General features: G+C 43.3%; 55 protein-coding genes and 1 tRNA gene (2 of these 56 only partly in view). 27 read left to right on the top strand and 29 right to left on the bottom strand.

Going from position 1 to position 57,671, the window contains the following annotated elements:
• Both FN831_RS15680 and FN831_RS15675 read left to right on the top strand, forming a co-directional pair.
• Nucleotides 1-390: the end of a GntR family transcriptional regulator gene (locus FN831_RS15680; protein WP_142529117.1), read on the top strand. It extends 636 nt beyond the left edge of the window; only the last 390 of its 1,026 coding nucleotides appear in the window; its start codon lies off the left edge, out of view; its stop codon occupies nt 388-390.
• A gap of 167 nt (nt 391-557) precedes the next feature.
• A tRNA-Pro gene (locus FN831_RS15675) sits at nt 558-631 on the top strand.
• A gap of 331 nt (nt 632-962) precedes the next feature.
• Here the strand turns inward: FN831_RS15675 and FN831_RS15670 are convergent.
• From FN831_RS15670 to FN831_RS15655, 4 genes are all read right to left on the bottom strand, one after another.
• Nucleotides 963-2,492: a TPM domain-containing protein gene (locus tag FN831_RS15670; RefSeq protein ID WP_142529116.1), complete on the bottom strand. Its 1,530-nt coding sequence runs from the start codon at nt 2,490-2,492 to the stop codon at nt 963-965.
• Nucleotides 2,493-2,511: 19 nt separating this feature from the next.
• Entirely contained in the window at nt 2,512-3,393 is an 882-nt protein-coding gene (locus FN831_RS15665) for a hypothetical protein (protein WP_142529115.1), read from the bottom strand.
• An 85-nt stretch (nt 3,394-3,478) separates the two neighbouring features.
• Complete coding sequence (locus FN831_RS15660) at nt 3,479-4,303, bottom strand: hypothetical protein (RefSeq protein ID WP_142529114.1); 825 nt, start codon at nt 4,301-4,303, stop codon at nt 3,479-3,481.
• On the bottom strand, nt 4,282-4,701 hold the full coding sequence (locus tag FN831_RS15655; RefSeq protein WP_142529113.1) for a Crp/Fnr family transcriptional regulator: 420 nt from the start codon (nt 4,699-4,701) through the stop codon (nt 4,282-4,284). Before FN831_RS15655 ends, FN831_RS15660 begins: the two co-directional genes overlap by 22 nt.
• A gap of 130 nt (nt 4,702-4,831) precedes the next feature.
• Between FN831_RS15655 and FN831_RS15650 the strand changes: the two genes are divergently transcribed.
• The 3 genes from FN831_RS15650 (at nt 4,832) to FN831_RS15640 (ending at nt 6,627) form a co-directional block, all read left to right on the top strand.
• On the top strand, nt 4,832-5,155 hold the full coding sequence (locus FN831_RS15650) for a putative quinol monooxygenase (protein ID WP_142529112.1): 324 nt from the start codon (nt 4,832-4,834) through the stop codon (nt 5,153-5,155).
• Nucleotides 5,156-5,375: 220 nt separating this feature from the next.
• Entirely contained in the window at nt 5,376-5,882 is a 507-nt protein-coding gene (locus FN831_RS15645; RefSeq protein ID WP_142529111.1) for a hypothetical protein, read from the top strand.
• A 172-nt stretch (nt 5,883-6,054) separates the two neighbouring features.
• A complete protein-coding gene (locus tag FN831_RS15640; protein WP_142529110.1) occupies nt 6,055-6,627 on the top strand; it encodes a hypothetical protein in 573 nt (190 codons plus the stop codon).
• 177 nt (nt 6,628-6,804) lie between these two features.
• Here FN831_RS15640 and FN831_RS15635 read toward each other — a convergent pair whose 3' ends face one another.
• From FN831_RS15635 to FN831_RS15615, 5 genes are all read right to left on the bottom strand, one after another.
• The gene (locus FN831_RS15635; RefSeq protein WP_142529109.1) at nt 6,805-7,443 is read right to left on the bottom strand and encodes a response regulator; all 639 of its coding nucleotides are present in this window, start codon (nt 7,441-7,443) and stop codon (nt 6,805-6,807) included.
• Nucleotides 7,430-9,451, bottom strand: a complete 2,022-nt coding sequence (locus FN831_RS15630; protein WP_142529108.1) for a tetratricopeptide repeat-containing sensor histidine kinase — start codon at nt 9,449-9,451, stop codon at nt 7,430-7,432. The genes FN831_RS15635 and FN831_RS15630 overlap by 14 nt, the downstream gene beginning before the upstream one ends.
• 272 nt (nt 9,452-9,723) lie before the next feature.
• Nucleotides 9,724-10,542: a helix-turn-helix domain-containing protein gene (locus tag FN831_RS15625; protein WP_246101554.1), complete on the bottom strand. Its 819-nt coding sequence runs from the start codon at nt 10,540-10,542 to the stop codon at nt 9,724-9,726.
• 9 nt (nt 10,543-10,551) lie between these two features.
• On the bottom strand, nt 10,552-11,364 hold the full coding sequence (locus FN831_RS15620; protein WP_142529107.1) for an oxidoreductase: 813 nt from the start codon (nt 11,362-11,364) through the stop codon (nt 10,552-10,554).
• A 168-nt stretch (nt 11,365-11,532) separates the two neighbouring features.
• Nucleotides 11,533-12,651, bottom strand: a complete 1,119-nt coding sequence (locus FN831_RS15615; protein ID WP_142529106.1) for an aldo/keto reductase — start codon at nt 12,649-12,651, stop codon at nt 11,533-11,535.
• Between the two features lie 273 nt (nt 12,652-12,924).
• Between FN831_RS15615 and FN831_RS15610 the strand changes: the two genes are divergently transcribed.
• Complete coding sequence (locus tag FN831_RS15610; RefSeq protein WP_142529105.1) at nt 12,925-13,305, top strand: VOC family protein; 381 nt, start codon at nt 12,925-12,927, stop codon at nt 13,303-13,305.
• A gap of 190 nt (nt 13,306-13,495) precedes the next feature.
• Nucleotides 13,496-13,957 carry a pyridoxamine 5'-phosphate oxidase family protein gene (locus FN831_RS15605; protein ID WP_142529104.1) on the top strand — a complete coding sequence of 154 codons (462 nt, stop codon included), beginning with the start codon at nt 13,496-13,498 and terminating at the stop codon, nt 13,955-13,957.
• A gap of 101 nt (nt 13,958-14,058) precedes the next feature.
• Here FN831_RS15605 and FN831_RS15600 read toward each other — a convergent pair whose 3' ends face one another.
• Nucleotides 14,059-14,901 carry a universal stress protein gene (locus FN831_RS15600; protein WP_142529103.1) on the bottom strand — a complete coding sequence of 281 codons (843 nt, stop codon included), beginning with the start codon at nt 14,899-14,901 and terminating at the stop codon, nt 14,059-14,061.
• A 17-nt stretch (nt 14,902-14,918) separates the two neighbouring features.
• A complete protein-coding gene (locus FN831_RS15595; protein ID WP_142529102.1) occupies nt 14,919-16,034 on the bottom strand; it encodes a L,D-transpeptidase scaffold domain-containing protein in 1,116 nt (371 codons plus the stop codon).
• Between the two features lie 289 nt (nt 16,035-16,323).
• Here FN831_RS15595 and FN831_RS15590 point away from each other — a divergent pair, with 289 nt between their 5' ends.
• The 3 genes from FN831_RS15590 to FN831_RS15580 all read left to right on the top strand — a co-directional run bounded on the left by FN831_RS15590 (nt 16,324) and on the right by FN831_RS15580 (nt 18,461).
• The gene (locus FN831_RS15590) at nt 16,324-17,331 is read left to right on the top strand and encodes an SDR family oxidoreductase (RefSeq protein WP_142529101.1); all 1,008 of its coding nucleotides are present in this window, start codon (nt 16,324-16,326) and stop codon (nt 17,329-17,331) included.
• A gap of 11 nt (nt 17,332-17,342) precedes the next feature.
• Nucleotides 17,343-17,840, top strand: a complete 498-nt coding sequence (locus FN831_RS15585; RefSeq protein ID WP_142529100.1) for a DUF4142 domain-containing protein — start codon at nt 17,343-17,345, stop codon at nt 17,838-17,840.
• 240 nt (nt 17,841-18,080) lie between these two features.
• Nucleotides 18,081-18,461 carry a hypothetical protein gene (locus tag FN831_RS15580; protein WP_142529099.1) on the top strand — a complete coding sequence of 127 codons (381 nt, stop codon included), beginning with the start codon at nt 18,081-18,083 and terminating at the stop codon, nt 18,459-18,461.
• A 168-nt stretch (nt 18,462-18,629) separates the two neighbouring features.
• On the opposite strand, the gene FN831_RS15575 is transcribed toward FN831_RS15580, so the two are convergent.
• Entirely contained in the window at nt 18,630-19,073 is a 444-nt protein-coding gene (locus tag FN831_RS15575) for a hypothetical protein (RefSeq protein ID WP_142529098.1), read from the bottom strand.
• Nucleotides 19,074-19,282: 209 nt separating this feature from the next.
• Here FN831_RS15575 and FN831_RS15570 point away from each other — a divergent pair, with 209 nt between their 5' ends.
• Nucleotides 19,283-21,241: a glycoside hydrolase family 97 protein gene (locus tag FN831_RS15570; RefSeq protein ID WP_185960500.1), complete on the top strand. Its 1,959-nt coding sequence runs from the start codon at nt 19,283-19,285 to the stop codon at nt 21,239-21,241.
• A 13-nt stretch (nt 21,242-21,254) separates the two neighbouring features.
• Here FN831_RS15570 and FN831_RS15565 read toward each other — a convergent pair whose 3' ends face one another.
• The gene (locus FN831_RS15565) at nt 21,255-21,725 is read right to left on the bottom strand and encodes a TlpA family protein disulfide reductase (protein ID WP_317132090.1); all 471 of its coding nucleotides are present in this window, start codon (nt 21,723-21,725) and stop codon (nt 21,255-21,257) included.
• Nucleotides 21,726-21,934: 209 nt separating this feature from the next.
• Between FN831_RS15565 and FN831_RS15560 the strand changes: the two genes are divergently transcribed.
• The 5 genes from FN831_RS15560 to FN831_RS15540 all read left to right on the top strand — a co-directional run bounded on the left by FN831_RS15560 (nt 21,935) and on the right by FN831_RS15540 (nt 30,627).
• Nucleotides 21,935-25,138 (top strand): TonB-dependent receptor, encoded by a 3,204-nt coding sequence (locus FN831_RS15560; RefSeq protein WP_142529097.1) that lies wholly within the window; start codon nt 21,935-21,937, stop codon nt 25,136-25,138.
• 859 nt (nt 25,139-25,997) lie between these two features.
• On the top strand, nt 25,998-27,176 hold the full coding sequence (locus tag FN831_RS15555) for an acetyl-CoA C-acyltransferase (protein WP_142529096.1): 1,179 nt from the start codon (nt 25,998-26,000) through the stop codon (nt 27,174-27,176).
• A complete protein-coding gene (locus FN831_RS15550; protein ID WP_142529095.1) occupies nt 27,176-28,093 on the top strand; it encodes a hypothetical protein in 918 nt (305 codons plus the stop codon). The genes FN831_RS15555 and FN831_RS15550 overlap by 1 nt, the downstream gene beginning before the upstream one ends.
• 101 nt (nt 28,094-28,194) lie before the next feature.
• A complete protein-coding gene (locus FN831_RS15545; protein WP_142529094.1) occupies nt 28,195-29,730 on the top strand; it encodes a peptide MFS transporter in 1,536 nt (511 codons plus the stop codon).
• 168 nt (nt 29,731-29,898) lie between these two features.
• Complete coding sequence (locus tag FN831_RS15540; protein WP_142529093.1) at nt 29,899-30,627, top strand: polyprenol monophosphomannose synthase; 729 nt, start codon at nt 29,899-29,901, stop codon at nt 30,625-30,627.
• 4 nt (nt 30,628-30,631) lie between these two features.
• Here the strand turns inward: FN831_RS15540 and FN831_RS15535 are convergent, their stop codons facing one another.
• The 4 genes from FN831_RS15535 to proS all read right to left on the bottom strand — a co-directional run bounded on the left by FN831_RS15535 (nt 30,632) and on the right by proS (nt 34,724).
• Entirely contained in the window at nt 30,632-31,138 is a 507-nt protein-coding gene (locus tag FN831_RS15535) for a YdeI/OmpD-associated family protein (RefSeq protein ID WP_142529092.1), read from the bottom strand.
• A 36-nt stretch (nt 31,139-31,174) separates the two neighbouring features.
• The gene (locus tag FN831_RS15530; RefSeq protein ID WP_142529091.1) at nt 31,175-31,954 is read right to left on the bottom strand and encodes a TIGR02757 family protein; all 780 of its coding nucleotides are present in this window, start codon (nt 31,952-31,954) and stop codon (nt 31,175-31,177) included.
• A 5-nt stretch (nt 31,955-31,959) separates the two neighbouring features.
• Nucleotides 31,960-33,099 (bottom strand): cystathionine gamma-synthase, encoded by a 1,140-nt coding sequence (locus FN831_RS15525; protein ID WP_142529090.1) that lies wholly within the window; start codon nt 33,097-33,099, stop codon nt 31,960-31,962.
• 152 nt (nt 33,100-33,251) lie between these two features.
• Nucleotides 33,252-34,724: a proline--tRNA ligase gene (proS, locus tag FN831_RS15520; protein WP_142529089.1), complete on the bottom strand. Its 1,473-nt coding sequence runs from the start codon at nt 34,722-34,724 to the stop codon at nt 33,252-33,254.
• A 93-nt stretch (nt 34,725-34,817) separates the two neighbouring features.
• On the opposite strand from proS, the gene FN831_RS15515 reads away from it, so the two are divergent.
• The gene (locus tag FN831_RS15515; RefSeq protein ID WP_185960499.1) at nt 34,818-35,726 is read left to right on the top strand and encodes a hypothetical protein; all 909 of its coding nucleotides are present in this window, start codon (nt 34,818-34,820) and stop codon (nt 35,724-35,726) included.
• Between the two features lie 16 nt (nt 35,727-35,742).
• Nucleotides 35,743-37,269: an OmpP1/FadL family transporter gene (locus tag FN831_RS15510; RefSeq protein ID WP_142529087.1), complete on the top strand. Its 1,527-nt coding sequence runs from the start codon at nt 35,743-35,745 to the stop codon at nt 37,267-37,269.
• A 206-nt stretch (nt 37,270-37,475) separates the two neighbouring features.
• Here the strand turns inward: FN831_RS15510 and FN831_RS15505 are convergent, their stop codons facing one another.
• Nucleotides 37,476-39,374, bottom strand: a complete 1,899-nt coding sequence (locus tag FN831_RS15505; protein WP_142529086.1) for a UbiD family decarboxylase — start codon at nt 39,372-39,374, stop codon at nt 37,476-37,478.
• A 145-nt stretch (nt 39,375-39,519) separates the two neighbouring features.
• A complete protein-coding gene (locus tag FN831_RS15500) occupies nt 39,520-39,999 on the bottom strand; it encodes a Dps family protein (RefSeq protein ID WP_142529085.1) in 480 nt (159 codons plus the stop codon).
• Between the two features lie 184 nt (nt 40,000-40,183).
• On the opposite strand from FN831_RS15500, the gene FN831_RS15495 reads away from it, so the two are divergent.
• Together FN831_RS15495 and FN831_RS15490 are read left to right on the top strand one after the other, a co-directional pair.
• Nucleotides 40,184-41,593, top strand: a complete 1,410-nt coding sequence (locus tag FN831_RS15495) for a LysM peptidoglycan-binding domain-containing protein (protein ID WP_142529084.1) — start codon at nt 40,184-40,186, stop codon at nt 41,591-41,593.
• Nucleotides 41,568-42,224: a uridine kinase family protein gene (locus tag FN831_RS15490; protein WP_317132089.1), complete on the top strand. Its 657-nt coding sequence runs from the start codon at nt 41,568-41,570 to the stop codon at nt 42,222-42,224. The genes FN831_RS15495 and FN831_RS15490 overlap by 26 nt, the downstream gene beginning before the upstream one ends.
• Before the next feature lie 4 nt (nt 42,225-42,228).
• Here the strand turns inward: FN831_RS15490 and FN831_RS15485 are convergent, their stop codons facing one another.
• The 5 genes from FN831_RS15485 to FN831_RS15465 all read right to left on the bottom strand — a co-directional run bounded on the left by FN831_RS15485 (nt 42,229) and on the right by FN831_RS15465 (nt 47,767).
• Complete coding sequence (locus FN831_RS15485) at nt 42,229-42,888, bottom strand: CoA transferase subunit B (RefSeq protein WP_142529082.1); 660 nt, start codon at nt 42,886-42,888, stop codon at nt 42,229-42,231.
• Between the two features lie 14 nt (nt 42,889-42,902).
• Complete coding sequence (locus FN831_RS15480) at nt 42,903-43,604, bottom strand: CoA transferase subunit A (protein ID WP_142529081.1); 702 nt, start codon at nt 43,602-43,604, stop codon at nt 42,903-42,905.
• A gap of 29 nt (nt 43,605-43,633) precedes the next feature.
• The gene (locus tag FN831_RS15475) at nt 43,634-44,728 is read right to left on the bottom strand and encodes a PQQ-dependent sugar dehydrogenase (RefSeq protein ID WP_142529080.1); all 1,095 of its coding nucleotides are present in this window, start codon (nt 44,726-44,728) and stop codon (nt 43,634-43,636) included.
• A gap of 82 nt (nt 44,729-44,810) precedes the next feature.
• On the bottom strand, nt 44,811-47,183 hold the full coding sequence (locus FN831_RS15470) for an endonuclease MutS2 (RefSeq protein WP_142529079.1): 2,373 nt from the start codon (nt 47,181-47,183) through the stop codon (nt 44,811-44,813).
• A gap of 2 nt (nt 47,184-47,185) precedes the next feature.
• Complete coding sequence (locus tag FN831_RS15465; RefSeq protein WP_142529078.1) at nt 47,186-47,767, bottom strand: DUF4296 domain-containing protein; 582 nt, start codon at nt 47,765-47,767, stop codon at nt 47,186-47,188.
• Between the two features lie 70 nt (nt 47,768-47,837).
• On the opposite strand from FN831_RS15465, the gene FN831_RS15460 reads away from it, so the two are divergent.
• From FN831_RS15460 to FN831_RS15440, 5 genes are read left to right on the top strand one after another with little or no spacing between them, the layout of a single operon-like run.
• The gene (locus tag FN831_RS15460) at nt 47,838-48,524 is read left to right on the top strand and encodes a YggS family pyridoxal phosphate-dependent enzyme (protein ID WP_142529077.1); all 687 of its coding nucleotides are present in this window, start codon (nt 47,838-47,840) and stop codon (nt 48,522-48,524) included.
• On the top strand, nt 48,524-48,982 hold the full coding sequence (locus FN831_RS15455) for a GNAT family N-acetyltransferase (protein ID WP_142529076.1): 459 nt from the start codon (nt 48,524-48,526) through the stop codon (nt 48,980-48,982). The genes FN831_RS15460 and FN831_RS15455 overlap by 1 nt, the downstream gene beginning before the upstream one ends.
• A 1-nt stretch (nt 48,983) precedes the next feature.
• Nucleotides 48,984-49,805, top strand: a complete 822-nt coding sequence (locus FN831_RS15450) for a DUF3298 and DUF4163 domain-containing protein (RefSeq protein WP_185960498.1) — start codon at nt 48,984-48,986, stop codon at nt 49,803-49,805.
• Between the two features lie 2 nt (nt 49,806-49,807).
• Entirely contained in the window at nt 49,808-51,082 is a 1,275-nt protein-coding gene (locus tag FN831_RS15445; RefSeq protein ID WP_142529074.1) for an aspartate kinase, read from the top strand.
• A complete protein-coding gene (locus FN831_RS15440) occupies nt 51,075-52,256 on the top strand; it encodes a class I SAM-dependent methyltransferase (RefSeq protein WP_142529073.1) in 1,182 nt (393 codons plus the stop codon). The genes FN831_RS15445 and FN831_RS15440 overlap by 8 nt, the downstream gene beginning before the upstream one ends.
• A gap of 53 nt (nt 52,257-52,309) precedes the next feature.
• Here the strand turns inward: FN831_RS15440 and FN831_RS15435 are convergent, their stop codons facing one another.
• The 5 genes from FN831_RS15435 to FN831_RS15415 form a co-directional block, all read right to left on the bottom strand.
• Nucleotides 52,310-52,507: a cold-shock protein gene (locus FN831_RS15435; protein WP_142529072.1), complete on the bottom strand. Its 198-nt coding sequence runs from the start codon at nt 52,505-52,507 to the stop codon at nt 52,310-52,312.
• A gap of 80 nt (nt 52,508-52,587) precedes the next feature.
• On the bottom strand, nt 52,588-53,223 hold the full coding sequence (locus FN831_RS15430) for a peroxiredoxin (protein WP_142529071.1): 636 nt from the start codon (nt 53,221-53,223) through the stop codon (nt 52,588-52,590).
• A 168-nt stretch (nt 53,224-53,391) separates the two neighbouring features.
• The gene (locus tag FN831_RS15425) at nt 53,392-54,300 is read right to left on the bottom strand and encodes a DUF72 domain-containing protein (RefSeq protein ID WP_142529070.1); all 909 of its coding nucleotides are present in this window, start codon (nt 54,298-54,300) and stop codon (nt 53,392-53,394) included.
• Nucleotides 54,301-54,466: 166 nt separating this feature from the next.
• On the bottom strand, nt 54,467-55,561 hold the full coding sequence (locus FN831_RS15420) for a S1C family serine protease (protein ID WP_142529069.1): 1,095 nt from the start codon (nt 55,559-55,561) through the stop codon (nt 54,467-54,469).
• 6 nt (nt 55,562-55,567) lie between these two features.
• Nucleotides 55,568-56,134, bottom strand: coding sequence for an RNA polymerase sigma factor (locus FN831_RS15415; RefSeq protein ID WP_142529068.1), 567 nt, complete (start codon nt 56,132-56,134; stop codon nt 55,568-55,570).
• Between the two features lie 143 nt (nt 56,135-56,277).
• Here FN831_RS15415 and FN831_RS15410 point away from each other — a divergent pair, with 143 nt between their 5' ends.
• Both FN831_RS15410 and purB read left to right on the top strand, forming a co-directional pair.
• Entirely contained in the window at nt 56,278-56,496 is a 219-nt protein-coding gene (locus FN831_RS15410; RefSeq protein WP_142529067.1) for a hypothetical protein, read from the top strand.
• A gap of 99 nt (nt 56,497-56,595) precedes the next feature.
• Nucleotides 56,596-57,671: the 5' portion of an adenylosuccinate lyase gene (purB, locus tag FN831_RS15405; RefSeq protein ID WP_142529066.1), read on the top strand. The gene runs 271 nt beyond the window's last position; 1,076 of the gene's 1,347 nt are visible here — the first part of the coding sequence; the start codon lies at nt 56,596-56,598; its stop codon lies off the right edge, out of view.

Below are 57,671 nucleotides of genomic sequence, written 5' to 3'. Positions count from 1 at the left end.
ATAAAACTGGTCTTTCCGCGGGATACCTACCACTCTACAAAGATCATCCGTGGATTCCGCCGCTTTTGCCAGCAGTACAGCTTTAACCATCAGATCCTCAGCTGTGTCCATAATGAAAAGATTGAGCCCGGCTGTGTATATATCAACCTCGTTGAGGACGATCTGGTGATCCTGATAGAAAAGATGATCGAAGGAAAGTTTAGAGTGGGCAAGGATGTGGGAGTAATTTCTTACAATGAGGTGCCCATCAAAAAGATTATCCTTGATGGTATTACCACGATTTCGACAGATTTTGCATTGATGGGCGAGAAAACGGCGGAGCTTGTGCTTAAAAATTCTGCTGAGCGGATTGCAATTCCATTTAAAGTGACGCTGAGGAATTCTCTGTAACACACTGAACAACAATACAACTTTTAGACAAAGTTTCATTTTCTGATTTGCCGCGAAGATTTTATGAGCGAAAAATGAAAATAAATTTGCGTACTAAATATAATGTTGTACTTTTGCAATCCCAACAACAACGAAGGTTATTTATAACCAGACTTGTTGGTCAAGTTCGGGGTGTAGCGTAGCCCGGTATCGCGCCTGCTTTGGGAGCAGGAGGTCGTAGGTTCGAATCCTGCCACCCCGACTTAAAAAGTGCTAAAACGCACCGAAACCCCTTAAAATTTGATTTTAAGGGGTTTTTTGTTTTTCTTAACCGATCCATATCGATCAAAATCAAGGAAAATGTGCCCTCTCAGCACTGCTGTTCATATTCTCTGCCTGCAGTAAGGAAGAAAACAGGCATCAAATAACATCACCAACCTTGGTAAATGTTAGATATGAAATAATATCAGAATCCAACTTTATACCTGCACAAAGCAATATTGTGTTTACTTTTAATGCTGTTGTTGAAATCCCTATCTTCCATAATTATCATTTTCCGGAATGGGCGCCAGCTGTACCAAACCTAAAAGGCTTTAAATTCTCTGTCGTGAACCCCGGTAAGCCGATCCATTGTTCATGCTCAACGGGATAAGGTTCTTTATCCTTAATGTGCTCGTCTTGGCCTTTGTTAACTTTTCCCAATTACTTCCAGAACCACCGCCCCCGGATGACCCGCCGCCCCAGCTATCAGAAGAACCTGAACTGCCGCTATCAGAATCGCTGTCAGAAGAAGAGTTCCCTGAATAGCCAGCTATCATTTGAGGAATAACAAAGCTGACATTAAATTCTGCTTTACAATACTGACAAGCGTAGTGATAAATCCCTGAGCCTTTATGTAGATAATCTGCTTCGTTCTCTATCGTATGGCTAACTATATGTGCAGTGAGATTTTTGCATTTCTGACATTCACAGAATTCAGATCCCTCCTTAATAAAAGGAACTTTTAACGGCGCATGGCCATTTTCACATTTCCAGATATCATAAGTCACAGTACCTAATTGCTCTGCCATTTTCTCTCCGTCTGTAAGATATGATGCACTGTCCATTGTTACCAACTGCATTTCCTTTTTGCATTGTTCACATAGGTAAGGTGAGTAACGAAGATCTTTCATCTTCTTTTGAACTTTCCTGTAGAAAAATATTAAGATGGGAAAAGGAAAAAAGATCGTATAAGTTTTTAACCCCTGCATTGCTGTATTCCATTTAGAATATTGTATCTGCCGTGGATTATGGGTCTCTTCTCTTGGATCCAGCACCTGGATATTGTTAAAATAAAAACCATAAAAAATCGCCCAGCAAAAATATATGGCAAGCAATACAAATACAAAGTTAATTTTCAACGGACTTAGGGTGCCTAACAGGATCACAAAGATAACAGGACCTGCAATTACGCTGATAATCACAAGTAAAGAAGATCTTCTTAATTTTGGTTTTCTTGCCAGGATAACAAATACAAATGTGAAAACGACATATAATGCACAAAAAATTAATGATAACATTTGCCTGTTTTGTTCCTTCTCATTGTTGTAAACTGGCTTACTATCCTGATGTGTTGCACCATCCGTCAAAATTCCGGAAATCATTTTAACACCTTCCAAAACCGCAGCATCATAGTCTCCCTTTTTTAAATTGGGAATCATAGCCTGCTGCTGTATGTGATTGGAAATAATATCCGGTATGCTCCCCTCTAACCCATATCCTACTTCTATCTCTACCCGTCGCTGATCTTTTATAATCAATACCAGCAGACCGTTATTTAATCCTTTGTAGCCTATTTTCCAGTCGCGGAACAGTTCCGTAGCGAAGTCCTTCGGTACCCCATCTCCGATAGTGTTGATTATCACTACCGCAACCTGGGCTTTTTTTTCCTCGTCCAGCCTTTTTAATATCTCATTTACTTTACCTGCAGTACTGTTATCCAGTGCATGATTTACATCACTGATATAACCAGTGCCTGCAGTCCTTGGATCGACAATACTATCCACAGGAATAGCTGCCTGAACAGAAAAACACCACAACACTGCAAATAGCAAAGTTGTGGTTAAGATTAGATTTTTAAACAAAGCTTACGATAATTATGAATTAATGGATTAACTCAAGTGTGTTACTTCCTTCAGGTTTGTGCAGCTCATAGAAAAAATACCGCAGTTTGCTTCTGTCATCTTTTTTAAAGATAGCTCTCAGTGCAGGTTCGCCTATATTTGGATAATCAGTCCGTTCAAGTGCAACTAAACGCCCGTTACCATAGAATTTCATTTTATAATGTTCTATCGGCTGCATCACTAATGTGGGGTCATGCAAGGTCTTTAAGTAAGTCGCCCATTGATTTTCAGTTCCCTCCTTATCAAGAAATAGGGCCTGGGCATAATTCTTTTCTTTTTTATAGATCAGTTTAGAAAGCTGATCTTCATCTTTATTTTTAACCACATTGATAAAATGCTGGTAAGCTGTCAAAACCTCTTTTAAGAGTACATCAGGGTCTTCTTTCCGCAGGTCTCTACTTTTCGACCAGCCTTCAAGCTCATAGGGAACATGCGCATCAAAAGTACCTTCATATACAGCAGTTTGTTTTCCTGCTTCAGTAAAAGGCCTGGCCTGAGTAGGCAGCTCAAAGATCGTAAAAGGAGATACTATGGTTTTTACACCTTCACCTTCATACTTCAATCCTTCAACAGTAATTTTGGCAATTATACTTTCGGATAAAGCCTTTATCGGTACACCGTTTTTAAATCCAGGGTACAGGATCAGCTTAAAGGTCTGTTTACCTGATTTAAGAATCACATCGTTTATTGGGGAACTGGTATTAAATGTACCGTTTACATCTTCAAAATACTGAGCCACAGGAACATCATTAATAAACAACTCAAAATTGCAGGCCCCAATCTCTATTCCGGCACGGTAACTGATTTTCTGTTCTTTAAATTTTACTTCTTTGTATAATTCAGAGATTGGTGTTGTATTCATTTTCTTTTTATTTTGTGCGCAAGCCATTAGCGAGCAGCTAATTAGTAAATATAAAATTGTTTTCCTCATCATAATTTATTAAATCCTATCCTATGCTAAAATATAATTTTCCTAATTCTTTCTCCTCTTGCTTATCGATCGCCTGGAATTTCAAAGACTTCTCTGCATTTCCACTAAATAAAGAATTAGATTCCTTTTTCGGGGCAACCGCTGCCCCGGCAGCAGAAGGAGCCTGCGCAATGTCTCTTTCACCACTGACCTTACCCTCTATCTTTGCTTTTCCAACAATCTCCAGGCCTTCAAATGTTCCATAATACATGGTGTAATATCCCTTTAGATCAAAATCTACAACACCTCTGGCCCACCATTTGGCTTTAGCTTCAATACTTGCTTCGGCCGATCCTTCTACGGCAACAAAAACATAGTCTTTTCTAACCTCTATCTTTATCTCAATTTTCACTGTAAATTCAAGGTCCCCGGTAATTGTTGCTATAGGTTTTCCGTTTGTGTCCCTGTCAGCCTTATTAAAGGAATTCTCTTTGGTTAGGGTGTTCAAAAACCCCTCCACTTTTCCGCCTAATGTTCCTTTAGCTCTTAATTCACAGGTAATTTTACTGCCATCACCAATCAGGGCCATGGTAAGATCTGCTACCGCAATTACCGCAAGGGCTATAGGATGAACACGCTGAATTAAAGCAAGAAAATCCAGATAGGCCGACAAACCAATTAAGGGCTTCGCTTCTACTTTCCCTGTTAACAGGAGTGCAGTCTGGTTCTGCAGGTCATCCCTTTGCTGAGAATTCACATTAACCCTGCACCAGCTGAAGGATAAAGTAATTTCCGGCCATTCGATATCTATCCCGGCAATATCCCTTTTAATATCAGGAACTAAACTGGTAATAGCCGACATGTCGGCTCTGGCAGAATTATTTTCATCACTCCCCCGAACTCCGGGATCTCAGTGCATAACATTTCAAAATTACTTTTATGAAACATAATCACTTCTGAGGCTTCTACAGCGTCAACATAAAAACTTGAAGGTTTTTCATTCAAATAGCTCTCCCTGTCCCCCGCCCACCAGTTTTCCACGGCGAAATAAATGATATGTTCTTTGCCTTTGGGGTCCACCCGGTACGTACGTAAACATCCCTTAGATACAAATGCCACAAACTGACACACATCGCCCTCCTGCAATAAATACTGATTTCGCCGCAGTTTCCTCAGGGATACGGAAGCTCCAATAAGTTCTGTATCTTCAGTTGACAGATCTATCTTTTCATTTAAATACGTATAAAGCGCATCGAACATCTGGCAAATTTAGCCATTTGAGCTTAATACTTGATCTATGGTAAGTGTTTTCTTATGATATATCAAGCGCCACAATTGTATCTAAAACTATCTTTGCATGTATTAATTGAGAATAAAAGAACACAACATTATGCAACAGTTGACATTAGCCATCAAGTTTACAGCTCCGGCAGAGAAAAGGGAAGAATTTAAACAGATCCTGACAGATCTTTTCATTACCATTAGTAATGAGAAGAATTTTGTTAATGCAACAATACATGAAGGGATTCAAAATATTAACGAATTCTTAGTGTATGAGACCTGGAATGATAACTTAGGAGACTTCCTGTCCATCCAGATGAAAAAGCCCTATGCCGTACAATTTGAAAGTACACTGGATGCTTTGAAAATTGTAAGAGAACCCGCAGCGTACAGTCCCTTCGCGCATTTTGGAACACATAAAATTTCTGAATAGTTTCAGCAGCAGTGGCATAAAAAACAGCTCAGCACGTCAATAACAAAATATTCCGCCCATCGGCATCTGTGATCTCATTGAAATCACATGAGGATATATAATCGACTATCATCATTCATTAAGTATAGTACATACCAGAAAACCGGTAGATGAAAACCATGGTTTTCTGGTATTGTCGCCAAAAAGACTAAAAATTACCTTTGATGGAAAAAATATACTTATGATGAAAACAAAGCGCTTTAATTTAAAAAAATGGACATCCATTTCCTTCTGTTCTCTTCTGATGGCTACAGCTGTATTTTCAACAGGCTGCGGCAAGGATGACGATAATACCCCTGAAAATGGAAATGGCGGCACCGGTAAAAACATCAAGATTACCATCACTGTCAGTTCGGCTGTAGATCAGTCTGACTATATATCTCTGGTATCTTCAGGAGGAACACTCACCCCGGGTGACAATACGATCTGGAAAACCAATGGCGTAACTCAGAACAGCCAGCAGGCCATAAGCCTGGCCAGGAACGATTTTACTGGCAGTACAAAGACTTATGTGATCGAATCCATCAAAAAATTGGATGCCTGTTCTATTGGAGTGCAGTTCATCAATTTTGGTCAGGACCTTAAGTTTTCTCTTAAAGTTGAAGTAGACGGAAAAGTTTCTGTATCCGAATCCGATAAAACCTTAACAGGCGAGGGAAGCGATTTTACAAAGCAATACCAGTTTTAGGCTGAAGGCCGGCATAGTAGCTTTGTGTAGCTGAGATAATGTTCAGCATGAAATTATTTCAGCTACTCAAAGCTCATCACATCTCCTTCCATCTTACTGAACAGATTTTCTCTTGTTAAGAACATATTCTACATTCTTAAAAACGGTATTCAACACTCTTAAATAGATATTCATGAAAAATTTTATAATAATCACTCTCCTCTCCATTTTAGCATGCAATGGATATTCCCAAAGTAAAAAATTCGCTAAGCCAAAGGAAGCGGGATACAGAACAGAAAATTTACAGGGGCACCTTGTCGACAAGGATACATACGAGTTTGATAAAGAAACACGCGTTAAGGTAGGTGATTCCATATTGGCGGGAGTACCAAGCGGTTCTGACTTTTTTTACCTCACAGAAAAGAAAGGGATGTTATCGCTTGACAAGATCAACAAGCTCAATTATCTGGTAGAAGATGTTGTACCCAGTGCAGGTAAACCAGTTCGCGCAGCTCAATACAACAACACAACATATAAAGCAAAGGATATACAGAGGCATGTTGATGGCTTAAAAGAAAAGCCAAACGTAAGCTATTCTAATAAAGCCAAATTATTAATGGGCAAAAAGCTGCTCATCACAGAATTCAGGGAAAAAGACTACGGAGAAGGCGTTAAAGAAGTATTGGCAACAGCCAAAAGCGGCTCGAAAAAATACAACATTGTATTTACAAAGGCGCTGCTTGAACATGAGATCTATCTTCAGTAATTGTAGTTCTTAAGTAATTGTAGTTCTTCAGTAATAGTAGTTCTTTAGGACAGTGTTCAAACGATGATGGAGCGAGGGCAAACATCCGTATCAAAGGCCCAACAGTCCAGTTTACATTGAGATGGTGTAGAGGATGATCCTTGTTGATTAAGATATGTGCCCTGGTTGACTTACCGGCTAGGGCACTATTCCTTGCTGGGTAGCGATACTGATCAACTGTGCAACATTCTTTACCGCAAACTTTTGCAACAGATTTCTGCGGTGTGTTTCTATTGTCAGCTTGCTTAAAAATAGAGATTCTGCCATACCTGCTGTAGTTTCACCCTGAGCAATAAGTTTTAAAATCTCCAGTTCCCTTTTTGTAATTGCCGGTTTTTCCCTGAATTCTGTTAAATGCGGCATGGACATGATTTCCCGGATGCTGTTGCTAAATGTGACCTTCCCCTCCAGCGCTTCATGGATACTGTTGATCAGCTCGTTGGCAGAGGCATTTTTAAGCAGGTATCCGCTTGCACCATTATGCAGCATCTGGAAGATCATACTTCTCTCATTATGGTTGCTTAATGCCAAAACAAATGTCTGTGGTGCCATCATTCTGATCTCTTTACACAGCTCAATCCCACTGATATCCGGTAATGTAATGTCCAGCAATACCACGTCAACCACATGATCTTTCAGGAAAACCAGGAATTCTGTCCCAGTGGTAAAGCTACCGGTTATTTCCAGATCCGGCTGTGCTGCCAGTAAGTTTTTTAAACCCTCGATTACAATCGGATGGTCGTCTACGATGGCCATTTTATACTTATACTGTGACATTAATTTCGATGTTGATAGTAGTTCCCTTGTCATTCTCAGCAGAGATGATCTCCATTCTGCCGTTCAGATAGTCCACCCGTGTTTTGATATTCTGGAAACCCATACCTGGTTTCTCTGCAGGCACATTTGGATTAAACCCTATACCATTATCTTCAATGGTAATCAAAAAAGTGTCTTCATTCCGGCTGCACTGGAGCAGTACACTTGTTGCCCTCGCATGCCGCAGGGTATTGCTCAGCAGTTCCTGCACAATCCTGTAAATTGCGATTTGTTCCTGGATCAAAATGTCTTTGCTGGAACCAAAAAATTGAAAATCTATCTGCAGGTGATCCGACAAAAATGATTCACACAGATCTTTGATCGAAGTCTCCAATCCAAACCGCAGCAGCGATGCAGGCATCATGTTCCTTGCAATGCCGCGTAACTCATTTACCGAATGGTCCAGTTGTGTGATGATTGCATTGAAGTCCGGCGTCTGGCCGATCTTGTGTTTAAGGCCATAGCCCGAGAGGTTCATTTTTACGACCGCCAGCGTACCGCCTAAACCATCATGCAGATCCCGGGCAACTCTTGCCCGCTCCTCTTCCTGCCCCTGCATCATCGCCTGCGCGATCCTGATCTGCTGCTCCTGATGGATGTTTTTCAGTTCCTGCTGTACATTCAGGTCTTTCTGGATGCTCAGTTTTTGCTTGGCACTATAAATATAATATCCCGCTAACAGGGCAAACAGCAGAAATAAAGCTATAGCACCAAGGAGCCAGCTGGCCAGCCTACTGTTTTTGGCCGTCAGTTTCACTTTCTCATTGGCCGAGCTGAGTTCTGAAATCTTTTGTTTGTTTTCCGCATTTCTGAATTTCAGCTCCATCTCCCCGATGTCAGTATCTAATTTGCTTTTTTGAAGACTATCATTTAAGGCACTATAGCGCCGCAGCCATTGGTAAGCATCTTTCATCAATCCCAAATGCTCATTTGTTTTTGCCATTTCATTATACAACTGCAGACGGTTGTTGGATATGGCCATATATTCCGTTGCTTTGGCCATACTATCCAGTAAGGCTTTAGCCTCAGGGTACTTTTTAAGATGGGAAAGCGCAGAGTATTTTTGCATCACCAGGGTTTCGAGCATATAATCCTGTTTCAGCTCCCTGCTGAGGGTGATGCCCTTTTCATAACTCTGGAGGGCCAGCTCATAGCGCGATGTCTCTTCATAATAATTGCCTTCAGTGAAATAATAATCCGGGAGGCTTCTGGATTTTGGGAAAGGTGCCAAAATTGCTTTAGCCTTATCCAGCAATTTTTTCGCCTGAGCGACATGATGTAAATAAAGATAGTTTGACGCCGCCAGCACATAGGTACGCAGCAGTATGGTGGATTTTGCAGAAATGTATTGTTGAAGGCCAATGCACAAATTATAATATATTGCAGCCCTCTCGTATTGCCCCGTATTCATAAAAATGACCCCCGTCTGCGAGTAATATTTGGCCAGTGCAGACTTGTCGCTGCTCTTTTTAACCAGTGGGATCACTTTGTTTAACAAGATATTTACCACCGTTTTGACGTGATCAGCATCTTGCTCCATGATTGCAGCATTATACCACAGTTTTGACCGGAACGTATAAGCCTCTTTGATTTTATAGGCCGACAACAAACGGTTTCCGGTATGGATTGCTTTCCAGCTTTTCACCGTATCGAGGGTCAGATATAAATCGGCCTCAAAAAAATAAGAAATAGCCTGTACATAAGGATGATCTTTTGCCAGCTTCCTGCCCTGCATAAAATACTTCGTCGCTTGTTCAGTATCATTTTTAACAGACCAGTAATGCGATAAGAGGAAGCTTGTCCTGGCCCGGGCACTATCGTTATTCAGCCGCAAGTACGCCTGGTTTAAACTATCCGCATATGCTTTTTCATTGATTGGCAGCTGCGCTTTGGCAAAGCCACTGGTAGCCATGACTAAACAAAACAGGAGGATCAGGATTTTCTGATTGATAGTGATCAGTTTTAACATAGGGCAGCGGCTCAATTACGTAATGCTTAATTTTTCTAACAAACAGGCCGTTAAATTAAGAAATTTTGCATTTTTTTTGCCACGAATAGTAAATATACCAGAAAACCAGTAGAGGAAGATCCGGGAAAAATTGCATTGGAACGGGATTTCCTCTAAAATACCGGCGAGTATGGAGCTGCTATGCTAAGGTGGGTTGCCCTAAAAACAGGCAGGGCACTGGACCGTCACATTGCATTGAACTCTCCCCCAAAGTTTAAACGCGTCTTAAGCGTTTACTCCTGATGTATTTTGCTTTCTGTCGCGGTCTGTCCAAACAGCTTTTTGAAAGTGTATGAAAAGTGCGACAAACTTTCAAAACCCAGTTCGAGATAAATTTCCGAAGGGCGTTTATTCTTTTGTGTGATCAGAAAATATGCCCTTTCCAGACGTTGGGTTTGTAGCCATTTTTCAGGCGTTGTACCGAAAATTTTCACAAAATCACGTTTAAAGGTAGAGAGGCTTCTGCCCGTTAGTTTCGCAAATTGTGCCAGGGGAACATTATATGAATAGTGTCTTTTCATAAATGCTTCCAGATCTATTTTGTGTGGCTCGCTGAAATCATACAGGAAATTTTTCAACGCGGGATTACGCAGCAATAAGGCAATCACCTCGGTAGTTTTTGCCTGTGCCAGGATTGGCGTCAGCTTTTCGGGCTGGGCAAAATACGGCATGAGCGAATCAAAATACCCTTTCATAAAAGCGTCGTTTTCTAATATCAGAATGGTTTCGCCAGCATAAACCCCATCAGCTTTCACATCATGTTCCGCACTGTATTTTTTCAGTGTTTCCTGCTCCAGGAAGATAGTAATAGTCGCAAATGGTTTTTCTCCGTCTGGTTTCTTGATGACTTTCAGTAACTGGTTCCTCCGGATCAGGCATAAAGATCCCGTAGGATAATTGACCACACCATGATCTGTATAATGATCGGCACTTCCGGAAGTGATGATGCCAAAATAATGCTCATACACAAAAGGGTCGTGATCAAAATGTGTTTCGCCTTCACAGGCATACAAGATGATGTTACTGCTGATTTTCTCCGGTTGCATGATCATAAAGATACATTATTTTAGCTGACTCATAATTAGCCTTTCCATCATCCTGTCAGACAGAATATTCCGTAAAAACAACATCGGCTTTGCCATATAACCGCCGGTGTATCTTGTTTTCGGACTTTCCGCCTCAATACTTTCTTTGATCAGTTCAGCGATCACAACCGGCTCAGGAAGGTTACCGGCCATATTTGTAAATGTTTTCTGAACAGCCGTTGCCATTTTTTGATACGCTGTCCCGCCCGAAACACGCATTAAACTTTCTACAGCAATGTTGCCCCATTCTGACTTTGTGCCGCCCGGTTCAATCACCATTACATCTATACCAAATTGCTTTACTTCCTGCCGCATGGCGTCGCTCAGGGCTTCGATGGCAAATTTGCTGGCGTGGTACCAGCCGCCAAACGGAAATGCAATTTTACCCCCAACAGAAGAGATGTTTATAATCTTACCGTAGCTGTTTTGCCGCATTTTAGGCAGCACCAATTGACTTAGCCGCATTGCACCAAAAACGTTTACTTCCAGCTGATATTTTGCGTCCTGCATCGTAACATCTTCAATCGCACCATAGGAGCCGAACCCCGCATTGTTGACCAATATATCAATGCTTCCTGCTTCACGGAAAATCTGTTCAATACATGCACTAATGCTGTCATCGTTGGTAACATCCAATGTGACCGGCGTGATGCCGTATGCTTTCAGGCCCTCCATCTTTTCTGTCCTCCGTGCCGCGCCGTAAACATGATACCCGTTTTGTGCTAATAAAATTGCTGTTGCTTTACCGATTCCTGCGGAAGCCCCGGTCACTAATACTGTCTTTGCCATAATTATCTCAATGATTAGGAGACAAAATTAGCTGCTTAGCCTCAGCAAAGGTTTCCTGAAACGGTCAAACCGCTATCCTGAAAAGTTCAGTTTCGATGGGACTGCCTTGCAGAATTAAAATCAAACTGCGGCAGGCAGCCCTGTTTTCCTTTCGATAAAATTCTGCGCTTAAGCCTTTGGTACAGGAGCATTCTTTTCAATCAGTTTCTGATCTTTTAGCTCTTTCCACAAAGCATCAGGGATCCTTTGTGTCATAGACACGGCGTTTTGGATAGCCTGTTCCGGAGTACTGGCACCCGGTATAACAGCATAGACTACGGGATGGGCCGCAGAAAACTGTAAAGCCACCGTCCTTAATGGTATATTGTACTTTTGTACAATAGCCTGCAGTTTATCCCTTTTGGCCAGCATTTCCGGCGGGATGGTTGGCCCGTAGTTATATCTGTCTTTGCCAGCCAGAAAGCCTGCATTCAAAGGACCTCCAATAACGGCTTGTGCTCCTTTTTTCTGCATCGCCGGGAATAATTTATTCAGTGCATTTTCATGTTCTAACAATGAGTATTGTATAGCTACCAGATTGATATCCGGGTCTGAGACCTCCATCGCCTTCATGATAGGTTCGGGAGTGTTTACGCCGAGTCCCCAGCCCTTGATAATTCCCTCCTCACGCATTTTTATAAGTTCGGGGAATGCACCTTTGGCAGCAATGTCAAAATATTCTACCCAGCGGGCACCCAACTCTCCAGTATCAGGTGACAAATCGTGTACAAAGACCATATCAATAGAGGATAAGCCTAAACGCTGTAAGCTGTCTTCTATAGAGCGCCTCACACCCGAAGCTGTGTAATCAAATTTATATTTGAAATTGAGATTGCCATGCCATAAGCTTGCGGGATCTTTCTTAAAATTGCGGTCGGCTTCAAATACACGCCCAACTTTGGTAGACAGCACGAAGTCTTTTCTGTCTTTACTGAAGAGAAAGTGGCCCAAACGGCGCTCGCTTAATCCGAATCCATAAAAAGGTGAGGTATCATAATAACGGATACCAGCATCCCATTCTGCCATAAGGGTTTGCTGGATCAGCTCATCTGAATTTTCGTGGAAACCGTTACCGAGGGCAACGCCGCCCGCTCCAATTTTACCGGGGAGATTGAATCCTTTTACAGCTGATAAGGTATTTTGTTCCTGTATGTTATCACCAGCGATGGCCATGCCGGGCACCTGACTAGCTGCCAGTGCTGCTGTTGCCAGTGATGCATTGGCGATGAATGATCTTCTTGATTCCATTTCGATATTTTAATATTTAAACCAATAAGAAGCAGGATTTGTTCTATGCTTTAGAGCTGTACATTCCGCCTGGCTCGTACATCAGCCAAAATAGCAACTACCCTTGCTGGACATTACTACGAAGAAGTTTTTACATTCTTTAAAAGGCGATGATCTCAACCATTGCAGAAGGCAGCTATTGACGGACAGCGCCAGGAATAAGAAAATATATCGTCATTATTTAATATTAAGTTGGACCGTATCACGTTAATTCATGACCAGCCTTTGTCAATCATGCAAATCAATCATATAGACCACCTTGTGTTAACAGTAAAAGATCCGGATGCAACGATAGCGTTCTACCGCGATGTGATGGGCATGAGGGCAGATACCTTTCAGGAAGGCCGCCAGGCTCTTTTCTTTGGAAATCAAAAGATCAACCTTCATCAACTTGGGCATGAAATAGAACCCAAAGCACATAGTGCAACCCCTGGTTCGGCAGATCTGTGTTTTATCTCCTCCACGCCAATATCAGAAATTGAGATAGAACTGAAACAGAAAAACATAGCTGTCATTTCCAGCAATGTAACGCGTACAGGGGCCTGCGGGAAAATCAAATCCATTTATTTCCGGGATCCCGATCTGAATCTTATAGAAGTCAGCAATTACCTGTAAGGCCAAAGTGTAAAATCCCGCAGGACGTCAATACGTGGAAGCAATGCTGACAATCAACTGCTGCAAAACACAGCCTGGAGGCACAACTTGCGGAAAATCACCAGGGGGGGTAATCAAAAATGATGAACATCATGGTTATCAGTGAACTGCATCATTCATATCCAAAAATGATATGCAGATCTTTAGAATTATGCTAGGATCACTTACCATTACCGAAATAGACGACCTGTTAAAAGAACAGGTTACAGGCAGGATAGGCTGCTGCAATGAGGGTAAAACCTATATTGTACCTATCAATTATGTGTATCAGGATGGTGTGATCTATGGACATTCTGCAGCAGGAAAAAAAATTGACATGTTACGTATCAATCCACAGGTCTGCTTTCAGGTAGATGTGATCAAAAACATCACTGATTGGAAAAGCGCGATATTATGGGGAAAATTTCAGGAGATTACCGAGGGGGAAGAAATGCGCCAGGCGATGCAGGCTATCATTAAACATGTGATGCCCGCAATAGAATCTGAAGATAGCCATCCATCCCATGGCTTCACAGAAAGTGAAAGCGACATCGGCACCAGTATTGATTTGATTCTGTATAAAATCAGTATTGACGAAAAAACAGGCCGGTTTGAACGTCCAAGCCAGCTCTGATCATTCTTGTTTTCTCATTTAACCCATATAATTGAAGTTAAAAGAGTACTCATTACCTTAAGCAAGGGATCTCCCTGAGGTTTCCAGCTCCGCGGGCGCCTCTAAAAAGTAAACCTTTTGTCTGCCGGAAACACCAGCAGCGGGAGAACATTATGGCGGGATATTCTTTTGGTATGACTGCTGCTATAAATATTTGAAAACCATCCTTTCTGGTGATGAACCATTACCAGGATATCGATTTCACCATTTTCTGCTAACCAGTGCAGACCATCATCAATATCTGAATTTTTTATGTGACGGTAGTAGATGCGGTCATAATTGATATTGTTGGTTACATCTCTGAGGAAGCCGGCTGCCTTCCTGTGATCAGCCGGGCTGTCATGTGCTGAATCAGTAATATGTGTAACCACGAGATCAGCGCCAAACCAGGATGCCAGTCCTGCCATGGAATGGATGACTTCAAGATCGGGATTGCTGAGGCTGGTTGCCATCGCAATTTTTCTTACACTCCTGAATTTGTACGCTGGTGGAATGAGTAATACAGGGCAATCAGTGTATTGCAGCGGATCTTTAGCAGAGCTGGCCATGATAGTCAGACCGATCTTATTTTCCCGGACGAGCCTGGCCAGCACATCTTTTATATTCCCTTCGCGTACCAGACAGGAGATTGCCGGATGAAATGATTTAGGAACCGTCATTAATGCATCCTGCATTGTAAGTTCCTCAGCAAAACTTTCCAGCTGTCTCTTGCTGGTCTCACTGATGGCTGAATTCCCATAAAGCGGCCCCGGGTCCCTGCCAAAGGACGGTGCTGAGCTGCCAGCCGGTATAATATTGACCAGGAATAGATTGGAATGAACGATCTCACAAAGGTGCATGGCATACCTCGCCGCATTCACTGCAGGCCTTGAAAAATCTATCGGTACGAGTATTGATTTCATCATCAAAAATTACTAAAGATTCAGTTTACAGCCAGTTTCTGCGGAATGTTGTATAGCTTGTTTTGCAGTAGGAGGTCAAATCCATAAATATCCGGGTACCGTTCCAGCAGCCCTCCCCTGATCACACAGGTAAGATAAGTAAGCCTTAAAGGAACGGCCTTTTTAAGCATGGGCATCATGTTAAGGTCATAACTTGCATCTTTTCGCAGCAGTGATATTCGATCAGCCTGGCCATCGTAACGCAAAAGCAGACTGGCGAGTGCAGTAACTTTCTGCACGCGTATAGCGCTGTGGGCCAGTGAACGGATTGGAGCGGCAGTAAGATATGCTGCTGCGCAGTTCGTTGCAGCACGGTTGTGTTTAGCTTGCCCTACTGCTATTTTGAAGCTGTAGACAGAATCAGGTTCACATAATTTAAGTGTATAAGATGGAATATTCACATGAATGAAGGGGCGCTTTGGAAAATTTGCCCATCGCAGTCGTTCCATGTTTATAGCTACGAGCCTGACATCAGCTTCGGGAATTTCATAGCAATCGCCCTGATACTGGCCTTTTACAAGCTGCATATAGTGCTGTAGATGAACATAGTTCTGATCCTGCGGCTGGACGCCCAGGATACACTCCATAAAATTGTCCCGCGACAATGCTTCGCAGAGCTTATGTTCTGTCAGGAAGGGTAAATTAGTTCCCCTGTCAATTCTGTGTGCAGGATATTCTGGATTGAGCTTACCATAATGAAGATGGTTCATCAGGCTGATCATTGCATCTGTTAGCACGATATCAAACCTTGCTTTTACCTGAGCATCCCATTTTTCGGGTTGCTGCAGCATGGTACGTAAACTATCATATGATAGTTCATATGGATGATAATCTGCATGTGCCAGGCCAAACTGTAATACACAGTCCAGCAACAACATGGCCTGCCAGGTTTTGCCCATCTCCGCCTGGGGTTTGATCCAGGCCGGCTGGAAGTCGTTTGCAAGATAAAAACGCTGTACTGAGGCAGGGTAAAACAGGCCTTCCGCATTGGTATCGCCGGCCAGTTGAGCAGAGATCTGGTTTGAAATTCCTTTATCCTGGGCTTGCAGACATGTGCTGGAAAGCGCAAGGATAGTGATGTAGAATAAAGCTTTCATAATCTATTGGTTAAAGATTACTAAAACGATCATTAGTACTCTACTCAAAGCTACACAACGAACACTGCAGGGATTGTGACAGCCGTCATATGATCAGGTGATTGTGATCAGTTATAGCTAAGCGGACAATTCAGGTCAGGGTAAATTTCCCGGGCCAGTTTCTTCAAAATTTCATAAATTCTAAACAAATGATTGACTCATGAGTTAAAACTGAAATATTGAAATAGCAGATCAGAACAGTTGTAAACAGAACATCATACTACCCATATACCTAAAAAGAAAAACATACATGAAAGAGCAAGACAAAATGACCAGGAGGCAGGTAGTTGCCGGTTTGGGAACTACCCTGGCTGCCGTTGCGGTATCACCGGTGCTGGCAAGAGCCAATGTTACGGAAACCCATTATGATGGCCCGGCAAAAATCAGCGACCCTACCACGCTGTATCCTAAACCTCCTTTTGTAAGCCAGCCACAGCCATGGCCAGGCCTGCAAAGCAAAATGAACCCTGTGCCCGACTGTGGTGAATCCAGCTACAAGGGCTCCGGCAGGTTGATGGGACGTAAAGCACTGATCACTGGGGGCGACTCAGGATTGGGTCGTGCAGCAGCAATTGCCTATGCCCGCGAAGGTGCAGATGTGGCTATTAATTACTATCCCAGCGAGGAACAGGATGCGCAGGAAGTGATTGCTCTGATCAAAAAAGAAGGCCGCAAGGCGATTGCTATTCCGGGCGACCTGCGCAGCGAGGACTTCTGTAAAAAATTGGTTCAGCAGGCGATGACGGGCCTGGGTGGACTGGACATTATCGTGAATAATGCCGGTCGCCAGCAGTCGGTAAATTCTATCGTCGACCTCACTACAGAGGAGTTTGATGCCACAATGAAGACAAATATTTATGCACCTTTCTGGATCATCCGCGAAGCATTGCCGCATTTACCTGCAGGTTCTGCGATTATCGGTACCACCTCTGAACAGGCATATGATCCCTCACCTGACCTGTACGCGTATGCGCAAACTAAAGCTGCAACGATGAATTATGTAAAATCACTGGCCAAACAGCTTGGACCAAAAGGTATCCGTGTAAACGGAGTGGCACCGGGACCGATCTGGACCGCACTGCAGGTCAGCGGTGGTGCACAGCCTGAAAAACAGCAGATGTTCGGTAGCTGGACCATGCTGAACAGGCCGGGACAGCCCGCAGAACTGGCTTCTATTTTTGTACAGTTAGCCGCAGCGGATGCCAGCTTTGCGACAGGGCAGGTTTATGGTTCATCAGGTGGCGTAGGTCAACCTTAATCAGCACAGATATGAAAAAATTATTGTTTATGATCGCACTGAGCGGCGCTTTCGCTGCACATGCACAGATCCCCCAACCAGATCCGGATACAACCACAAGGCATTTCCTCATTGTGGCCAGTATTAAAAACCTGCAGGAAGTAAGCGCCGGTGAACAGGCGGTGAAAAAAGGGAAAAACCCTGAAGTGAAGTCCTTCGGAAAAATGATGGTTACAGATCACGGCGCAGCGGAAAAGCAACTGCTGCAACTGGCCAAAAGCCGGCATATAGATTTACCACCTGCCGCAACAGGCGGGATCAAACCTGATCCACTGTTGGATCATGCCCCGGATTTTGATTCGGCATTTGTCCATGCCATGTCTGCAGGACATGGAAATACAGTACAGGTGTTCGAGAATTATGGGACGACAGGAAAAGATCCTTCAGTAAAAGCCTGGGCACAGCAGATGTTACCCAAACTTAAAATGCATCTGGAGCATGTGAAGGCGCTTGAGAAACAAATGAAATAATTTTGCTTACTTAATGATTATATTGAGAGCCGGGCAACGCATCCTGCCAGCCCGGCTTAAATTTAAACAGCGCTCGGATTCAGTTCAGATGTATATCTTGTTGACATGTAAGAACAATCCTGCGGCATCGGCTGCACAAATCACTCATCTGGTTAGCAGATCAGATCGTCATTTGCGGAACTCAAATCAGAAGCATTAAAACCTGTAATCCAAGAATGGCTCAGCTTAATTGAAAAAAATATGAAAACTGCTCTTCACAAATTCAAATTCAGGGATACTGCAACAGTGTTAAATGCCCCTGAGGTATTTCAGTCAGACATCAGCGAACTTGGTTACAAGACTGCTTTTACTCCCGGTCTTCCCAATGAAAACACGCTTGTTTTTCTCTATTCCAAAAAGGAACTGCTTGAATTTCTTGAAAATCAACTATCCCGGATACTCCCAGATAGCATATTATGGTTTGCCTATCAGAAAGGAACTTCCAAAATTAAAACCGACCTGAACAGAGACCTCATCCGCGAAACCGCAGAACAATACGGTATAAAAACTGTGACGGCCATCTCTATAGACGATACATGGAGCGCATTGCGTTTCAGGCCGCTTGAAAACATAGGAAAATAATGCTATCTGAGCCTACTTTTTATATATCTATTGGCTACTTCGAGCATCTATTACCCTGCACAGTCACCCTTTCCCGCTTTTCGTATTAAACTGAAAAAGCCTGATCAGGGATGACCAGGCTCGCATATAGTGACGTGATCTATAACTGAGCTTAGCTTGTCAGCTGTACTAGGAGACTTTATGATAAACCTTCTTCACACCGCTCCTGCTCGTTTTTTCTAAAGTTTTCCCCTGAGATTTTACGAAAATCCTTTTCACCTGGCCCGTCAGCGGATCAGTTATCCGCAATGTGGTATCGCTTGCCTGCAGGGTAGCCACTTCTGTACGGTCCTGCCCATAGCTATGCCATTCCCCTGCCTTTTTGTTTTCATTCGGACGCAGGGGATTATCCATTTTGGCGGCCGACCAGTGTGCGATGGTCTGAACATCAAAATTGCCGTTGTCGAGCAATCTTATTTCCAAAGTATCCCTGAAGTTGTCATATTCATCCTCACCCTCCGAAGCATACTTGCCAACAAGGCTTTTCTTCAATCCTTCGGGGGAAGAACATGCAGCATAACAAAGACAAACCAACAGGCCTGAATAAAGCCCAATATTTCTAAATACTCTCATAATTAATGGTTTAAGGTCTACATTTTAACACTTTACTAAATTTAAGAATTTGGAATTCACCGGTCAATAGTGATTATTGATCATTTTATAGCGTTGTGATTATGGTCACGCCTTGCAAAAAAACCGGGTGATTTGAGCAGATTCAATCTACCGGAGTGCAAGTAGTATGATTAATTTTTTCTACTTTAGTTCACCAGCAGTATCAAAAAATGAATTTGAAACCAAATTACCTGATGATCTTTTTACTGTGCGCTATTTTCGGCGGCGCACAGGCACAAAATAATGCCGCGCTTGTATCGCCTGATGGCCATATCAAAATAGCCATTGCCATTACAGATAAAATCCGCTATTCTGTTTCCTGCAATTCGGATCCACTGATGGTCAATAACAGCCTGGCATTGATGTTGAAAAATGAAAACCTGGCCATGGCCCCTCAGCTGATCAGTTCAAAAACATCATCAGTGACCACTGCCATTAAACCATACGTTGCATTGAAATATGCTACAGTGCAGTCCAGGTACAATCAATTGCTGCTGACATTTAAGGGCGGCTATGCCGTGGAATTCAGAGCATTCGACAATGGGCTTGCTTACCGTTTTATCACATCCAAAAAAGGTAATATTGAAGTGCTGGACGAAGAGGTGGGACTGAACTTCCCCTCTGCGTACGATCTACATGTGCAGCAGCCCGCCGGGTTCAAAACAAGTTATGAGGAAAATTACTCCACAGTAAGTTCTGCCGGATGGGATACCAAAATGAGCACTTTACCGCTGCTGATCGACACAAAAAAACAATACAAAATCCTCGTCAGCGAATCTGATCTTTCCGATTACCCTTGTCTCTTTCTTAAGGGAAACGGTCAGAATGCGGTACGCTCAACTTTTCCGAAAGTACCGCTGGCATTTGGAGAGGATGGCGACCGCAGCCTGAAAATCACAAAAGAGGCAGATTATATCGCCAAAACAAGCGGTAAGCGCAGCTTTCCATGGAGATATTTCGTGATCACTACATCAGACAAACAACTGATAGAAAATACGATGACCTTACAGCTGGCTTCAGCAAGTGTGATCAAAAATCCGGCATGGATAAAACCCGGTCAGGCCAGCTGGGAATGGTGGAATGATGCTGCGCCATACGGATCTGATGTTAACTTTGAATCCGGATATAACCTGGAAACCTATAAATATTATATTGATTTCGCTGCCAAATTTGGCCTAAAATACATCATCATGGATGAAGGATGGGCAAACAGCACAACTGATCCCTATACGCCTAACCCAAAGGTAGATGTACATGAGCTGATCCGCTATGGTAAAGAAAAAAATGTAGGTATAGTGCTATGGCTCACCTGGCTGACGGTACAGAACCATATGGACCTGTTCAAAACGTTTAAAGACTGGGGAGTGAAAGGTCTTAAAATTGATTTTATGGACCGCAGCGACCAGTGGATGGTGAACTATTATGAGCGGGTGGCAAAGACAGCGGCAGAAAATGAATTAATGGTCGACTTCCACGGGGCTTTCAAGCCTGCGGGACTAGAATACAAATATCCAAACGTGATTTCTTATGAAGGCGTCAGAGGCATGGAGCAAATGGGCGGTACACAACCGAAAAACAGTCTTTTCCTGCCCTTTATGCGCAATGCCGTAGGGCCAATGGATTACACGCCGGGGGCAATGATCAGCATGCAGCCGGAATCTTACAGTGCGGAAAGGCCAAATGCAGCAAGCATTGGCACGCGTGCCTATCAGATGGCACTGTTCGTGGTATTTGAAAGCGGCATACAGATGCTTGCCGACAACCCTACCCTGTATTACCGTAACCTGGACTGTACGGAGTTTATTACCGCTGTACCTACTACCTGGGATGAAACCAGGGCATTGGCCGCAAAGGTGGGCGAGCTGGCCGTTGTTGCAAAGCGCAAGGACAAAAAGTGGTTTATCGGCGGCATCACCAACGGAGCAGAACCGGTAAGGAACCTGCAGCTGGATCTTGATTTCCTGGAAAAGGGATCCAGCTACACGATAACCTGTTTTGAAGATGGGATTAATGCCGGCCGCCAGGCAATGGATTACAGAAAAAAAACTTTTAAAGTGAAAGGCGGAGACAAGATCAATATAAAAATGGTGAGAAATGGTGGATACGCCGCAGTGATCATTCCTGATTAAATAAAACGAATAATTATTTTACAGAAGCGGAAAGCTGGTTCAGCACATCTTCTCCGCGAAGGTTCTTCGCGATGATTACACCTTCAGGATTGATGAGAACATTCTGCGGGATGGCCGTAATGCCAAATTTAACCGCCACATCATTCTTAAAGCCCTTAAGGTCGCTTACCTGTACCCAGGGCATTCCGTCATATGCCACTGCTTTTAACCAGCTCGCTTTAGTTTCGTCCAGTGAGATCCCAACGATTTCAAATTTTTTATCTTTCAGCGCATGATAAGCCTTAAGCAAATTGGGGTTTTCTGCACGACAGGGCACACACCAGCTGGCCCAAAAATCTACGAGTACGTATTTGCCTTTCAGCGAAGAGAGCTTAAACTCATTTCCCTTATCATCTGTTTGGGTAAAATCTAAGGTTTTGCCGATAGACAGCTGGATAGCCTTCGCATATTCCGTTGCAAGTTTCAGATCGGCAAACCTGCTCATCGCTCTTTTACTGAGCGATTTTTAGCAGGGTTATAACTTACGGAAGTACAAACACCAGTATTCATGGCCCGCTCAAAACAGCCACCAACAACTTAGTACATGAGACCAAACAGAAGTATTATGAGACGAATTCATTTCTTAATATAAACTCACCCCCCCCTTAACACTAAAGCAACATCTTCGCACCGTAACCAATCAAACAAATTATTATGATACGAAATCTACTTTTTGTAGTACTATTGCTTTGCTTTTGTGCAAATAACACTGCGTATGCACAAACGACACAAGCATCCATTTTCGGTGTGATCACCGGACAGGACAAGAAGCCAATCCCCGGCGCTTCTGTTCAGGCAAGAAACAGTGCTACTGGTTTTACAACCAGAACAGTAACTGATAAAGAAGGTAAATACACTTTTAAGGAACTTCCCTTAGGTGGGCCATACTCGGTAAAAGTAATCTATATGGGATATGCTGAACAGACGATGTCTGTGTTAATGCTCAACTTTGGTGATGCGGTGAGAGCCAATGCAGAAATGCAGGAAGCTTCGCAAAATCTTAAAGCAGTAGAAGTAGTGGGAACAGGGCTGCAGAACAAGGTGAAAAACTTTGGGGCATCAACTGAGATTTCTGCTAAAACGATGAACCAGTTGCCGATCAACGGCCGTAACTTTTCCAACCTGATGGATTTATCACCATTGAGCCGTGGTCAGGGAATCTCAGGTCAGCTGGCTTCTTCTACCAATTATACCATTGATGGTATGAACGCTAAAAACCCAACAGCAGGTGGCAGTACAACCAGTCGCAGCGGTGCACCTTATTCAATCTCAATAGAGGCAGTTCGTGAGTTTAAAGTGGTCACCAACCAGTACGATGTGACTTACGGAAGAGCTGGTGGTGGTTCAGTAACAGCTGTTACCAAATCAGGAACCAACACTGTTAGCGGTAGTGCATTTATGTACGGAAGAGCAGATTGGTTATCCAGCCCTTACGATATCAGGGGTATCAAACGTGATAACGACTTCTCTACTTATCAGTACGGGTTTACTTTAGGCGGCCCGATTATCAAAGATAAACTGCACTATTTCATCGGCCTGGACCACCAGAAAGAATCACGTCCATTGATTATTGCGGATATCAACGGAGCTGAAGATGAAGCAAGATTTAGGGTAACCAATAGTACTTTAAACAGATTTCTTGACATCGCCCGCGCTAAATATGGAGTAGCAAATACGCCGCAGTACGGTACATTTGACAAAAACCGTAGCAGTGATGCCGCATTTGCGCGTATCGACTGGCAAATTAACGACCGTAACTTATTAACGGTACGTGATAACTATACAAATGACAGAAATCCTCTTGGACTGCAAGATAATACAGCGATCAATCTCTACGAAAGTTATGGTAATGATAAAAACGTTGATAACAGCTTACTGGCAACACTACGCTCTACAATCAGCCCCAAAATCACGAATGAGCTGAAGGTACAGCATCTTTATACTTTCCAGGCCAGCACACAAAATGATGAGCTCGGAATTTCTATTCCAAGGGCAATTGTAAACAACGTTCAGTCTACATTATCTGACGGTACTTCTGCGGCCACTGCCATACAGATTGGTGGCCACCGTTTTGGTCAGGAAGGTTTTACCAATAATGTATTCCAGTTGGTTGATAACTTATATTATAATACAGATAAGATCAATTTTACTTTTGGTGCCGATGTAATGTATACACGCGCTAAATCGTTGTATGGAAGTGAAGTAAACGGACGTTTTGAGTTTACAAACTCTGCAGCAGGCTCATCTCTGGATAACTTTAATAACCTGATCCCCAACAGGTACTACCGCGAGGTTCCTCTGGTGGCAGATCCTACAGTTAAAGCCGGAATCTGGAATGCTGCCCTGTATGGTCAGTTGCAAACAAAGCTGGCTCCGGGCCTGGATTTCACAGGAGGATTGCGTGTAGACTATAGTGCCTATCCAACATCACCACTGAACCAGAAATTACTGGATGAGGTTGGTGTGCGTACTGATAATAAGCTGAAACAATTCCTGGTTCAGCCTAGAATTCAGTTCGACTGGGATATCAACGAAAACAGAACCGATTTTGTACGTTTTGGAGCGGGTATCTTTGGATCTGACGTTAACAATTATGTAACCATCAACAACTTAACGTTTGACGGTAAACACCTTGCTACGGTAGATGTAATCAATACTGACGTTCCTACGCCTAACTTTACCGGATACAGAAATGGTACCGCTACTGCCCCTACCCTGGCTGCCCTGCAGTTACCTACGATCAATACTTATGCAGAAGATGCAAAAATTCCCGTAGTATACAAGGCCAACCTGTCATACAGTAGATTAATCACCACATCATTAAAGGTAGGTGTTACAGGATACGCAACTTTGGGCAGAAATAACTATATGTATGTAGACAGAAACATGGCAGCTAATGCTTATTTCACGCTGCCTAATGAAGATAACCGCGGAGTATTTGTACCACAAATCGCGGCTAATGGTTCTTCTGACTGGAAAACCGGCCGTATCAGCAATAGCTTTGGCCGTGTACTTGAGCTAAACAGTAAAGGTAGGGTAAACCAGTTTGCTGTAGTACTTGATGCAACCTGGAAATATTTCAGGGACGGTGAGATCTCCGCAAGTTATACCTGGAATGATACAAAAGATAATACTTCGTTCAATGGTAACGTAGCCAACTCAGCAACATTATCGCTTCCTGTGAAAGATGATCCGAGAAACCTGAGCAATATGACTTATTCAGATAACCAGTTCAGAAACAAGATTGTGGTTTATGGTACATTTCCATCATTTTACGGCGTAACTGTAGCCGTACGTTATTCAGGAATTGGCGGAACACGTTACAGCCTGATCTCGGGTGCTAATAATAATGGTGATTTTGTTGCAACAAATGACCTTGCCTATATATTTGACAGAAGCAGTGCAAATGTTCCTCAGAACGTACGTACAGGTTTACAGGCTTTGCTGGATAATCCTGCTGCAAGTCAGAGCTTGAAAGATTATATCATTAAATATTCCGGACAAATTGCGCAGCGTAATGGTGGTGTAAACGATTACTTTGGCGTTGTTGATATCAGAGTATCAAAAAAATTCAAGCTTTACAAAACACATTCTTTTGAAGTCTCAGCGGATATTTTCAACTTCACTAACTTGTTGAACAAAGACTGGGGCGTAAACAGAAGTTTGAGCACTTCAGCATTATATGCTTTGAACGGTAGTGCAGCTATACCTGCGACATCTACCACACCTGCAGTTCCTTTAGTTAATAATTATGACGCTGCAACTAAATCGTTCAACTACCGCGTGAACAACTCTGGTATTCCTGTTCCTACAGGTACACCTTACCAGTTCCAGATCGGACTGAGATACGGATTTTAAGCCAGCTATTCTAATCAGTTCTCAACCATCCAATTCTAACCATAAACCGCCGCGTAAGAAATTATGAAGGCGGTTTTTTATTTTCGTCTTTCCGGTTAGCCCTGTCTGCTTCTATATGACACACATTAGACCTTATAAAACTATGAAAATGTAAATGTTTATTGCCCTTGAATTTACACACGATCGGGAATATCATTCCTACGCTGTCCTTATACCCTATCCCAACCAGGAAAATTCAATTGAATAATAGCCAGACACAAAACCCGGGATATTGGAACCGGAAAGATTTTCAGTAAATAAAAACAAATAGCCGGTGTTGCATCCACACACACCGGCTATTCTAATTAACTATTATTTACCTAAACATGTCTGCCGGACGAACGCCCATTTGACAAGATCTTTATTCATTTTATACTTCAATAACGCATTATCCTTCATTTTACTCTCTTCCTGCTAAAATATTTTTAAATGATCCGCTTCAGCATCTCATGAACACTCTCAATCCAGAAGGGAACGAACAATATCAAAACAAGGGAACTTTTAATAAACTGTCTGACTTCTTTTTCAACTTCCTGCATGACTATGATATGGTTATCAGATGATTATATTGTTTCAATTATTCGTCAATGATAAAAAGTTTTTTATTATTCAACAATAGTGTCGAAAGCTCAATATATTCTTTACAGGAATAAAAACGATTTTTCAACATCAGTTTGGCTGATTATTTTTTCAAAAATCACACGTATATATGAAAATATTATGCGGGTGTTTAAGCCGGCAAATGCCAGAACAAAAAAATTACCTGCCGGGCGAATTAAAAATTATTAGCTTTGCTCCCGACCAAATTTAATAGAGATCAATGAGAGAAGTAGTTATTGTATCAGCACTGAGAACCCCAATCGGGAGTTTCGGAGGTTCACTTTCAGGCTTTACTGCCACTCAGTTGGGAGGCCTTGCGATTAAGGCTGCAGTTGCGCAGGCAGGCATCAGCCCGGAAGATGTACAGGAAGTATTTATGGGCAATGTTTTATCGGCCAGCTTAGGTCAGGCCCCCGCAACACAGGCCGCCAAATTTGCCGGATTACCCGATGTACCCGCAACTACAATCAATAAAGTTTGTGCCTCAGGCACCAAAGCTATTATGCTGGCTGCGCAAAGTATCGCCCTCGGCCAAAATGATATTGTTGTGGCTGGCGGAATGGAGAGCATGAGCAATGTTCCTTATTACCTGGACAAAGCCAGAACAGGCTACAGACTAGGCCATGGCCAAATGACAGACGGATTGGTTAAAGACGGCCTCTGGGATGTTTACAACGATTATCATATGGGCGCTGCCGCAGAGCTCTGCGCAGCTACATGCGAAATCAGTCGCGAAGAACAGGACAGATATGCAGCAGGTTCGTATAAACGTGCACAATCCGCACAGGAGTCTGGCAAATTCAGTACAGAAATTATCCCTCTAGAAGTAACCGACCGTAAAGGCAATACTACCATAGTAGATCAGGATGAAGATCCGTATACTGTTAATTTTGATAAAATGCCGGGTTTAAAACCCGTATTTAAAAAAGACGGAACAGTTACCGCGGCCAATGCTTCGGCACTGAATGATGGCGCGGCAGCGCTGATCCTGATGAGCGCAGAAAAGGCGGTAGCCATGGGATTAAAACCTTTGGCACGCGTTATCGGCTATGCCGATGCACAGCAGGCGCCGGAATGGTTTACAACTGCGCCCTCAAAAGCTATCCCCCTGGCCTTAAAAAGAGCTGGCAAAAACCTGGATGAGGTAGATTTTTTTGAGATTAATGAGGCTTTTTCTGTAGTTTCACTGGCTAATAATAAAGAATTGGGCTTATCTGAAGATGTGGTCAACGTAAATGGTGGTGCTGTAGCCATGGGTCATCCCCTGGGTGCTTCGGGAGCCAGGATCGTAGTGACCCTGATTTCGGTACTGTACCAGAACAAAGGAAAAATTGGAGTTGCCGGTATCTGCAATGGCGGCGGTGGCGCAAGTGCTGTGGTGATTGAAAACTTAAATTAATGAAGAAGGTATACCTATCCTTTTTAATAACTTTGATATGGGGTGCTGCGGCATCCACTGGTTTTGCACAGGTAAAACCTGCGGGCAATCCTGCACTGAACAAATACCAGGATTCTCTGTTCCGGTATACGCAAACGATGTTTACCGCAACAGGCAATATCCAGCGTTTTGAACAAAATGCAAAGTTTATCAAAATGCTGGTTACGGCATTAAAAACCCCGGGATCATACACTTATGGTTTCGACTCCCTGAGGACCATCTCCATAATTTCTTCTCCCGACCGCAGCTTCAGGATCTTTAGCTGGTATATCCCCACAGAAGAAGGAACCTACCGTTTCTTTGGCACCATCCAGATGGCGACGGCAGATGGAAAGCTGAAGCTCTACCCACTGATTGACGATACGGAACATTTTACCGATAATAACCAGATCACGACTAACAGACAGTGGTACGGAGCACGTTATTACGAAATTATCCCCCTCATGGCGGGCGGGCAGAAAACATGTTATGCCCTGCTTGGCTGGAAAGGAAATAATATCAAGACATCCAAAAAGGTAATTGATATTTTATCATTTGATGAAAATGCCGCGACTTTTGGCAAACCGATATTTGAAGGCCCAAAAAATACGCCTGTAAAAAACAGGATCGTATTTGAATACAACAGGCAGAACACGATGACGCTGAGGCTGGACAAGAAAGAACAACTGATTGCCTTTGATCATCTGGCACCGATTGATTCTACCATGACAGGCAATTTTGAATACTATGCTTCTGATTCAAGTTTTGATGCTTACCGACTGGTAGGGAATAAACTGAAACTGATTGAGAATATCGAACTGAACAACGATCCCAACGATCTGGACGAGCTGTATATCGATCCAAAAAGGAAGGATATACCCGTTACTAAAAAATTCTAATTTCCTCTATTGTCTGGATAAACAAATAAATTAAATTATTTTGCGCAGATTACCTGTTAGAACACTGAACTTATTAAAAATAAAACCTATAATACAACACTATGGATCAATCTGAAATCCTGAAGCCGGAGTTGATACACGACACTCCAAAAGGCCATCCTAAAGGATTATATGTACTATTCGCTACCGAGATGTGGGAACGTTTCAACTACTATGGCATGCGGGCTATCCTGGTACTTTTCATGACTAAAGCACTGCTGTTTGATAAAGCCTTTGCCTCAAACCTTTACGGAAGTTATACCGGCCTTGTCTTTCTGACGCCATTAATTGGTGGTTTTGTGGCCGACAGGTACTGGGGAAACCGGCGATCTATCGTTACAGGCGGACTTTTGATGGCCCTTGGAGAACTTCTTATGTTCTGCTGTGCCTCGGTTTATCACAGCAATGCGGATGTTTCTGCCTTCCTTTTCTTTTCAGGATTAGGTTTCATGATTGCCGGTAACGGATTTTTTAAACCAAACATCTCCTCTATGGTTGGTCAGTTATATCGCCCCGGCGATAAAAGACTGGATGCTGCTTACACGATATTCTATATGGGTATCAATGTGGGCGGTGCACTGGGTCCGTTCATCTGCGGTTATGTAGGCGATACGGGCAATCCTGTTGATTTTAAATGGGCTTTTCTTGCCGCTGCAATTGCCATGGTGCTGGGTGTGGTCGTTTTTATCAATCTGAGAGACAAATATGTAAAAGATCCGGACGGCAAGCTGCTGGGCATGAAGCCTGAGCAAACTGGTAAAGAAGTATCTCCTGTTTTGGTTTACCTTGCGCTGCTGGTATTTTCCGGTGTGTGTGTAGGCCTGCTTTATATCGATGCAAGGGTTTACAGTTACCTGAGTTACTTAATGCTGGCATGCGTAATCGGCATTGCTTACATGATTTTCAGTGATGCAAAGCTGACCGGAGTAGAGAAAAAGAGAATCCTGGTGATCTTTATCGTTGCATTCTTTGTAGTATTTTTCTGGAGTGCCTTTGAACAGGCCGGCGCCTCACTTACTTTCTTTGCCGAAGAATCTACCAAAAGGGACCTGGGCTTTTTTACAGTACCAGCAAGCTGGTTCTCTTCACTAAATTCTGTATTTGTTGTCACGTTTGCACCTGTATTAGCCTGGTTATGGATTAAGCTGGGCAGAAGAGAGCCTTCTGCACCTACTAAAATGGCTATAGGTTTAATGCTGCTGGCAGTGGGTTACTATGTAATTGCCATGGGTGTAGACAATGTAGGTTCTGGCATCAAAGTGAGCATGATGTGGCTGATCGGAATGTATGCTTTCCATACCTGGGGTGAACTTTGTTTGTCGCCGATTGGCTTATCGCTGGTAAATAAACTGGCACCCTTAAAATTTGCTTCGCTGCTGATGGCCGTATGGTTTCTTGCCAATGCGGGTGCCAATGTACTGAGCGGGAAATTAAGCGCTTTATATCCCGATGGTTCAAAAACCACCAGCTTTTTAGGCTATCAGATGCACAACCTGCACGAGTTTTTCATGCTGTTCGTCTTTATGGCGGGCACCGCTTCAATTATTCTTTTCTGCTTAACCAGGTGGTTACAGAAAACGATGAACGCAACGTCGTAATCATATTATCCAATTCAAAAGAACCCGCGTTAACCTGTTTACCGCGGGTTCTTTTGTATAAAAACGATGTGCAGCAAGGATTAAAAATCTGTTAAAATCTTTTATAACTTATAACCTTTCATTTATATTCAATACTTTCGCGGAAGTATTATCAGAATTATTTTTAAAGTGTCAGACAGCTTAATCATCATCCCCACCTATAACGAGAAAGAGAATATTGAAAAGATTATCCGTAAGGTATTTAATCTCAATTTCACTTTTGAGATTTTGATTATTGATGATGGTTCACCTGACGGTACGTCAGATATCGTTAAAATGCTTCAGAAAGAATATTCGGGGCTGCACCTGGAAGAGCGTACCGGCAAGCTGGGTTTAGGCACAGCATATATTCATGGATTTAAGTGGGCGCTGAAAAATGCATATGAATACATTTTTGAGATGGATGCCGATTTTTCACATAATCCGGAAGATCTCTATAAACTTTATACAGCGTGTAAGAATGGCGCACATGTAGCTATAGGCTCGCGTTACGTCAATGGTGTGAACGTAGTGAACTGGCCGATGAGCAGGGTGCTGATGTCTTATTTTGCATCCATGTATGTGCGTTTGATTACCCGGATCGAAATTCAGGATGCTACTGCCGGTTTTAAATGTTACAAAAGAATAGTGCTGGAGACTATTCCTTTAGACAAGATCAAATTTGTGGGTTATGCCTTTCAGATTGAGATGAAGTTCACGGCGATCAAATATGGTTTTAAGGTGGTGGAAGTACCCATTATTTTTACCGACCGTACAGAGGGGACATCCAAAATGAGTACCAAAATTTTCAGGGAAGCCTTTCTGGGCGTTATCCAGATGAAGATCTGGAGCTGGTTTAGAAAGTACGACAGAAAGTAGATTTTCAGCTCTCCCTGTTGCTTCTGATCATCGTGCCAAAATCCATCTGTTTATCCATAGCCACAACGATCTGTGTAAGGCGCTTGATACGGGTAGGTTCTGTTTTAGCCGTATTGAGCCAGTTGATATAATAGTTTTGATGTCCCTTGGGCAGTTTCATAAAGTTTTCCATGCAATGCCGCTCTTCCAGCAGGCACATTTCCAGATCTGCGGGCATCTCTACCTTGAATTCTTTGTCTTCCTCCAGCTCAAGATGCAGTACCGCACCTTCTTCTTTTTTTAGTTCTTTGCGCAGGCTGGCTTTGAGGGCAATGATAAAGTTACCCTCGCCCATTGGAGTTAAAGCAAGCCCCCTGATTTCTACAGCATCCAATCGCCCCTTTACCCGGTAGCTCTTTTTGCAGCCGGCCTTGATCTGGTTTGCTACAGCCGCAGGAATAAATACGAAAGTCCAGCCGGTTTTCTCGCCCATTTTTTCGTAACGCTCTATTTCTGCTTCAAATACGACCATACAAAACTAATTTATAAATTTTTCAGGGATATATGCTTAAAATTTTTCTTCCACTCCCAGTCCGAATAAAGCAAAATCATATTTTACCGGGTCCTGCGGATCAAACTTCCGCAGCTCTTCTGTCAGCTCCACGGCAGTTCTCCAGTCGGTCTGCTTCCGCGTGATCAGATCCAGCCGCCTTGCTACCCTATCCACGTGCACATCACAGGGACAAATCAGGTCTGCAGGATGAATGGTATTCCAAACCCCAAAATCCACGCCCATTTTGTCTTTGCGCACCATCCAGCGAAGAAACATATTGAGCCGTTTGCAGGTTGATTTTTGCAGCGGCGAAGAAATGTGCTTTACCGTTCTGCGCGGGGAATCCGGCAGGCTGAAAAAGTAAGACCTGAAATGATTGAGCGCATGTTCTGCGGTAAAATTTTCATGGCTTCCAAAATCGTCCGGCAGGAAAGCTGTTTCCAGACTGTCTGATACGCTGTAATGGTGTTTAAAGAAAGCAATGAAATAGAGCAGGTCTGTATCGTTAAAGGTCCTGTGCTTAAAATTCAGCAGCCGCTTCAGATCCTCATCTTCATGCTGCAGCATAAAATTATATGGATCATTATCCATACGCTGAAACAGCTCTGTGCATTTGTTAATAATCGTTTTGCGCTGCCCCCAAGCCAAAATTGCCGCAAAAAATGCGGCAATTTCGATATCCTGTTTTTTAGAAAACCTGTGGGGAATACAAATCGGATCATTGGCAATAAAAGCAGGCCTGTTATACTGGACAACTTTGAGATCCAGAAAATCTTTTAATTCTAAAAATTCCAATTTCTTTATTTAAGTGCTTGTTCCAAATCAGCTAGCAAATCATCAATATCCTCTACACCAACGCTGAGGCGAAGAAGATTGTCAGTTACCCCTACCTTCTCGCGTTCTTCCTTTGGGATAGAACCATGGGTCATCGATACCGGGTGATTGATCAGCGACTCTACCCCACCCAGCGATTCTGCCAGTGTGAATACCTTGAATGACGAGGCGATCCTGTACGTTTCGGCCAGGTCAGCGCCTTTCAGTGTAATAGAAACCATTCCACCAAAACCACGCATCTGCTTTTTAGCGATATCATGGTTAGGGTGATCCTCAAAACCCGGCCAGTAGATCTTGTCAATCTTTGGATGAGTTTTAAGAAATTGAGCTACCTTTTCACCGTTTTCGCAATGCGCTTTCATCCTCAGGTGCAAAGTTTTAATTCCTCTTAGTACCAGGAACGCATCCTGCGGTCCAGGAGTAGCACCACAGGCGTTATAGATAAACCACAGGTCTTTGTATAAGCTGTCGTTGTTTGTAACCAGGGCACCCATCACTACATCAGAGTGGCCGCCAATATATTTTGTAACAGAATGCATCACGATATCAGCGCCCAGATCAAGCGGGTTTTGCAGGTAGGGCGAAGCAAAGGTATTGTCAACCGTTAAGATCAAACCTTTCTCTTTCGTAATCCTGGCTATTCCTTCAATGTCAACGATTTGCATCGTAGGATTGGTAGGTGTTTCTATCCAAACCTGTTTGGTATTTTCGTTGATATAGGGAAGGATATTTTCAGGTTTTGAAAGATCGAGGAAATGGAATTTAATACCATATTTTGCATAAACCTTGGTGAAGATCCGGTAAGAACCACCATAGAGGTCGTTGCCAGTAATCACCTCATCGCCCGGCTGCAGTAATTTCATCACCGCATCAGTTGCGCCCATTCCCGAAGAAAAGGCCAGCCCATGTTTACCGTTTTCCAATGCTGCAAGACACTTTTCCAGCGCCTGGCGCGTAGGGTTTGTACCTCTTGAATATTCAAAACCCTGATTATCGCCCGGAGCTTTTTGCCAGTATGTAGAGGTTTGATAGATCGGGGTCATGACTGCTCCTGTTGAAGGATCAGGTTCCTGACCTGCATGTATCGCTTTAGTTGCAAATTTCATGTTTTTTCTTTTTAATTGTTATCGCATTTATGCATAGCGCAGCCCTCAATTACCGGCCCCGCTTCATATCAGGCCGGTTCTGTACACCAAAATACCGGCAAGGGCCTGTGCCATTTTGGCAAGCTCGTCCCGCAAAAAACAGCAGGTCTTACTTAGTAAGCACGCGCAAATAAAACGCGCTGAACCGATGGTTTTCCTGAATAGATACAAACTCCGTCTTCCAGTTTGTTATCCAGAGGAATACATCTGATCGTAGCTTTCGTTTCTTCTTTTATTTTTTGCTCAGTTTCCGGCGTACCATCCCAGTGCGCAGTAATAAATCCAGCCTTTGTATCCAGCAGCTCTTTAAATTCCTCATACGAATTGGCAGGCGTAATATGTTCTGCCCTGAAATCCGCAGCCTTGTTATAGATATTGGTCTGTATGTCGCCCAGTAGTTGCGCGATATACATATCAAGGCCTTCCTGGCCCACTGTGCTTTTTTCTCTGGTGTCCCTTCTTGCCAGTTCAACCGTTTTATTTTCCAAATCACGGCCACCTATAGCTAAACGTACCGGTACACCTTTCAGTTCATACTCAGCAAATTTAAATCCGGGACGTTGTGTGTCCCTGTCATCGTATTTCACCGAAATACCAAGTTTCCTCAATTTAGGCATTAGTTCATGAACAAATGAAGAGATGTTTTTGAGGTCCTCATCATTTTTATAGATCGGCACGATCACTACCTGTATTGGCGCAAGCATCGGCGGAAGTACAAGTCCCTGGTCGTCACTATGCGCCATGATCAGCGCACCGATCATACGTGTAGACACACCCCATGAGCTGGCCCAAACATGTTCCTGTTTTCCCTCTTTGCTGGTGAACTTAACATCAAAGGCTTTAGCGAAATTTTGTCCCAGGAAGTGTGATGTTCCGGCCTGAAGGGCTTTTCCATCCTGCATCAGTGCTTCAATACAGTAAGTATCCAATGCGCCCGCAAAACGCTCATTAGCAGTTTTCTTACCTTTTACTACCGGCAGGGCCATCCAGTTTTCTGCGAAATCTGCATACACATCCAGCATTTTTTCTGTTTCTGCTACAGCTTCTTCAGAGGTTGCATGCGCGGTATGTCCTTCCTGCCACAGGAATTCTGCCGTACGCAGGAATAAGCGCGTGCGCATTTCCCACCTTACCACGTTAGCCCACTGGTTGATCAGCAGAGGCAGGTCACGGTAAGACTGTACCCAGCCTCTGAAAGTGTTCCATATAATAGTTTCAGACGTGGGCCTTACGATCAGTTCTTCTTCAAGTTTGGCATCAGGGTCAACAATAATGTTGCCTTCTCCGTCATTTTTAAGACGATAATGTGTCACAACAGCACATTCTGTCGCAAAGCCTTCCACGTGCGCCGCTTCCTTCGAGAAAAATGACTTCGGGATGAATAACGGAAAGTAGGCATTACTATGGCCTGTATCTTTAAATTTCTGGTCTAAAACGGCTTGCATTTTTTCCCAAATCGAATAGCCATAGGGTTTTATCACCATACACCCCTTCACTGCTGAATGTTCCGCCAGGTCGGCCTTTATAACAATGTCGTTATACCACTGGGAATAATCCTCGTTCTTACTTGTAATACCTTTGCTCATAAATGATTGGAATGCTTTTTGTGTTAAATAACTTGCATGATAGGTTGCAAATTTATAAATTTATGCCTACGAAAAAAATTGTTTACACACACAATGAACTCACATATTATGAAACCTAACCATTTATTATCCAGTATGCTGGTGATTGGGGCGATTGCCCTGTCATCCTGCGGTACTCAGCAGATGGCCCAGCAAGCGCGCAATGACGATGACGTTTATGGTACAAAAGCACAGGCTGTAGAGTATACAGCGCCTGTTCCTGCGCAATATTCACAAACGGTTGATAACGGTTATAATGATCAGGATGATTATTATAGCAGCAACGATGAGTATGCAGACATGAGCTATTCTTCAAGAATTAACAGATTTTATTACGGTAGCCCGTACAGAGGTTATTATGATTCATATTACGGAGGTTATTCGCCATATTATTCCGGTATAGGCTTTGGCCTAGGATTTGGCTACGGCAGCCCATGGTACGGCGGATACGGCGGTTATTATGGCGGAGGCTTTGGCCTGGGCTGGGGCGGCTACGGTGGCTGGGGTTACGGAGGTTTCTATGATCCCTTCTCTCCATGGGGCTACGGAGGTTACTATGGTGGCCTTTGGGGCGGATATGGTGGCTATTATGGCGGTTACTACGGCGGACTTTGGGGCGGTGGATACTATGGCGGCGGTTACCGCAACAGTACTTACAGACCAAGAGGCGGCAGAGGCAGCGAAAATGCGATCTACAACGGTGGCAGATCGGGCTACAATGGCAACGGATCAAGAGCTTATTCATCAGGTTATGGTGGCAGGGGCGGAAGAGGCAGCGGACCAGTCTATAACAATGGAAGCTCTAACACCAGATCAAACGGACGTCAAAGTTACACTCCGGACAGAAGCAATTACCAGCAGCAATCCAATGGCAGAACATCAGGCGGCTATAGTGGCGGCGGTGGCTATGGTGGCGGTGGCGGCAGATCATCAGGCGGCGGTCGCGGAGGCAGAGGTAATTAATAATCTAAAAATCTAAATGAAAAAATTCATTCAACTATTAGTAGTAGCTATAGTAGGTACTACAGGTAATATATATGCCCAAAACGGAGTATACGCGGGCGATGCACTCAGATTTTCACGTACTGATTACGGAACTTCCTCACGTTTTAAAGGATTAGGCGGTGCACAGATCAGTTTAGGTGGCGACATCAGCTCTATCGGCGGTAACCCTGCAGGTTTGGGTATGTTTACCCGTTCTGAATTTAGTGTAACTCCTGAATTCAATAATATTCAGTCGAAAGCCAGCTTCCTTGGGCAGCAGACAAAAGACAGTAAAAACCAGTTCAACCTGAACCAGGCAGCTGTTGTTTGGTATAATCCGGTGGTCAAACCAAAAGGTTCTGACCTGAACAAAGGTGTACTGAGCTTTGTATGGGGTATTGGTTACAATAGAAACAATGATTTCTATCAGAATACATCTTATCAGGGAAGAAACACCAACAGCTCTATTGCTGATGCATGGGCAGAACGGGCAAATGGATTTACCCCATCGCAAAATGCCGGATTCATTGAAGGTGATGCATATGATTCATATTTGATCAACCAAACAGGTGGGGTCAATGGTTCAACTTATGCGCCAACAACAAGCCAGACCAATAACCAAACGCAAACTGAAGTAAGACAGGGTTCAACATCTGAATTCAATTTTGCAGGCGGTATGAATATCTCCAACAAACTTTATTTAGGTGCGAGCATTGGTTTTGTAGACGTACGCTATACAAGCGATAAACTTTACACTGAGTCGGGAACGATTGTAAATCCAATTATCCTTGGAGCTGGTGAAACTGCTACCCCACCTGCCGTTGGCGAAGCATATAACTTAGGTTACAGGACTTACCAGAGCACCAGCGGATCAGGAATCAACGCACGTTTGGGAGCTATCTACAAACCAACTGATATTATCAGGATTGGTGCAACCTTCCAGTTACCTACATGGATGCATGTAGAAGATGATTATTCTGAGATACTTGAAACGAGCTATTCAGGCGGTGCCTTCTTTAACGGTAACTCGATCAATTCTAACTTCAACTACAACCTTCGTACTCCTTATAAAGGATCACTTGGTGCAAGTGTGATCATCGCTAAAAATGCTTTGCTATCTGCTGATGTTGATTATGTTGACTACGGAACTACGCATTTCTCAGAAAGCGATGGTTACAGAGATCAGATTGATGACAATAATGCTTACATCAAACAAAACTACACGAGTGCCTGGAACTACAGGGTTGGTGGTGAGTACAGGATCCAGAGCTTTAGCTTAAGAGCTGGTTACGGTATCAACGGAAGCCCTTATAAAAATGATAACGACAATACTTTCCAGGTTAAGACCTATTCAGGTGGTATCGGTTACAGATTTAGCGCGTGGTATGTGGATGCTGCTTATCAGCGCAATGAAACCACTAATACATTCAGCCCTTATGAATTGAATGATTTCAGTGAACCTATCGCTACTTCAAAAATAGCAAGGAACAATGTATTTTTAACATTAGGAGTGAAATTCTAAATAAAGTTAATTTGATCAAAAAGGCCCCTCGCAAATTTTGTGAGGGGCCTTTTTTATATATTCTATTTGTTCCGCCCAGGCTTTTGAGCTATCTCTTTCTCAGTATCGTTCGCTCAGATTGGATATCAGCTGCCGGATGATATCATCACAGTTATAGCTAAGCAATCTGCAAATAACATCGTGATCAGCAGCTAAAATGGTTCAAACTAAATCCCAAATCTTTCAATCCGTTTCTCTACTTCAGGGTCTTTGATCAGTTCTGGCGCATGATGGGGCTTTTTCCTTGCGTCAATAATCAGCGGGCCGGTACAACCCCAATGCTTATCTTTTGTCGAAGATCCAATTCCATAAATATCTGCAGCGGGATTGCTCCTGGTAAAAGTTACCCACACAAAGTTATTGATGGTTTCGGCAACAAATTCTGCGTCATCACACAACACAATCAGTACCAATCCTTGCATTGGCAGTGAACCAATCTGCTCATTTAGTGCAGTGATCAGTGTTTCGGTATGCGCTGCATCCTGATACGCCGGTGCCTTGATCGTCATTACACCAGGCATCGCCATACGGTAACCGACAGCATTCCGGGGCATGATTGAATCTTCAGGAATGCGAGAATCTCTAGACATGGCGGAATATGGAGATAAGGCAGAATCCTCAGAAATAGCAAAAGCTTCAGGAAGTGCAAACCCTGCCGGCACAGCCGCGGACAGCACCCTTTTCATTTCTCCTGCAGCGGCAAAAACCACTTTAGAACCACTGTTTAAACCTTCACCGCTATAATCCAGTGTATCAATAGTGGTCTGCGTATAAAAATGAAGATCTCTTCGCAAATCTATCCGTGATAAGATATGATGCAGGAAAACCTCAATATCGTGCGTGTCCAGATCTTCATTGTCTTCGCGCGCAGCAATAAATACGTATTTAGCCAGGCTCAACTGGTTCTTCCCCAGAATGTGATTGGCAATGGTCAGGATTTCCTGCGGCCTGCGCTCCTTAAGGAATGGCGTATACCTTTCGCTTCCGATCGCAAATAACAAGGGATGAACTCCCGCAGCATCCACAGCATTCACCTCCTTAAGGCCGTGAATTTCCTGTGGCAGTGCCGAGCCCGTGATCTCATGGATCAGTGCCCCGAAACTGGTATCTTCCTGCGGAGGGCGGCCTACTACTGTGAACGACCAGATCGCATCTTTTTTATGATATACGTTATGAACTTTTAATAATGGAAAAGGATGGGTCAAACTGTAATAGCCCAGGTGATCCCCGAAAGGCCCCTCAGGTTTGTTCGCTCCGGGCTGTACTGTACCTGTGATCACGAAATCCGCATCTGCAGAGATGCAAAATCCTTCATCGTCATAAAAATAACGGAACCTGCGGTTACCGAGGGCACCTGCAAAGGTCATCTCAGACAATCCTTCCGGCAAGGGCATCACCGCCGCCAAAGGATGCGATGGTGGCCCGCCCACAAAAATACTCACCTTTAAGGGTAAACCTTTTGCATTGGCCTTGCTCTGGTGCACACCAATACCCCGGTGGATCTGGTAATGCAAACCGATCTCCTGATCCTGGATGTAATCGTTGCCTGCCAGCTGAATCCTGTACATCCCAAGATTTGCATTCATCACTCCTGGCTTGTCCACATCTTCGGTATATACCTGCGGCATGGTAATAAAAGGACCGCCATCCATGGGCCAGTTTACAATCTGGGGTAGCTGACTGATGGTAGTTTTCTCAAAGGCCGACTTAAACATTTGCTGCTGCATAGGCAAAGCAGAAAGTGCGGTAAGGCCGGAGCCTGCAAATTTGAAAGGGTTCTTTAATGCCTTTACCGGATCAGAACGGAGGTCGACCAGCTGCCCTACACTTTCCAGGCTGTCGCGGAACATAAACTTAGACCGCTCCAGCGTACCAAACAAATTGGATACTGCGGGGAAAGAACTCCCTTTGATCTTTTCAAAAAATAGTGCCGGCCCCTGCTGTTCATATACCCTCAAATGTATGGCTGCCATTTCCAGGTAAGGATCAACTTCTTCTTTTATACGTATCAAATGGCCATGTTTCTCTAAATCAGCAACACATTCGGCCAGGCTTTTATATCCCATCAGGTGTAAAGGTATGAAGTATTTTTATCGGTGTATTCCGTAAAAAAGAAAAACCATGCGTTGTGCATGGTTTTTCGTATTGGATAATAAACAGTCCTGTTTGCAAACCTGATCTTGTAGCACCCTGTTTGACCGGAAAGTCTGATTATTTTTTACCTGCAAAAGAGCGCAGCATCCAGGTATTTTTCTCTTTATACTGCATGAATTTATTAACCATATCATTGGTTCCGTCATCACCTGCTTTTTCAGAAGCTTCCATGATATCACGTTCCAGCTGAATCAATAAAGCCATATCATCAAGAAGGGCATCAACCATTGCCAGGTCCTGTAATCCGATCGTATTGATCTCTTTGATCACAGATTCTGCAATATAATCTGCAAAACGGCTATGTGGCGGTTTGCCCAGGGTAAGTACACGTTCTGCGATCTCATCAATCGTTTCCTGTGCATTGGTATATAATTCTTCGAATTTAACGTGCAAGGTAAAGAAATTCTGCCCCTTAACATTCCAGTGGCATCCTCTTAATTTTTGATAGTGAATGTGGTAGTTTGCAAGATAATCATTCAGTAAATCTACAACTGGTTTCACTTCTTTCTCAACCAAACTAATTTCTTTAGCGTCCATAATATTTTATGTTTTTGTTTTGTTTTGTTAACCTATGATCAATAAACAAATATACGCATTAAATGGTTTTTTTTAATATAAGGGGATGGCAATAGACACCCCCAATTGTCGTTTAATATTCATAATGCGGGCTCTTATATATTATTTCGTATAATTGCCTAACTAATCATTCATAAGGACGTTAATGCATAGATATTATATACTGGCGATATTTGCCATTTTCCTGAATTTATCTGCAGCCAAAGCTGATCATCTGAGAGATTCAATAGGCGTTGAAAATTCAAAGGGCAAAAAAATCATTCTCCACCAGGTAGTAGCCAAAGACACCTACTACTCGATTGGCAGAAGGTACAGCATCAGCCCAAAAGTGATCATGACCTATAATGATGATAAATTTTTATCGCTTGGCGTCATCATTAAAGTCCCAACAGAGATACCATTTTCAGCACCTGCACCTACTGGCAGAAACGGAAACAATGCTAAAACGTCAGCAGCAGGGAATAATACACCCGGAGCTCCTGTTCCGGGCAACTCCGGTTCAAATAATCCAGCAACAAATAACCCATCTTCGGGCACATCTGCAGCAGAAGACAATACTACATTAATTGAGCATGCTGTGCAGCGTAAGGAAAACCTGAATATGCTTGCCAATAAATACGGTACTACTGTAGATGAGATCAAACGGGTAAACGGCCTGAGATCTATTAATCTCCAGATTGGCCAGGTATTAAAAATCCCTGCGAAAGCAGGAACGGCAACTGATGAAGTTTCAGAAACTGAAAAACCTGTTCCGGCCGCCAGCAACAGCAAAACTGCTGATAAAGCCACTGCTTTAGGCAATGCCGCGGCAACTGTAGCTGCACCGGCTGCCGCCAACCGGGCACCAGCAAATACACCGCCCGTAAATGCGCCGGTAACAACCGCTGCTGTACAGGGACAGTATAAAAAAACTGATACATCAAAAAAAACTGAGGCTGCTGCCACTAAAGCTGACCAGATCGCTAAACAGGTAGTTCCGGCCGCAGCGCAGGAAGGCCCGGCCGCCAAAGACGTGCTGGTAGTACATACCGTGGCTGGCAACGAGACTATGTATTCGATTGCCTCAAAATATAACCTCACCCTTGACCAGCTGAAAGCTAAAAATAACCTGACTACCAATTCACTGTATGTTGGCCAGAAATTACTGATCAGCGGCCAGTACCCTGTAAAAGGAGATCGTGCAGGCGACACAGCCGAAACCGATCCTGACTCAGCAGATGTAGTGAAAAACCCTTCTCTGCGCTTGCCTCCCAGCCGTTACGGATTGAGCCAGATGGATGAAAAAGGTACCGGCGTATGGATCATTGATCCCGATCTGGACTCCTCAAAAATGCTTGTTCTGCACCGTACCGCACCTATCGGAACGATCATGAAAATCACCAATCCGATGAGCAACAGATCAACATTTGCCAAGGTTGTTGGTAAATTTACAGAGAATGAGTCCACAAAAGATGTTATAATTGTAATGACAAAAGCGGTAGCTGATGCTCTAGGTGCATTAGACAAGCGTTTTTTGTGCAATTTAACGTATGGTGGACAAGCGAATGAACAATAACAAGCCTTATATTATAGGTGTTGCAGGGGGGAGCGGCTCTGGTAAAACTTTTTTTTTGAAATGTTTTCTACATCATTTTACTGCCGAAGAAGTCTGCCTGATTTCACAGGACGATTATTACCGGGCTAAAGAACTTCAGAAGATCGATGAAAATGGCTGGATCAATTTTGATGTCCCCGAAGGCATAGATGACGAGAAGTTATTAAATGATCTTCAGCTACTGATCTCCGGCGGCTCGATCGAGAAAAAAGAATACACTTTTAATGTGAATGAAGAGAATGCACGTCTCCTGAATATCACTACTGCACCAATCATTATCGTAGAAGGCCTTTTTGTATTCCACTACCCTGAGATAGCAAAATTATTCGATCTCAAGATCTTTATGGATGCTGATGAGGAGATTACACTCAACCGCAGGATTTCCCGTGATGAAATGGAACGCGGTTATACGCGTGACATGGTCATGTACCAATGGGTAAACCATGTAATGCCCGCATACAAGCAATACCTTTTACCTTACAAAGAAACCTGTCAGAAGATCATCATGAACAATAAACATGTAGCAGATGATATCATTACGATCTCAAAGGAGATCTCAGACGAGCTGAAAGAGACAGTACTGATCCCGTAAGGGATCAGTTCAATTCCATTTCTTTTACATCCGCATCAGCGAACAATTTTCCGGCGGTAGACTGTCTGATAAAATCAACGCTCACACCGGGTGCCCTTTCGATTAATCTGAAACCACCTTCAGGCAGGATATCCAGTACAGCAAGCTCGGTAACAACCTTCCTGATACAATTTACGCCTGTCAGCGGTAAAGTACAGGCGGGCAGCAGCTTGCTCTCCCCTGCTTTATTGATATGCTGCATGGCAACAATGATATTCTTTGCCGAAGCTACCAGGTCCATTGCCCCGCCCATTCCCTTTACCATTTTGCCCGGTATTTTCCAGTTGGCAATATCTCCGTTTTCCGACACTTCCATGGCCCCAAGGATGGTAAGGTCAATTTTCTGGCTTCTGATCATCCCAAAACTCATTGCAGAATCAAAGATTGAAGAGCCCGGCAGTGTAGTGATTGTTTGCTTGCCTGCATTGATCATATCCGCGTCTTCCTCGCCCTGAAAAGGGAAAGGGCCCATGCCAAGCAATCCGTTCTCCGACTGCAGTACCACATTGATGCCCTCCGGAATGTAATTGGCTACCAGTGTAGGAATACCAATCCCCAGGTTCACATAATAGCCATCTTTTATTTCTTTAGCGATACGTTTCGCTATTCCATTTTTGTCTAACATAAAATTCTGATTGATTAGCTGCGCGGCCTGGTGGTGCGCTGCTCTATTCGTTTTTCATAGTCCCTGCCCTGGAAAATGCGGTGAACATATACACCGGGTGTATGAATATGGTCAGGGTCGAGTTCTCCGGCCTCTACCAGTTCTTCCACCTCTGCAATGGTGATTTTGCCGGCCATAGCCATCACGGGATTGAAATTGCGGCTGGTAGAACGGAAGATCAGGTTTCCAGCGGTATCGCCTTTCCAGGCTTTAACCAATGCAAAATCTGCATCAAAAGCATATTCCATCAGGTAATCCTTGCCATTGAAATTCCGGGTTTCTTTTCCTTCAGCAACTTCAGTTCCCACACCGGCAGGAGTAAAAATTGCGGGCATGCCATATCCGGCGGCCATACAGCGTGTAGCCAGCGTTCCCTGCGGGATCAGCTCTACTTCGAGCTCGCCGCTTAAAAGCTGGCGCTCAAATTCAGCGTTCTCGCCTACGTAAGAAGAAATCATTTTTTTTACCTGTCTTGTCTTCAGCATCAGGCCGATTCCAAAGTCGTCCACGCCGGCGTTGTTAGAAATACAGGTGAGTGCTTTCACACCTTTTTTTACCAGTGCGGCAATGCAGTTTTCCGGGATACCACATAGCCCGAAACCACCCAGCATTAAAGTTTTGCCGTCAGTGATATCGCGAATAGCCTCATCAGCCCCCGATACTTTCTTGTTGATCATATATTTGGTTTGAGGGCAAAATTATAGATTTATTTTGAAGATATCTCTATAATTTTATCATTGGTGCCATTGCTTGTGGCGAGGTACACTTTTCCATCGGGCGACTGGCATACAGCCCTGAGCCTGCCAAATGTATTCAAGAAAAAGTCTTTGCTGTCGGCAATCTTCTCTCCTGCATCGTCAAGTTTCAACTGTACCAGCTTGGTGCCTTTGAGGGTAACCATCAGCAGGGAGTTTTTCCATTGCGGGAGATAATCGGAATTGTAATAGGTTAATCCCGAAGGTGCAATAGTGGGTGTCCAGGCCATGAGCGGTTCAGTGATATCATTTGCGGCACAAAAGGCTTTCTCTGTAGTTGTATTGCAAAAACCTTCAATGTTTGGCCAGCCATAGTTTTTGCCTTTTGCAATCAGATTGATTTCATCATCATTATCAGGGCCATGTTCCGAAGAATATAGTTTATTATTGGCGAGCACCAGCCCCTGCGGGTTGCGGTGACCATAACTCCATAGGGGGTTCCCCTGAAAAGGATTATCCTCAGGGATTGTTCCATCAAGGTTCAGTCTGAGGATCTTGCCAGATAGGCTGCTCGTATCCTGCGCATTTGCAGGGGTGTTGGCGTCTCCGGTAGTGATCATCAGCTTCTGATCCGGTGTAATGAGCAACCTGGAGCCATCGTGATTTGAAGATGCCGGGATTTTATCCAGCAGCACAAAAGGTTCTGTTAAAACTCCGTTATTAAATGTAAAACGAACCACTTTAGCCTTGTAATTGGATCCGCTGCCATAGTCGTAAATCACGTAAACGTATGGGTTATTCGTAAATTCCGGATGCAATGCCATGCCCAGCAAACCACCTTCACCGGCACTGGTGACTTCTGTAATCGTATGTACCAGTGCAATGACTCCATTTTTAGGATTCAGGCGACTGATCTTTCCGGATCTTTCAGTAAACCAGATATAACTGTCAGGCCCGTACACCATCTCCCAGGGATAGATGAGCGATTGGGTGAGGACTTCGGTTTTTAAATCCGCGTCTGGTATTACAGTACTGCCATCACCCTTGTTCTTTTCGCAGGCAGACAGGATAAACAGGCTAAAAATCAGAGTAAAGTGTCTTTTCATAGCAGAACGTTTCTGTTACAACACTTCAGTCCGGCAAATGTTTACTCCCGCAAATTGTTTATTACAATAAATGTTTACTTAATCAATTGAAATACACGTAAGTTATACCATCACCGCCCCTGTCTGCATGCTCATCCTCCATCCGGTTCACCTCACGGTATTTCCTGAGGTACTCACGGATCATTTTCCTGAGGATGCCATCCCCTTTTCCATGGATGATCTTGATGAAAGGAAAGCCCAGCATAATGGATTTATCCATATACTTTTCTACTTCCTGGATGGCATTTTCTCCACGCATACCACGCAGGTCAAGTTCTGCGCTGAAGCTGCCGATTGCATCGGATATCCTGCCAGAAAATGAGTTGCTTTGCACCACCTTCTTTGCCTGTTTATTGCTGATCTTCTGTACACGGTCCTTTTTTACTACTGAACGCAGATCGCCCAGTGCCAGAACCAGATTGCCCCTGTTGATCTCCAATACCTGCCCGGTGGTTTCTGTATTGATCAGCTGCACCCAGTCGCCCACCTCAATCGGCGTACCCAGCGGAACAGCCTTTTCCGGTTTCTTTTCTTCCTTCACCTGGTGCTGTACCAGTTCTTTCTGCAGGTTTTGCCTCAGTTCTTTGGTGGCAACTTTATCAGCCTGGTTTTCCTTGATCCCTGCAATGGTATTTTCAACCAGCTTATTTGCATTTTTGATGATCGCCTGCGCTTCAAGCTTTGCTTCTTTGATCAGTGTTTTCCGGTTCTCATCCAGAAAAACCTGCAGTTTTTCATTTTCTGCAACCAGATTTTTCACTTTATTCTGCTGGTTGGCCAGATGGATCTTGGTATCGTAAATCTGTTTCTTTTCCCTCTCAAGATCTACCAGCAGGCTGTCTATGCGGTTTTGATTGGTACCCGTTTTTTCCCGCGCAAGCTGGAGCACTTCTTTTTGCAGACCGATGTTTTGCGCAATTTCAAACGCATAGGAACTTCCCGGTTTACCGATTTCCAGTACATACAATGGTTTCATCCTGTCATTATCAAATAACATAGAAGCATTTTCAAGTCCGGGAGTATTTCCTGCAAACAGTTTCAGGTTGGAATAATGCGTAGTAATTACCCCTCTGACTTTTTTATTATTTAATACTTCTAGCACGGCCTCGGCCATAGGCCCTCCAAACTGGGGATCTGTTCCTGTACCAAACTCATCAATCATCACCAGTGATTTAGGGTTGGCATGGGCAACAAAGTAGCGCATTTTGGTTAAATGGGCGCTGTAAGTACTCAGGTCGCTCTCTATACTCTGATCATCACCGATATCAGCAAAGATATTATCAAAAATACCCATCTCACTGGATTCATGTACCGGCACCAGCAAACCCGACTGCAGCATAAGCTGCAACAGGCCAACCGTTTTCATACACACCGATTTTCCGCCTGCATTTGGCCCTGAAACGAGTACGATCCTTAAATTTTCATTCATATGAATATTCAGGGGGACCACTGTTTTTTTATCTTCTTTAAAAGACAAATACAAGAGCGGATGGCGTGCATTGATCAGCTTGATCCGTGGTTCTGCAACGAGTACCGGCATATCTGCCTCAACCTCGATAGCAAACAGGGCTTTGGCCCGCACAAAATCAAGTTTGGTAAGGAAGCCATGATAAGAGAGCAATAATGGATTATACGGCCTGAGGTCATCCGTCAGCGCAATCAGGATCCTTACAATCTCCCGCCTCTTATCAAATTCAAGGTCCCGGATTTTATTGTTCAGCGTAAACACTTCCTCCGGTTCAAGGTAAACCGTTTGTCCGCTTGCAGATTCATCATGGATAAAACCTTTGAGCTTTCGCTTATGGTCTGCAATGATCGGGATACACATCCTGCCATCGCGGATTGTTAAACTGCCATCGGCAACCCAGTTGCTTGACACGGCCTGTTTATAAATGCTGTCCATGCGCTTGCGCACTTCCTGCTCTCCTTTGGAGATATCTGCGGTGATGTCCTGTAATTTCGCCGAGGCATTAGGTTTGATCTTACCTTTGGCATCCAGTACCGTTTCAATCTTTTTAAGGATATTCTTCTCTACAGGAAGATGTTCAAAAAGGGCTTCAAGGTTTGGATATACCCCTGCTCTCTCTTCAAAAAAACGAAGTACCGAAAAAACGGTCTGTAGCGACAGGTAGATCTGGAACAGTTCATCTTCCAGCAGGTAAGTGCCTTCTACCCTGATCTTATCCGCCAATGACTTGATATCAAAGAAAGAACTGATCTGCAGCGGTTCCTGATTTTCCAGGATATTTTTGAACTCTTTTGTTTGTCTTAGAAATTTATTGATCTGATCATATTTATTCATCACCTGCATCCTGCCGATCATATATTGTCCCATCGGACTCAGGCAGTGCTTATAGATGAGTTGCTTGACTTCATTGAAGCCAAGTCTGTCTAAACAATTATCGGGATATATCATGTTTAATTTACCTTTTTAGGCGCATCAGCTTTCTTTATGCTTTTCGGCTTAGCTTTATCTGCGCTATTTTGTGTTGCTCTTCGTGCGGCCAGCTCCTCTGCTGTCATCGACAGTTCAAGCTTAGTGATACTGTCCTTCTTTGCCTTTTTCAGAGAATCTGCCCTGATGGCTGCCAATTTAGGGTTTGCCTTATCTGCACTATCTTTCTTTATTTTTTTAATAGCTTCTTCTTTCTTCAGGATCTTAGCCTGGATCTTGTCAATGCTGTCCTTTGATTTCTGAAGCTTTGCGGTTACATCTTTGTAAATCGCGCTCAGGGACTCAACATGATCATAATAGTAATTCATGCTCTTCGTATATAAAGCAGAATCAATATTATACTTTTTATAGATAGCCTTGTAATAGGATGTACCTACCCTCCTTGCGGAGTCGGGAACGGGGATCGTTGAAATGTAACCGTCAGCAATATGCATATCATATAAAACCAGGCGTATTTCCTTTGGCTGAATGATATCCTTTGGTACTTTTGTCCCGCATCCTGCAATCAGGACCAACAGCAGGCCGGCCCAACAAAATCCTCTCATTGTATGTAAAACATTATTTTTTTTGAGCAAATTGAACTTAGGTTGTTAATTTTACCAAAAATACTGATAAATGAGCATAGCAGACAATTTAATAAAATATAAAAAGGAGTTAGAAGGGGAAAATGTTGAATTAATTGCAGTGTCGAAATTTAACGATGCCGCTGCTGTTTTGGAGGCCTACAATGCCGGTCAGCGGATTTTCGGTGAAAACATTGTTCAGGAACTGGCAGAAAAAGCTGAGGCACTGCCTAAAGATATCGAATGGCATATGATTGGCCATTTACAGACCAACAAGGTAAAATATATTGCGCCCTTTATCAGCCTGATCCAATCGGTAGACAGCCTTAAGTTACTGGCAGAGATCAACAAACAGGCCGCAAAGAACAAACGGGTGATCGATTGTTTGCTGCAGGTTTATATTGCCGATGAGGATACCAAATTTGGTCTTGATCATGCCGAAGTAATTGAGCTGCTCAGATCTGAAGAGTACCTGGAGATGAAGAATATCCGTATCACCGGCCTGATGGGCATAGCAAGCAATAATGCCGAGGAAAAACAAACGAAGGACGAATTTCAGGAACTGAAAGTACTGTTTGACGGTATCAAGCTCAGTTTTTTCAGAAAAGAGGATACTTTCAGAGAGCTGTCTATGGGTATGTCCGGAGATTATAAACTGGCGATCGAAGAAGGCAGCACCATGGTGAGGATTGGAAGCAGTATTTTTGGGGCAAGAAAAATTAAACATTATAAAGCCTGATGGATATTCAACTGAGATTTGCTGTAAAAGAAGATTGTCAGCGACTGCTGGAACTGATCGTTGAGCTTGCCATTTATGAAAAAATGCCGGATGAGGTCACTGTAACACTTGCTGAGTTTGTTGAGGCAGGGTTTGGTGTGCAGCCCGCATGGAAAGCCTTTGTTGCAGAAAATGAAAATGGCATCCTGGGCTTTGCCCTCTATTATATCAGGTACTCTACCTGGAAAGGCTGCCGTTTATATCTTGAAGACTTTATCGTTACCGAACAGGCCCGGGGCAGGGGTGTAGGCAAACTGCTTTTTGAACGGGTAATGAAAGAAGCAAGGGATAACAACTACAATGGTATGTCATGGCAGGTGCTCGACTGGAATGAGCCGGCCATCAACTTTTACCGCAAGTACGAAGCCGGACTTGAGGAAGGCTGGCTGAATGCCTATCTGGGCAAAGAACAACTGTAATATGAAAAAAGAAATAATCGTAGCAATTCTGGCAGTTGCAGCTATCTATGGCTGTACCAATCAAAAAACTGAGAAAGTTATTGATTCGGCAAGTACGGCTGTGGCAACATCAGGCAAAGATTCTTTAACGTATTCCTATGATTCTGTAAAGGTGTACAGCAAAACCAAAGTCTCTACAAATAAACTGGTTACAGATACCGCAAAAGCAGTCATTGTATACCCCCTGTTTCAGAACCAGGTTGCCAATAAATTTCTCGAAGACCGTGTAATCGGCATTTCGGGTAAACAGGGCATCGATAAAAATTACAAAGAACTGACTGCAGGATTTATCAAAGAATTTGACACGTATATCGCCGCAAACAATGGCGCGCAGGAATCCTGGTTCCAGAAGGTTGACATGAAGGTAAAGGCCAATTACCCGAATTATCTGTCAGTGCTGATGACCTACTCGGATTATAAGGGCGGAGCGCATCCAAACACGCTTTTCACCTATTTAAATTATAACCCTAAAACTTATCAGACGATAACGCTGGACTCCATCATCACCGCGGATGGCATGCCCAAGCTAAGGGCAATCGGAGAAAATATTTTCAGGAGAAACGAAAACCTGGCGCCAAACGCAAGTTTGTCTGAGGGCTACTTTTTTGCCGAGGGCACATTTAGCCTGCCCGAAACATTCACACTGACAAAAGAAGGCATCAGTTTCCTCTATAATCCCTATGAAATCAAGGCTTATGCAGCAGGAACAACAGAATTAATCATTCCCTTCTCCAAAATTAAAGACATCATGAAAGAGAGTTCCATTTTAATCAATTTCAAATAAGCATGGAAGTATACAAATTTGGCGGTGCTTCCGTTGTGAATGCCCAGGCGGTAAGAAACCTGGCTGAAATCATCAAAAATGCCAATCAAAAATACCTGCTGATCGTGATATCAGCGATGGGAAAAACCACCAACAAACTCGAGGAGCTTTCCCATGCCTATGTTTTTGGCCAGGAAAACACGCACGAGCTGCTCGAAGAAATCAAAACCTATCATTTCGATATCCTTAATGAGCTTTTTCCTGATCACCAGCACCCGGTGTATAATGATGTAGCAAATACGTTTGTTGAAATTGAATGGCTGCTGGAAGAAGAGGCCAATGATGCCCCTGATTATATTTATGACCAGATCGTTTCTATAGGGGAGTTATTGTCTACCAGGATCGTAGCGGCTTACCTTAGTGCACACGGCAGCCCTGCAAGCTGGATTGATGCGCGGAATTTTATTAAAACCGACAATACTTACCGTGAAGGAATGGTAGACTGGGATAAGACCGGTATAGAAATCCGTAAATCCCTGGTACCGGTACTGGAAAAAGGGATTGCGGTTACTCAGGGCTTTATCGGCAGTACCAGCGAGAACTTTACCACCACACTGGGGAGAGAAGGATCTGATTACTCGGCCGCAATTTTCAGCGCCTGCCTAGATGCTACGGCATTGACGATCTGGAAAGACGTACCGGGCGTGCTCAATGCAGATCCGAAATGGTTCGACCAGACTGAAAGGATTCCCCAGCTGTCATACCACGATGCCATTGAACTGACGTATTACGGCGCAACGGTCATCCATCCCAAAACGATTAAACCTTTACAAAACAAGAATATTCCCCTGTATGTAAAGTCATTTCTCCATCCCGAAGCAGTGGGCACCCAAATCAACGGAGAAAACAGCCCGCTGCCTGTGCCGTCTTTTATTTTTAAGGTAAACCAGGTACTGATCTCCATCTTTCCGAAAGATTTTTCATTTATCATAGAAGAAAACCTGAGTGATATCTTCAACCTTTTCCACCAGCACAAAGTGAAGGTAAACACGATGCTCAATTCTGCGATCAGTTTCTCGGTAAGCGTGGATCATGATGAGGAAAAAATCAGTAACCTGATCAAAGATCTGTCGGTACTCTACAAAGTGAAATACAACGAAGGCCTTGAACTGGTGACTATCCGTTACTACAACCACGATACCATTAACCGGGTTACCCTGAACAAGGATATTTTACTGGAAGTAAAAAGCCGCCATACCTGCCAGATGGTGATGAAAAATAAATCAGCTGTTGAATAAGGAAATTGCATCGGTTGAAGTACAGGAGTATATCCGGGAACATCTCAATGCCGATGTACACCAGATTGCGATGGCCAAAAGTCCTTTCGCGGGGGTTACAGGACAGGAATTATCTGCCCAGATTGCAGCCATGAAGAAATCTTCAAAAAAGCTGCCCGGCTGGTTTGCACGTTCAGGGGTATATTACCCGCCGCTGTTATCCATTGAGCAGTGTTCTTCGGAGATCACCGCTGCGTACAAGGCAGAGCTAAGTTGCGGCGGCAGCCTGATCGACCTGACCGGGGGATTTGGCGTAGACAGCTATTATTTTTCAAAAGTAAACCAGTCCGTTGTTCACTGTGAGATCAGTGAAGAGCTTTCGGCAATTGCCGGATACAATGCTCCCCTGCTTGGCCAGGACCATACTACCTTTTTCAGTGGTGATGGGATGGCATTTCTGAAAAACTCCCGGCAGCACTTTGATACCATTTACATTGACCCGGCAAGAAGAAGCAGTGCTGGTAAGGTTTTCATGCTGAAAGACTGTACGCCAGATGTGGTAGACCACCTGGATCTGCTGCTGAACCAAACGAGCCGCCTGATGATCAAAACTGCACCCTTACTGGATATCAGCGCAGGACTTAAAGAATTGCGCCATGTTAAGGCTATCCACGTGGTGAGCGTAAAGAATGAGTGCAAGGAACTGATATGGATATTGGAAAAGGACTTTAGTGCTGCACCAGAAATTGTTTGTACAACGCTTAACGGTACCCGGAAAGAATTTAGTTTTTCAATTGGTGAAGAACCATCGGCACACGAAATGGCAATCCCTGCAGCGGGAGATTATCTGTATGAGCCTGATGTAGCCCTGCTCAAAGGCGGCGCATTTAATCTGATCGCCGAAAGGTACCAGCTTCAAAAGTTCCATCCACAAACACAGTTATATATTGGTGATGTGATCAACGAAAGCTTTCCCGGACGTATCTTCAGGATAGACGCGATAGTGTCTGCCGGCGCGCTTAAAAAAGAAAAGAACCTGGTTGGAAGTGTGATTGTGCGAAATTATCCTGAAAAGGCAGCGGCCCTCGTAGATAAGTATCATATCAAACCAGATGATAGACAATTTATGATTTTTACACAGGCAGCAGATTCCGGAAAAATTATCCTGAAAAGTACCATCCTGCAACATTACTAAAATAAAGCCTCCTCAGATAACAGGAGGCTTTATTGCTACAGTTAAAAGAAAAATCAAACTTTTTTTACCTTTACTGCCTGTAAACCTTTTTTGCCTTCAGCTACCTCGAACTCTACTTCATCATTCTCCTGAAGACTGTCTATACCACCGAGGACATCTTTAAAATGTACAAAAATATCTTTGTTGCCATCATAGACAATAAAGCCATACCCCTTCTGTTTATTAAACCACTTAACTTTTCCGTTACTCATAAAATTCAAATGTATAAATTAATATTTCTTTATAGTTCTCAACTATATCAAACTTAAAGAAAATCAATAAGTTTTAAAAATTATTTGTTCGGTTGCGGAGTGGTTCTCAGGTATGGTTTTATAACTTTGTGACCTTTGGGAAACTTTGCAGGGATATCTTCGGTTTTGATGCTGTTCATTACGATCACATCATCACCATCCTGCCAGTCGGCCGGGGTAGCCACGCTGTATTCAGCTGTTAACTGCAGTGAGTCAACTACCCTCAATACCTCATTGAAATTTCTTCCTACAGAAGCAGGGTAAACAATCATCAGTTTTACTTTTTTATCCGGCGAGATCACAAATAATGAACGCACCGTTTGGGTGTCTGAGGCATTAGGGTGGATCATGTCATACAGATCAGCAACCTTTTTATCTTCGTCCGCAATGATAGGGAACTCAACACTGGTATTTTGCGTTTCGTTGATATCGTTGATCCAGGACTGGTGGGATGCAACAGAATCCACACTAACCGCAAGAACTTTTACATTTCTTTTCTCAAACTCAGCTTTCAGCTGTGCTGTACGGCCCAGCTCTGTAGTACAAACAGGTGTATTATCTGCGGGATGTGAAAACAGTATGCCCCAGCTATCGCCCAGGAACTCATAAAAATCAATATCTCCTATAGAAGTTTTGGCTTGGAAATTTGGAGCAATATCTCCGATTCTGATACTCATAGTTTTTCTGTTTAATTTAAAATCTTTGATTTGGTTACATTCAGCTCATCCGGCGGTCCGTTCAAATTACTAACAATCCGGACCGGAAAACGATTGATAACATTTCCTCATCCGCTGGACCGCTGTAAGACTACTAATATAGTAGATATTTTGCTGATGTCAAATATTCTAGCCTGGCTGCAGGTTAATTTCAGGAATTTGACTTCCCAGTGTTTGATTAAAAGACTTGATCGCATAAGCGGCAAGGCGTACCGATTCCTTCTCGTCCGCCTGGTGCATAAAGAAAAACACTTTTTTTAAACCCCGGTCCTGCCAGTCTTTCAGTCGACCGGCCCAGGCATCAATCCTGTCAAAATCTGTATCCCGCAAGGCAGCGCCAAGCCCATTAAACCTGATAAATACTTCTGGAATAGTCAGTTCCATGTGCAAAAGATCCCTCCTGCCTGATACATCTGTGATGACAGCCCCCTGCTGCAAATCGGCATAAAGCTGGAATAAATCTTCACGGGAAGAAGGGTCCGCATACCATTCCGAATTTCTCAGTTCAGTGAATACCCTCAGATCCTTTGGCAGCGACCGCAGATATTCGCTCAGGCTGTCCATACTTGCCGGGCTAAAGCGATCGCTCATCTGCAGGAAGGATGGACCGAGATGATCCCCAAATTCCATAATCGAAGAAAGAAATTCATCTGTCTTTTCTTCAGCGCCTTTCAGTTTTTTATAATGGCTGATGCTGATGGGAAACTTGGGACAAAACAGGAAGTGATTATCTCTGTGCTCTGCTGCCTGCTCAGTCCATTTGTGGACGTTTTCCTTGGAAGGGATCTTATAATAGGCAGCGTTCAGTTCAATAGAATTAAATTGCCGTGCATATTCATTCAGGAAATTCGCCGCTTTGGTTTTAGGCGGAAACAGGAAACCAACCCATTCCGGCCTGCCCCATTTGGCACAACCCACATATACCGATGCTTTCCCATGCTTTTTTTTATTCAATACAGCTGATGTGTGAGCACCGTCTGAAGGCAGCTCAAAATTTACAGACGATATATCTTCAGGCTTCGCTTTTCCAAATTCCATAGCGGGTTAACAATTCTTACCCAATTTAGTTTATGCCCTTGCCTGGAAAAGGCTGAAACATAAAAATAGCATGCGCTAAAGGTAATCCTGAGTAATACCGGTAAAAACTACATAAAAAAAACCCCTGAACAATTAAGCCCAGGGGTCTTCAAATACAAGGAGAACTCTAATTATATACTTTGATCATATAAACGAAATCCTGAATTTTATCAATTTGTTTGGTCCTGTTCAAGCCCTGCAGCGGGTTCTTTTTAGAGAAAGCTACTTTTTTACCAAGAGAATCAGAAGGGATGGCATTTAAGGCTTCGAGGATGTGTTTCGATTTCACTGCAAAAGCAGCACCTTCAACCTGGTTTTCTTTGGCAGTGATCATACCCACGATATTACCATAGTTGTCAAATACAGCACCACCGCTGTTTCCCGGATTGATTGGAATAGAAACCTGGTATTGTGTAGTATCGCCGTTATGTCCTGTTTTAGAGCTTACATAACCTTCGCCCAGCACTGCATCATCTTTTGGAAATCCAAGTGTATAAACATCCTCTCCCATACCGATCCCGTTTCTTTTCAGCTTGTAGGGAAGGTTGGATAAAGGTGTGAAAGAATTGTCGATGATCTTGAGGATAGCAATGTCATACTGTGCATCAAAATAAGCAACTTTCACTTTAAAGGATTCACCATTTTTCTGTACATATATAGAATCAGCATCGCGGATCACGTGGTAATTGGTACACAGGTAACCGTTAGCAGTCAATGCGAACCCGCTACCACCAAATTTTGCCACACTGGAAGGGCCTTTGTCAGATTTAGTGCCGCTGGAATTCAGCGTTCTTACCAGTTTATTCTGATTGTTCTTGATGTTGGTAATTTCGCGGCGCATCACCTCATAAGTTCCGTTCTGTTTGGTATTATGATTGATGGAATACACTGAAAATATAGTCAGCAGCAGGAAGGAAGCCGCAATAGCAACTGCCGATTTATTTTTGCGCCATAAATTGATGATGAAAGACGGGTGCGGCCTCATCTGATCGGCCATGGCCTCAACGTCCATCTGTGCATGCGCATGATCCATCTGCTGTTTCAGGGACATGACTCTGCCGTATTGCTTTAAAGTTTCCAGAAAAGCCTTATGTGCAACTACTTTATGGTCAACCACCGGATCATTGGTCCTCAGTTGTTCGAAAGCCTCTGCCTCGGCAGCGCTGAGATTACCCTGCAGGTAATCTTCAATCATGGCATCTAACTCTATATCGTTCCTCATTGCGTATTAAGATTGAAAAAATAGTTTCTTTAACCTCTGCAGGCATTTATATTTCTGAGTTTTGACATTATCCGTATTGGTATAGCCAAACTTCTCGCATATATCCTGCATGGAGAGATTATTAATATAAAAATCCTGAATAATGGTTTTGCAGGGTTCCCCAAGGTTGACCAGGGCCGAGCCCATTTTCTCAAACTGGAGCTCTTTCTCCTCATGGTGTTCCAGATCTACTTCTACAGCAACTACATCATCAAGTTCTGACAGGTTGGTGGTTTTCTTGCTTTGCTGTGAAAGTTTCTTTAACCAAATGCGCCTGCATACTGAATAAATATATGTCTTTAATTTACTGCTTAACTCAAAATCCCCACTCCTGATCTTATTATATAAAACAATAATTGCTTCCTGATAAACGTCTTTTGCATCATCTTCGTCGCCGTTATTATTAATAATAAACTGTAAAATCATCGGAAAATACCCCGTGTACAGTCTATTAAGTGCATCTTCTGAGTTATTTAGTATCCCTAAAACAACTTCTCTATCTGTTGGAACTGAACTGCTTAACTTATTACTCACTAATTAATACGTTTATACGTGAATGGTAACCCAATATTAGACAAAAAAAATATTCTTTGGTTTTTTTTTAAATCGGTGGGTTACCTTTTAAAGATTGTGGTATTAATCTGTAAAATTAATTAATTATTTTAAACAGAATTCAAATGAAAAACTTATTCAAATTAGGCTTCGCAGCATTAGCAATCTCTTTATCAGTAGCAGCTTGTTCAGGTGAGAAAAAAGCAGAAACTACAGATACTACTGTAACTGATTCTTCAACTATCACTACTGACGTTGATACTTCTGTTAAAGATTCAACTGTAAAAGATACAGCTGTTAAAACTACTACTACTGAAGTTAAAGCTGATACAGTTAAAAAATAAGCTTTAAACAAGACCTATAAAAGGCTTTGGTATATACCAAGGCCTTTTTTTTGTGCCTGTATTTTGGTACATTTGCATTTTGCAAAACCATTCTAATTCATGAATTTATCTCCATTACAAGCGATATCACCCGTTGATGGCCGCTACAGAAATACCACAGAAAACCTTGCACAGTATTTTTCTGAATCTGCACTGATCAGGTACAGGATTTATGTTGAAATTGAATATTTCATCGCACTCTGTGAAACCGGTTTATCAGGACTGTCTGCTTTTGACAAGTCTAACTACGCCAGCCTGCGTGCAATTTTCAATGATTTTAATGATCAGGACGCACAGGAAGTAAAAGACACGGAGAAAATCACCAATCATGATGTGAAAGCTGTTGAATACTTTATCAAAAAGAGATTTGATCACCTGGGCCTGCAGGACTTCAAGGAGTTTATCCATTTTGGATTAACTTCGCAGGATATCAACAATACCGCTATCCCTTATACATTTAAACTTGCATTAGCTGAAGTTTATTATCCGCAGATCGGCCAGCTGATCGGCAGGCTAAAAGAACTGGCGGCCGACTGGAAAGATATTCCCCTGCTGGCACATACGCATGGACAGCCGGCTTCCCCAACTAAACTGGGAAAAGAGTTCCTGGTATTTGCAGAAAGACTGGAAATACAACTGAACAACCTGAAGGCTATCCCTAACAGCGCCAAATTTGGCGGTGCCACCGGTAACTTCAATGCGCATCATATTGCTTACCCTGGCATCAACTGGGTAGACTTTTCCAATAATTTCGTGAACAATATCCTGGAATTAAGCCGTGCACAACATACTACTCAGATTGAACATTATGATCAGTTTGCTGCACAGTGTGATGCCTTAAAAAGGATCAACAACATTATTATTGATCTGGACAGGGATATCTGGGCCTATATCTCCAAAAACTATTTCAAGCAAAAAATCAAAGAAGGCGAAGTAGGCTCTTCGGCCATGCCGCATAAAGTGAACCCTATTGATTTTGAAAATGCAGAAGGAAATGCAGGGATTGCGAACGCATTGTTTGAATTCTTTGCCGCAAAATTGCCTATTTCACGTTTACAGCGCGACCTTACAGATTCTACGGTACTGAGAAATGTTGGTGTCCCTATGGCGCATACCATGATCTCCATCTCCTCTAC

The organism is Pedobacter westerhofensis (genome assembly GCF_900182595.1).
Taxonomy (GTDB): domain Bacteria; phylum Bacteroidota; class Bacteroidia; order Sphingobacteriales; family Sphingobacteriaceae; genus Pedobacter; species Pedobacter westerhofensis.
This window is presented reverse-complemented; position numbering and strand designations above follow the sequence as displayed.

Coding starts and splice junctions, on each gene's coding strand:
- FN831_RS15665 (WP_142529115.1), bottom strand. CDS start 3,393: ATGAATACAACACCAATCTCTGAATTATACAAAGAAGTAAAATTTAAA.
- FN831_RS15660 (WP_142529114.1), bottom strand. CDS start 4,303: ATGTCGGCTATTACCAGTTTAGTTCCTGATATTAAAAGGGATATTGCC.
- FN831_RS15655 (WP_142529113.1), bottom strand. CDS start 4,701: ATGTTCGATGCGCTTTATACGTATTTAAATGAAAAGATAGATCTGTCA.
- FN831_RS15650 (WP_142529112.1), top strand. CDS start 4,832: ATGCAACAGTTGACATTAGCCATCAAGTTTACAGCTCCGGCAGAGAAA.
- FN831_RS15645 (WP_142529111.1), top strand. CDS start 5,376: ATGATGAAAACAAAGCGCTTTAATTTAAAAAAATGGACATCCATTTCC.
- FN831_RS15640 (WP_142529110.1), top strand. CDS start 6,055: ATGAAAAATTTTATAATAATCACTCTCCTCTCCATTTTAGCATGCAAT.
- FN831_RS15635 (WP_142529109.1), bottom strand. CDS start 7,443: ATGTCACAGTATAAGTATAAAATGGCCATCGTAGACGACCATCCGATT.
- FN831_RS15630 (WP_142529108.1), bottom strand. CDS start 9,451: ATGTTAAAACTGATCACTATCAATCAGAAAATCCTGATCCTCCTGTTT.
- FN831_RS15625 (WP_246101554.1), bottom strand. CDS start 10,542: ATGATCATGCAACCGGAGAAAATCAGCAGTAACATCATCTTGTATGCC.
- FN831_RS15620 (WP_142529107.1), bottom strand. CDS start 11,364: ATGGCAAAGACAGTATTAGTGACCGGGGCTTCCGCAGGAATCGGTAAA.
- FN831_RS15615 (WP_142529106.1), bottom strand. CDS start 12,651: ATGGAATCAAGAAGATCATTCATCGCCAATGCATCACTGGCAACAGCA.
- FN831_RS15610 (WP_142529105.1), top strand. CDS start 12,925: ATGCAAATCAATCATATAGACCACCTTGTGTTAACAGTAAAAGATCCG.
- FN831_RS15605 (WP_142529104.1), top strand. CDS start 13,496: ATGCTAGGATCACTTACCATTACCGAAATAGACGACCTGTTAAAAGAA.
- FN831_RS15600 (WP_142529103.1), bottom strand. CDS start 14,901: ATGATGAAATCAATACTCGTACCGATAGATTTTTCAAGGCCTGCAGTG.
- FN831_RS15595 (WP_142529102.1), bottom strand. CDS start 16,034: ATGAAAGCTTTATTCTACATCACTATCCTTGCGCTTTCCAGCACATGT.
- FN831_RS15590 (WP_142529101.1), top strand. CDS start 16,324: ATGAAAGAGCAAGACAAAATGACCAGGAGGCAGGTAGTTGCCGGTTTG.
- FN831_RS15585 (WP_142529100.1), top strand. CDS start 17,343: ATGAAAAAATTATTGTTTATGATCGCACTGAGCGGCGCTTTCGCTGCA.
- FN831_RS15580 (WP_142529099.1), top strand. CDS start 18,081: ATGAAAACTGCTCTTCACAAATTCAAATTCAGGGATACTGCAACAGTG.
- FN831_RS15575 (WP_142529098.1), bottom strand. CDS start 19,073: ATGAGAGTATTTAGAAATATTGGGCTTTATTCAGGCCTGTTGGTTTGT.
- FN831_RS15570 (WP_185960500.1), top strand. CDS start 19,283: ATGAATTTGAAACCAAATTACCTGATGATCTTTTTACTGTGCGCTATT.
- FN831_RS15565 (WP_317132090.1), bottom strand. CDS start 21,725: ATGAGCAGGTTTGCCGATCTGAAACTTGCAACGGAATATGCGAAGGCT.
- FN831_RS15560 (WP_142529097.1), top strand. CDS start 21,935: ATGATACGAAATCTACTTTTTGTAGTACTATTGCTTTGCTTTTGTGCA.
- FN831_RS15555 (WP_142529096.1), top strand. CDS start 25,998: ATGAGAGAAGTAGTTATTGTATCAGCACTGAGAACCCCAATCGGGAGT.
- FN831_RS15550 (WP_142529095.1), top strand. CDS start 27,176: ATGAAGAAGGTATACCTATCCTTTTTAATAACTTTGATATGGGGTGCT.
- FN831_RS15545 (WP_142529094.1), top strand. CDS start 28,195: ATGGATCAATCTGAAATCCTGAAGCCGGAGTTGATACACGACACTCCA.
- FN831_RS15535 (WP_142529092.1), bottom strand. CDS start 31,138: ATGGTCGTATTTGAAGCAGAAATAGAGCGTTACGAAAAAATGGGCGAG.
- FN831_RS15525 (WP_142529090.1), bottom strand. CDS start 33,099: ATGAAATTTGCAACTAAAGCGATACATGCAGGTCAGGAACCTGATCCT.
- proS (WP_142529089.1), bottom strand. CDS start 34,724: ATGAGCAAAGGTATTACAAGTAAGAACGAGGATTATTCCCAGTGGTAT.
- FN831_RS15515 (WP_185960499.1), top strand. CDS start 34,818: ATGAACTCACATATTATGAAACCTAACCATTTATTATCCAGTATGCTG.
- FN831_RS15510 (WP_142529087.1), top strand. CDS start 35,743: ATGAAAAAATTCATTCAACTATTAGTAGTAGCTATAGTAGGTACTACA.
- FN831_RS15505 (WP_142529086.1), bottom strand. CDS start 39,374: ATGGGATATAAAAGCCTGGCCGAATGTGTTGCTGATTTAGAGAAACAT.
- FN831_RS15500 (WP_142529085.1), bottom strand. CDS start 39,999: ATGGACGCTAAAGAAATTAGTTTGGTTGAGAAAGAAGTGAAACCAGTT.
- FN831_RS15495 (WP_142529084.1), top strand. CDS start 40,184: ATGCATAGATATTATATACTGGCGATATTTGCCATTTTCCTGAATTTA.
- FN831_RS15490 (WP_317132089.1), top strand. CDS start 41,568: ATGGTGGACAAGCGAATGAACAATAACAAGCCTTATATTATAGGTGTT.
- FN831_RS15485 (WP_142529082.1), bottom strand. CDS start 42,888: ATGTTAGACAAAAATGGAATAGCGAAACGTATCGCTAAAGAAATAAAA.
- FN831_RS15480 (WP_142529081.1), bottom strand. CDS start 43,604: ATGATCAACAAGAAAGTATCGGGGGCTGATGAGGCTATTCGCGATATC.
- FN831_RS15475 (WP_142529080.1), bottom strand. CDS start 44,728: ATGAAAAGACACTTTACTCTGATTTTTAGCCTGTTTATCCTGTCTGCC.
- FN831_RS15470 (WP_142529079.1), bottom strand. CDS start 47,183: ATGATATATCCCGATAATTGTTTAGACAGACTTGGCTTCAATGAAGTC.
- FN831_RS15465 (WP_142529078.1), bottom strand. CDS start 47,767: ATGAGAGGATTTTGTTGGGCCGGCCTGCTGTTGGTCCTGATTGCAGGA.
- FN831_RS15460 (WP_142529077.1), top strand. CDS start 47,838: ATGAGCATAGCAGACAATTTAATAAAATATAAAAAGGAGTTAGAAGGG.
- FN831_RS15455 (WP_142529076.1), top strand. CDS start 48,524: ATGGATATTCAACTGAGATTTGCTGTAAAAGAAGATTGTCAGCGACTG.
- FN831_RS15450 (WP_185960498.1), top strand. CDS start 48,984: ATGAAAAAAGAAATAATCGTAGCAATTCTGGCAGTTGCAGCTATCTAT.
- FN831_RS15445 (WP_142529074.1), top strand. CDS start 49,808: ATGGAAGTATACAAATTTGGCGGTGCTTCCGTTGTGAATGCCCAGGCG.
- FN831_RS15435 (WP_142529072.1), bottom strand. CDS start 52,507: ATGAGTAACGGAAAAGTTAAGTGGTTTAATAAACAGAAGGGGTATGGC.
- FN831_RS15430 (WP_142529071.1), bottom strand. CDS start 53,223: ATGAGTATCAGAATCGGAGATATTGCTCCAAATTTCCAAGCCAAAACT.
- FN831_RS15425 (WP_142529070.1), bottom strand. CDS start 54,300: ATGGAATTTGGAAAAGCGAAGCCTGAAGATATATCGTCTGTAAATTTT.
- FN831_RS15420 (WP_142529069.1), bottom strand. CDS start 55,561: ATGAGGAACGATATAGAGTTAGATGCCATGATTGAAGATTACCTGCAG.
- FN831_RS15410 (WP_142529067.1), top strand. CDS start 56,278: ATGAAAAACTTATTCAAATTAGGCTTCGCAGCATTAGCAATCTCTTTA.